The sequence below is a fragment of the Gordonia sp. DT30 genome, assembly GCF_049844915.1.
Taxonomy (GTDB): domain Bacteria; phylum Actinomycetota; class Actinomycetes; order Mycobacteriales; family Mycobacteriaceae; genus Gordonia.
Window position 1 is genome coordinate 1 of record NZ_JBNCLY010000014.1, and the last position, 57,671, is coordinate 57,671.

General features: G+C 63.8%; 53 protein-coding genes and 1 pseudogene (1 of these 54 running past the window's edge). 8 read left to right on the forward strand and 46 right to left on the reverse strand.

The window, feature by feature from the left end; all coding sequences use genetic code 11:
• Positions 1-73 precede the first annotated feature (73 nt).
• From ACLQ3C_RS13955 to ACLQ3C_RS14055, 21 genes are all read right to left on the reverse strand, one after another.
• Positions 74-841 carry a crotonase/enoyl-CoA hydratase family protein gene (locus tag ACLQ3C_RS13955; protein WP_425705673.1) on the reverse strand — a complete coding sequence of 256 codons (768 nt, stop codon included), beginning with the start codon at positions 839-841 and terminating at the stop codon, positions 74-76.
• A gap of 56 nt (positions 842-897) precedes the next feature.
• Complete coding sequence (locus ACLQ3C_RS13960; protein WP_425705674.1) at positions 898-1,560, reverse strand: acyl-CoA dehydrogenase family protein; 663 nt, start codon at positions 1,558-1,560, stop codon at positions 898-900.
• 398 nt (positions 1,561-1,958) lie between these two features.
• On the reverse strand, positions 1,959-3,107 hold the full coding sequence (locus tag ACLQ3C_RS13965; RefSeq protein WP_425705675.1) for an acyl-CoA dehydrogenase family protein: 1,149 nt from the start codon (positions 3,105-3,107) through the stop codon (positions 1,959-1,961).
• Between the two features lie 45 nt (positions 3,108-3,152).
• Complete coding sequence (locus tag ACLQ3C_RS13970) at positions 3,153-3,917, reverse strand: SDR family NAD(P)-dependent oxidoreductase (protein ID WP_425705676.1); 765 nt, start codon at positions 3,915-3,917, stop codon at positions 3,153-3,155.
• A 50-nt stretch (positions 3,918-3,967) separates the two neighbouring features.
• A complete protein-coding gene (locus ACLQ3C_RS13975) occupies positions 3,968-5,146 on the reverse strand; it encodes a thiolase family protein (protein WP_425705677.1) in 1,179 nt (392 codons plus the stop codon).
• A gap of 49 nt (positions 5,147-5,195) precedes the next feature.
• Positions 5,196-6,632, reverse strand: a complete 1,437-nt coding sequence (locus ACLQ3C_RS13980) for an aldehyde dehydrogenase (protein ID WP_425705678.1) — start codon at positions 6,630-6,632, stop codon at positions 5,196-5,198.
• A gap of 9 nt (positions 6,633-6,641) precedes the next feature.
• Positions 6,642-7,448 (reverse strand): enoyl-CoA hydratase/isomerase family protein, encoded by an 807-nt coding sequence (locus ACLQ3C_RS13985; protein WP_425705679.1) that lies wholly within the window; start codon positions 7,446-7,448, stop codon positions 6,642-6,644.
• A 75-nt stretch (positions 7,449-7,523) separates the two neighbouring features.
• Positions 7,524-8,669: an acyl-CoA dehydrogenase family protein gene (locus tag ACLQ3C_RS13990; protein WP_425705680.1), complete on the reverse strand. Its 1,146-nt coding sequence runs from the start codon at positions 8,667-8,669 to the stop codon at positions 7,524-7,526.
• Positions 8,666-9,121 carry a Zn-ribbon domain-containing OB-fold protein gene (locus ACLQ3C_RS13995; RefSeq protein ID WP_425705681.1) on the reverse strand — a complete coding sequence of 152 codons (456 nt, stop codon included), beginning with the start codon at positions 9,119-9,121 and terminating at the stop codon, positions 8,666-8,668. The genes ACLQ3C_RS13990 and ACLQ3C_RS13995 overlap by 4 nt, the downstream gene beginning before the upstream one ends.
• Positions 9,118-10,281 carry a thiolase family protein gene (locus tag ACLQ3C_RS14000; RefSeq protein WP_425705682.1) on the reverse strand — a complete coding sequence of 388 codons (1,164 nt, stop codon included), beginning with the start codon at positions 10,279-10,281 and terminating at the stop codon, positions 9,118-9,120. The genes ACLQ3C_RS13995 and ACLQ3C_RS14000 overlap by 4 nt, the downstream gene beginning before the upstream one ends.
• Positions 10,278-11,477: a CaiB/BaiF CoA transferase family protein gene (locus tag ACLQ3C_RS14005; protein ID WP_425705683.1), complete on the reverse strand. Its 1,200-nt coding sequence runs from the start codon at positions 11,475-11,477 to the stop codon at positions 10,278-10,280. The genes ACLQ3C_RS14000 and ACLQ3C_RS14005 overlap by 4 nt, the downstream gene beginning before the upstream one ends.
• A 115-nt stretch (positions 11,478-11,592) precedes the next feature.
• Positions 11,593-12,564 carry a GNAT family N-acetyltransferase gene (locus tag ACLQ3C_RS14010; protein ID WP_425705684.1) on the reverse strand — a complete coding sequence of 324 codons (972 nt, stop codon included), beginning with the start codon at positions 12,562-12,564 and terminating at the stop codon, positions 11,593-11,595.
• 4 nt (positions 12,565-12,568) lie between these two features.
• Positions 12,569-13,762, reverse strand: a complete 1,194-nt coding sequence (locus tag ACLQ3C_RS14015; RefSeq protein WP_425705685.1) for an aromatic ring-hydroxylating oxygenase subunit alpha — start codon at positions 13,760-13,762, stop codon at positions 12,569-12,571.
• Between the two features lie 43 nt (positions 13,763-13,805).
• Entirely contained in the window at positions 13,806-14,957 is a 1,152-nt protein-coding gene (locus ACLQ3C_RS14020; RefSeq protein ID WP_425705686.1) for a thiolase C-terminal domain-containing protein, read from the reverse strand.
• Positions 14,954-15,457: a Zn-ribbon domain-containing OB-fold protein gene (locus tag ACLQ3C_RS14025; RefSeq protein WP_425705687.1), complete on the reverse strand. Its 504-nt coding sequence runs from the start codon at positions 15,455-15,457 to the stop codon at positions 14,954-14,956. The genes ACLQ3C_RS14020 and ACLQ3C_RS14025 overlap by 4 nt, the downstream gene beginning before the upstream one ends.
• The gene (locus ACLQ3C_RS14030) at positions 15,448-16,632 is read right to left on the reverse strand and encodes an LLM class flavin-dependent oxidoreductase (RefSeq protein ID WP_425705688.1); all 1,185 of its coding nucleotides are present in this window, start codon (positions 16,630-16,632) and stop codon (positions 15,448-15,450) included. Before ACLQ3C_RS14030 ends, ACLQ3C_RS14025 begins: the two co-directional genes overlap by 10 nt.
• Positions 16,547-17,371, reverse strand: a complete 825-nt coding sequence (locus tag ACLQ3C_RS14035; protein ID WP_425705689.1) for a mycofactocin-coupled SDR family oxidoreductase — start codon at positions 17,369-17,371, stop codon at positions 16,547-16,549. Before ACLQ3C_RS14035 ends, ACLQ3C_RS14030 begins: the two co-directional genes overlap by 86 nt.
• Before the next feature lie 88 nt (positions 17,372-17,459).
• The gene (locus ACLQ3C_RS14040; RefSeq protein WP_425705690.1) at positions 17,460-18,455 is read right to left on the reverse strand and encodes a PDR/VanB family oxidoreductase; all 996 of its coding nucleotides are present in this window, start codon (positions 18,453-18,455) and stop codon (positions 17,460-17,462) included.
• Positions 18,456-18,508: 53 nt separating this feature from the next.
• Entirely contained in the window at positions 18,509-20,062 is a 1,554-nt protein-coding gene (locus ACLQ3C_RS14045; RefSeq protein ID WP_425705691.1) for a class I adenylate-forming enzyme family protein, read from the reverse strand.
• An 18-nt stretch (positions 20,063-20,080) separates the two neighbouring features.
• Positions 20,081-21,307 carry a cytochrome P450 gene (locus ACLQ3C_RS14050; RefSeq protein WP_425705692.1) on the reverse strand — a complete coding sequence of 409 codons (1,227 nt, stop codon included), beginning with the start codon at positions 21,305-21,307 and terminating at the stop codon, positions 20,081-20,083.
• A 59-nt stretch (positions 21,308-21,366) separates the two neighbouring features.
• A complete protein-coding gene (locus ACLQ3C_RS14055) occupies positions 21,367-22,818 on the reverse strand; it encodes an aldehyde dehydrogenase (RefSeq protein ID WP_425705693.1) in 1,452 nt (483 codons plus the stop codon).
• A 634-nt stretch (positions 22,819-23,452) separates the two neighbouring features.
• Here ACLQ3C_RS14055 and ACLQ3C_RS14060 point away from each other — a divergent pair.
• On the forward strand, positions 23,453-24,286 hold the full coding sequence (locus tag ACLQ3C_RS14060; protein WP_425705694.1) for a mycofactocin-coupled SDR family oxidoreductase: 834 nt from the start codon (positions 23,453-23,455) through the stop codon (positions 24,284-24,286).
• A gap of 680 nt (positions 24,287-24,966) precedes the next feature.
• Positions 24,967-25,752, forward strand: coding sequence for a DUF2510 domain-containing protein (locus tag ACLQ3C_RS14065; protein ID WP_425705695.1), 786 nt, complete (start codon positions 24,967-24,969; stop codon positions 25,750-25,752).
• Here the strand turns inward: ACLQ3C_RS14065 and ACLQ3C_RS14070 are convergent.
• Complete coding sequence (locus tag ACLQ3C_RS14070; protein WP_425705777.1) at positions 25,749-26,477, reverse strand: hypothetical protein; 729 nt, start codon at positions 26,475-26,477, stop codon at positions 25,749-25,751. The two genes, ACLQ3C_RS14065 and ACLQ3C_RS14070, sit on opposite strands and share 4 nt — an antisense overlap.
• Here ACLQ3C_RS14070 and ACLQ3C_RS14075 point away from each other — a divergent pair.
• Positions 26,427-26,621, forward strand: a pseudogene (locus tag ACLQ3C_RS14075) (UTRA domain-containing protein); the annotation flags it as partial. The gene ACLQ3C_RS14070 and the pseudogene ACLQ3C_RS14075 sit on opposite strands and share 51 nt — an antisense overlap.
• Before the next feature lie 123 nt (positions 26,622-26,744).
• On the opposite strand, the gene dctA reads toward ACLQ3C_RS14075, so the two are convergent.
• The 7 genes from dctA to ACLQ3C_RS14110 form a co-directional block, all read right to left on the reverse strand.
• Positions 26,745-28,142 (reverse strand): C4-dicarboxylate transporter DctA, encoded by a 1,398-nt coding sequence (dctA, locus tag ACLQ3C_RS14080; RefSeq protein ID WP_425705696.1) that lies wholly within the window; start codon positions 28,140-28,142, stop codon positions 26,745-26,747.
• Positions 28,143-28,297: 155 nt separating this feature from the next.
• A complete protein-coding gene (locus ACLQ3C_RS14085) occupies positions 28,298-29,875 on the reverse strand; it encodes a GMC family oxidoreductase (RefSeq protein WP_425705697.1) in 1,578 nt (525 codons plus the stop codon).
• Between the two features lie 8 nt (positions 29,876-29,883).
• On the reverse strand, positions 29,884-31,467 hold the full coding sequence (locus ACLQ3C_RS14090; RefSeq protein ID WP_425705698.1) for an APC family permease: 1,584 nt from the start codon (positions 31,465-31,467) through the stop codon (positions 29,884-29,886).
• Positions 31,464-33,005 carry an aldehyde dehydrogenase family protein gene (locus tag ACLQ3C_RS14095; RefSeq protein ID WP_425705699.1) on the reverse strand — a complete coding sequence of 514 codons (1,542 nt, stop codon included), beginning with the start codon at positions 33,003-33,005 and terminating at the stop codon, positions 31,464-31,466. Before ACLQ3C_RS14095 ends, ACLQ3C_RS14090 begins: the two co-directional genes overlap by 4 nt.
• A gap of 414 nt (positions 33,006-33,419) precedes the next feature.
• On the reverse strand, positions 33,420-34,634 hold the full coding sequence (locus ACLQ3C_RS14100; RefSeq protein WP_425705700.1) for an alpha/beta hydrolase: 1,215 nt from the start codon (positions 34,632-34,634) through the stop codon (positions 33,420-33,422).
• A gap of 111 nt (positions 34,635-34,745) precedes the next feature.
• On the reverse strand, positions 34,746-35,375 hold the full coding sequence (locus ACLQ3C_RS14105; RefSeq protein WP_425705701.1) for a TetR/AcrR family transcriptional regulator: 630 nt from the start codon (positions 35,373-35,375) through the stop codon (positions 34,746-34,748).
• Between the two features lie 74 nt (positions 35,376-35,449).
• A complete protein-coding gene (locus tag ACLQ3C_RS14110) occupies positions 35,450-37,531 on the reverse strand; it encodes a CocE/NonD family hydrolase (protein ID WP_425705702.1) in 2,082 nt (693 codons plus the stop codon).
• A gap of 303 nt (positions 37,532-37,834) precedes the next feature.
• Here ACLQ3C_RS14110 and ACLQ3C_RS14115 point away from each other — a divergent pair, with 303 nt between their 5' ends.
• Complete coding sequence (locus ACLQ3C_RS14115; protein ID WP_425705703.1) at positions 37,835-38,800, forward strand: acyl-CoA thioesterase; 966 nt, start codon at positions 37,835-37,837, stop codon at positions 38,798-38,800.
• Positions 38,801-38,825: 25 nt separating this feature from the next.
• Here the strand turns inward: ACLQ3C_RS14115 and ACLQ3C_RS14120 are convergent, their stop codons facing one another.
• Positions 38,826-39,401: a nitroreductase family protein gene (locus ACLQ3C_RS14120; RefSeq protein ID WP_425705704.1), complete on the reverse strand. Its 576-nt coding sequence runs from the start codon at positions 39,399-39,401 to the stop codon at positions 38,826-38,828.
• Between the two features lie 55 nt (positions 39,402-39,456).
• Complete coding sequence (locus ACLQ3C_RS14125; RefSeq protein ID WP_425705705.1) at positions 39,457-39,948, reverse strand: MarR family winged helix-turn-helix transcriptional regulator; 492 nt, start codon at positions 39,946-39,948, stop codon at positions 39,457-39,459.
• Between the two features lie 59 nt (positions 39,949-40,007).
• On the opposite strand from ACLQ3C_RS14125, the gene ACLQ3C_RS14130 reads away from it, so the two are divergent.
• A complete protein-coding gene (locus tag ACLQ3C_RS14130; RefSeq protein ID WP_425705706.1) occupies positions 40,008-40,658 on the forward strand; it encodes an MBL fold metallo-hydrolase in 651 nt (216 codons plus the stop codon).
• On the opposite strand, the gene ACLQ3C_RS14135 is transcribed toward ACLQ3C_RS14130, so the two are convergent.
• The 7 genes from ACLQ3C_RS14135 to ACLQ3C_RS14165 form a co-directional block, all read right to left on the reverse strand.
• Positions 40,635-40,772, reverse strand: a complete 138-nt coding sequence (locus ACLQ3C_RS14135; RefSeq protein WP_425705707.1) for a hypothetical protein — start codon at positions 40,770-40,772, stop codon at positions 40,635-40,637. The genes ACLQ3C_RS14130 and ACLQ3C_RS14135 overlap by 24 nt on opposite strands.
• The gene (locus ACLQ3C_RS14140; RefSeq protein WP_425705708.1) at positions 40,760-41,782 is read right to left on the reverse strand and encodes a YdcF family protein; all 1,023 of its coding nucleotides are present in this window, start codon (positions 41,780-41,782) and stop codon (positions 40,760-40,762) included. The genes ACLQ3C_RS14135 and ACLQ3C_RS14140 overlap by 13 nt, the downstream gene beginning before the upstream one ends.
• Before the next feature lie 49 nt (positions 41,783-41,831).
• Positions 41,832-42,785 carry a sucrase ferredoxin gene (locus ACLQ3C_RS14145; protein ID WP_425705709.1) on the reverse strand — a complete coding sequence of 318 codons (954 nt, stop codon included), beginning with the start codon at positions 42,783-42,785 and terminating at the stop codon, positions 41,832-41,834.
• Positions 42,786-42,790: 5 nt separating this feature from the next.
• A complete protein-coding gene (locus tag ACLQ3C_RS14150; protein WP_425705710.1) occupies positions 42,791-44,029 on the reverse strand; it encodes a cupin domain-containing protein in 1,239 nt (412 codons plus the stop codon).
• A gap of 10 nt (positions 44,030-44,039) precedes the next feature.
• Positions 44,040-44,294: a BatC protein gene (locus tag ACLQ3C_RS14155; RefSeq protein ID WP_425705711.1), complete on the reverse strand. Its 255-nt coding sequence runs from the start codon at positions 44,292-44,294 to the stop codon at positions 44,040-44,042.
• A 150-nt stretch (positions 44,295-44,444) separates the two neighbouring features.
• Positions 44,445-45,254 carry a hypothetical protein gene (locus tag ACLQ3C_RS14160; protein ID WP_425705712.1) on the reverse strand — a complete coding sequence of 270 codons (810 nt, stop codon included), beginning with the start codon at positions 45,252-45,254 and terminating at the stop codon, positions 44,445-44,447.
• Between the two features lie 91 nt (positions 45,255-45,345).
• Complete coding sequence (locus ACLQ3C_RS14165; protein ID WP_425705713.1) at positions 45,346-46,050, reverse strand: ferritin-like domain-containing protein; 705 nt, start codon at positions 46,048-46,050, stop codon at positions 45,346-45,348.
• A 69-nt stretch (positions 46,051-46,119) separates the two neighbouring features.
• On the opposite strand from ACLQ3C_RS14165, the gene ACLQ3C_RS14170 reads away from it, so the two are divergent.
• Together ACLQ3C_RS14170 and ACLQ3C_RS14175 are read left to right on the forward strand one after the other, a co-directional pair.
• Complete coding sequence (locus ACLQ3C_RS14170) at positions 46,120-46,752, forward strand: DUF2461 domain-containing protein (protein ID WP_425705714.1); 633 nt, start codon at positions 46,120-46,122, stop codon at positions 46,750-46,752.
• Positions 46,753-46,878: 126 nt separating this feature from the next.
• Entirely contained in the window at positions 46,879-48,273 is a 1,395-nt protein-coding gene (locus tag ACLQ3C_RS14175) for a DUF1731 domain-containing protein (RefSeq protein ID WP_425705715.1), read from the forward strand.
• A gap of 14 nt (positions 48,274-48,287) precedes the next feature.
• On the opposite strand, the gene ACLQ3C_RS14180 is transcribed toward ACLQ3C_RS14175, so the two are convergent.
• Genes ACLQ3C_RS14180 through ACLQ3C_RS14195 form a run of 4 tightly spaced genes read right to left on the reverse strand, consistent with a single transcriptional unit; the run spans position 48,288 to position 51,275 of the window.
• On the reverse strand, positions 48,288-48,680 hold the full coding sequence (locus tag ACLQ3C_RS14180) for a YchJ family protein (protein ID WP_425705716.1): 393 nt from the start codon (positions 48,678-48,680) through the stop codon (positions 48,288-48,290).
• 27 nt (positions 48,681-48,707) lie between these two features.
• The gene (locus ACLQ3C_RS14185) at positions 48,708-49,157 is read right to left on the reverse strand and encodes a flavodoxin family protein (RefSeq protein ID WP_425705717.1); all 450 of its coding nucleotides are present in this window, start codon (positions 49,155-49,157) and stop codon (positions 48,708-48,710) included.
• Between the two features lie 16 nt (positions 49,158-49,173).
• Entirely contained in the window at positions 49,174-50,091 is a 918-nt protein-coding gene (gene sigJ / locus ACLQ3C_RS14190) for an RNA polymerase sigma factor SigJ (RefSeq protein ID WP_425705718.1), read from the reverse strand.
• Entirely contained in the window at positions 50,088-51,275 is a 1,188-nt protein-coding gene (locus tag ACLQ3C_RS14195) for an NAD(P)/FAD-dependent oxidoreductase (protein ID WP_425705719.1), read from the reverse strand. The genes sigJ and ACLQ3C_RS14195 overlap by 4 nt, the downstream gene beginning before the upstream one ends.
• A 135-nt stretch (positions 51,276-51,410) precedes the next feature.
• Here ACLQ3C_RS14195 and ACLQ3C_RS14200 point away from each other — a divergent pair, with 135 nt between their 5' ends.
• Entirely contained in the window at positions 51,411-52,130 is a 720-nt protein-coding gene (locus tag ACLQ3C_RS14200) for a DUF998 domain-containing protein (RefSeq protein WP_425705720.1), read from the forward strand.
• Here the strand turns inward: ACLQ3C_RS14200 and ACLQ3C_RS14205 are convergent.
• From ACLQ3C_RS14205 to gltB, 4 genes are all read right to left on the reverse strand, one after another.
• The gene (locus ACLQ3C_RS14205; protein WP_425705721.1) at positions 52,127-53,005 is read right to left on the reverse strand and encodes an acyl-CoA thioesterase; all 879 of its coding nucleotides are present in this window, start codon (positions 53,003-53,005) and stop codon (positions 52,127-52,129) included. The two genes, ACLQ3C_RS14200 and ACLQ3C_RS14205, sit on opposite strands and share 4 nt — an antisense overlap.
• 360 nt (positions 53,006-53,365) lie before the next feature.
• Entirely contained in the window at positions 53,366-54,799 is a 1,434-nt protein-coding gene (gene pyk / locus ACLQ3C_RS14210) for a pyruvate kinase (protein ID WP_425705722.1), read from the reverse strand.
• A gap of 199 nt (positions 54,800-54,998) precedes the next feature.
• On the reverse strand, positions 54,999-56,504 hold the full coding sequence (locus tag ACLQ3C_RS14215; RefSeq protein ID WP_425705723.1) for a glutamate synthase subunit beta: 1,506 nt from the start codon (positions 56,502-56,504) through the stop codon (positions 54,999-55,001).
• Positions 56,497-57,671 carry the 3' end of a glutamate synthase large subunit gene (gltB, locus tag ACLQ3C_RS14220; RefSeq protein ID WP_425705724.1) on the reverse strand. It continues 3,397 nt past the right edge of the window, so only the last 1,175 of its 4,572 coding nucleotides appear in the window; the start codon falls outside the window, past its right edge — the gene reads right to left on this strand; its stop codon occupies positions 56,497-56,499. The genes ACLQ3C_RS14215 and gltB overlap by 8 nt, the downstream gene beginning before the upstream one ends.

A 57,671-nucleotide genomic window follows, 5' to 3' on the forward strand; every position in this document is an offset into this window, starting at 1 on the left:
TCGCAAGTCAAATCATCCCAGGTCAGGGCACCATTCTTCATTCACGACACGCAATTAGCGTGAAAGGCCGAGGCTAGGCACGCACCCAAACAGGAGAACGCTTTTCGGCGAAGGCTCGGGCACCCTCCTTGGCGTCGGCGGTACCGAAAATGGGATCGGAGATCTCCCGCTGCCGTTTGAATGCCTCCTGGTCCGACCAGTCCTGAGATTCCACGACGATCCGTTTGATCGCTTCCACTGCCAGTGGTCCGTTTGCGGAGATCGTGGCAGCTATTTCCAAGGCCGCATCGAGCGAGCCGCCGGCGGGTGTCAACCGGTTGACGAAACCGAAGTGATGAGCGCGATCTGCCGTCAACCATTCTCCGGTCAGGAGCAATTCCATCGCCAGGTGGTACGGCAGTTGTTTGGGGAGCCGAAGAGCTCCGCCCCCTGTGGGGACCAAGCCTCGCTTGACTTCGGGGAGACCGAACTTGGCATCGTCGGCCGCTACGACCATGTCGCAGGCAAGGGCCAATTCGCAACCGCCCGCCAGTGCGTATCCCTCGACGGCCGCGATGAGCGGCTTTCGTGGCGGCGCCTGGACTAGGCCGGCAAATCCTCGGCCCTCAATCGACGGCCGGTCGCCGGTGAGAAATCCTTTCAAATCCATTCCAGAACAGAAAGTCCCACCTTCTCCTGTCAACACGCCGACGGCGACGTCATCGGAAGCATCGAGCTCGTCGACCGCCTCTGCGATTGCTCGAGCGGTCGCGCCATTGACCGCGTTGCGGGCCCCTGGGCGATTGATTTTGATGACGAGCGTCTTGTCGATCTTCTCGACTATCACTTCGCTATCGGCCATGTCTGTACTCCTGTTCGTTCTTGTCCGGATTGTCTTTCGGGGATCGAATTCCGACGTCAGTCGGAGATGAGGGCCCAGAGGCCGGCCGAACCGGCAGCGAGAGCGAGTTCTGTCAATCGATCGTCCCAATGACGAACCGTGCCGAACTCTGAACGCCACGAGAGCATCCGGTTAGTGTGTCGATGCAACTCGTGTTCGTACGTGAAACCGATCGCACCCAGAACCTGGTGGGCGTTGCGTGCCGAGATTGTCGCAGCGCGACTCGCAGTGGATTTGGCGACGGCAACAGCGAAGCCCGCACGGGGGTGGGTGAAGCCTTCCCTCTCGACGAGTGCGACGGCGGCGTCCACCGCGGCATGAACGATAGCGGCTTCTGATGCGATGTCAGCCACCAAGGCCTGCACTGCCTGGAACTTCGCCAAGGGACGTCCGAACTGCTCGCGCACCGCGGCGTACTCAACGCTGATCGCCAACGCACGATCGATCGCCCCGACGATCAGCAAGCTCCGGGCAAGAGCTCCGCGCAGCAGGAACTCCTCTGCCACGTCGCCGTCCACCCTTGTCTTCTCGCGGGAGCTGAGGTCGCTGAGCATGAGGCTGTGTCGCGGCTCCCCGGCCAAATTGGTGGCCGTTCGGGTGGTCTGGAAGTCCGTCTGGGGTGCGTCGAAGACCGACCACACCGGCTGTCCGCCCGCGTCGGTTTTCGACAGCACGGTCACTCGATCCACGTGTCCCGACCAGGGAACGTGTCGCGCCGACCCGTCCGACTCGAATAGTGCGGCCGTCCTGATCTCTGTGTCACTGGCCTCCAGACCTGCAGTCCGCAGAAGCCAGCGCGCCAACAGATCGTCCTCGGCGATGGGCACCTTGGCTCCCGATCCACCGGCTGCCTGTAGGACCACGGCCGCCTCGCGCCACCCGGCGCCACTACCTCCGCGCGCTTCGGTATCGGTCAGTCGCGCAAGGCCCAACTCACTCAGGGTGTCCCAGAGGGCACGATCGAGTTGGACGTCGGAGGGCTCGCGGTTCGCATCGTCATTACTGGAGCAAAACACTTCGTCAGCCAGTGAGATCAAATCGGAGAGGTCGTCGTCGACCTGTACATCTGTCGAGCTCATCAGCGCATCCCCAATCCTCGAGCGACCACGCCACGCATGATCTCTGTGGTCCCGCCTCTGATGGTGAAACCGGGCCGGTTCATCAAACTGCTGCGCAGCAACGTGTCGAACTCTGGGTCATGCTGTGCTTCGGCTGGATTCAGGTCGTCCACGAATTCTGCTATGTCGCCTTCGAACTTGGTCCCGACAAGCTTGACCAGCGATGCGGCGGTCTCGGCGTTGTCTCCGCGTTCGAGCGCCTGGGAGACCGCAAACGACATGTTGTGCAGGGCCGACATTCTCGCGACGATGCCGCCGAGGCGGGCGTCGCGCGGCAAAGATTCGTCGGCCATCTCATCTGTTGCCTCGGCGAGCAGCGCGAAGGTCGACAGGAATCGCTCGGCACCCGATCGCTCGAACCCCAACTCCGAGGTCACCTGCTGCCAACCACTCCCCACTTCTCCGAGCACCTGACCGTCAGGAACGAATACGTTCTCGAGAACCACCTCGTTGAAGTGATGGGCGCCAGACATGTTGAAAATCGGCCGGATCTCGACTCCGGGTGCATCGAGTTCGACGATGAACTGGCTCAGTCCCGAGTGTCGATGGGCCGAATCGAGGGGAGAAGAACGAGCGAGGACGAATACCAGGTGTGCCCGGTGAGCCCCCGACGTCCACAACTTGGTTCCCGACACCCGCCAACCACCGTCGGTTCGGACCGCGTTGGTCCGGACGCTGGCGAGATCGGAGCCGGAACCGGGCTCACTCATGCCGATGGCGAAGAACAGTTCTCCACGCACGATGGCCGGCAGGTAGCGTGCTTTCTGCTCCTCTGTACCAACTTTGAGTAGAGAGGGACCGGCCTGACGGTCGGCGACCCAATGTGCCGACACTGGCGCACCCGCTGCGAGCAGCTCCTCGGTCACCACGAACCGCTCGACAAAACTCCGCCCGGGACCGCCGTACTGTTCGGGGATCGTCATGCCCACCCAGCCGCGATCGGCCAGAGCTTTGGTGAAATCGGGGGCCCAACCGTCTCCCCACGAGTCCGATCGAGGTGTGAACAACCCGTCTTCTCGTTGCTGTCGCAGGAACGTCCGTACTTCGCTGCGCAGCACTCCGAGCGCAGCACTGGGAGGCGACGCTTTGGGAACTAGTGTCTTACGCACTGGACGGTCCTTCCCGGTGGGCGGCCGCCGGGACGTATGCCCATGTCATCGTGCGGCCATTCTGATTGCGCCGTCGATGCGGATGGTCTCGCCGTTGATCATCGGATTGTCGATGATCGCGAGCGCGAGTTGTCCGAACTCAGCTGGAACTCCCATACGCGCGGGATGGGGAACCTGCGCCGCCAGCCCGTCACGGACCTCCTGCGAGTGCCGGCCCAGCCCGGGCGTGTCGAAGATACCGGGCGCGATGGCGTCCACTCGAACCTGTTTGCGTGCAAGGTCTCTCGCCGCGCACAGGGTCATCCCGACGATCCCGGCCTTGGACGATGCGTAGGGCATCTGCCCGATCTGACCCTCCCACGCGGCAATGGACGCCGTGAGGACGATGATCCCGCGTTCTTCGCCGACGAGGTCGTTGGCAACCATCCGTGACGCCGACAGACGTAGGACGTTGAAACTGCCGATCAGGTTGGTACGCACGACCGCCTCGTAGAGATCGAGGTCGCCTGGACCTCCATCCTTGTCGAGGACGCGAAGGGTGCCGCCGCGACCCGCGCAGTGCACCACTGCACGAAGCGGCGCGATGGCCTCAGCAGCATCCAGAGCTGCACTGAACGCCTCGGTATCCGTCACGTCGGCAGGCACGAACCGGACGAGATCGCCGAGTTCCTTGGCGACTCGCTCGCCGGCAGAGGTCGGCAGATCCACAGCCACCACGGGGATACCGCGTGCGACGAACGTCTTCACCGTCCCAAGTCCGAGACCAGATGCGCCTCCGGTGACCAGTGCAGATCCGTTCGAGATATCCATCAGTTTCTCCTCATCAACTACGTTGTTGTGCAATACATGAGTGGCGCACGCTACTGAAGCACTTCGATGATCGTTGCGTTGGCCATTCCGCCTGCCTCGCATACCGTCTGGAGACCGTATCGGCCTCCAGTTCGTTCGAGGTGATGGATCAGTGTCGTCATGATGCGTGCACCTGATGCGCCGAGGGGATGCCCCAACGCGATGGCACCGCCAACCGCGTTGAGTTTTTCCGTCGGCGCGCCGATCTCAGCCTGCCATGCCAAGGGCACCGGCGCGAAAGCCTCGTTGACTTCGAATGCGCTGATATCCGAGACCGAGAGGCCCGACTTCGCCAAGACTTTCCGCGTCGCCGGTATCGGGCCTGTCAGCATCAATTCCGGGTCATCGCCGACGACCGCCGAGGAATGAATGATCGCCCGCGGCCGCAACCCCAGAGCCTGTGCCTTCTCCTCCGACATGATCAGCAGAACCGCTGCGCCATCGGAGATCTGCGATGAGTTCCCGGCGGTCATCTTGAAGTCGAGTCCGGGGTAGCGACTCTGAGTCTGTTCGGTTGCGAACGCGGCCCGTAGCTTCCCGAGCGATTCGACAGTCGTACCTTCCCGGATCGTCTCGTCCGTGTCCACGAATCCTTCAGGCGTGGCGATCGGGTAGATCTCGCGCTCGAACCTTCCGTCGGCTCGGGCCTTGGCTGCTCGGGTGGCCGATTCGGCCGAGTACTCGTCGAGCTGCTCCCTGGAGAACCCCCACTTCTGGGCCACCAATTCCGCCGCGATTCCCTGAGATGTCAACTGCGGGAATCGTTTGTTGACAAGGGGACCGTACACGTCGGCATCCATGCGGTTGGATCCCATGGGAACCCGGCTCATGGATTCGACACCGCCGGCGATCACGATGTCGTACGCACCGGCAATCACGGCATAGGTTGCGAATTCGATCGCCTGTTGTCCCGAACCGCACTTGCGCTCGACCGTCGCGCCGGGAACCGTCACCGGAAATCCGGCCGCGAGCGCGGCCTGCCGTGCCGGGGTGCCGCCCTGTTCGCCGGCTTGGGTGACGTTTCCGATCACCACGTCGTCGACGGAACCTGCACCGATTCCGTTTCGCTGGATCAGGCCCTTCAGCAACTGGGCCAACAGGTCTACGGGATGGACCCCGGCCAGCGCACCGGACGCCTTTCCTTTTCCGATGGGTGTGCGAATTGCATCGACGATCACAGCGCGGGGCATTGCGGTCCTCCGTAGTAGATGGGTGGCGTATGGCGGGCGGACATCGGTGTCACCCGGCCGGTAGATAGACCGATTGTGTGGAGATGTAGGGAGCCAAGCCTTCGGGTCCCAATTCGCGGCCGTAACCGCTGGCCTTGACTCCGCCGAAGGGTGCGGCCGGATCGAGGCCGTAGTGATTCACTCCGATCGATCCGGTGTGAATCCGCCGAGACAGTTCGACACCGTGCTGTTCGTCAGCCGTCCAGATCGTCCCGGCCAGACCGTAGTCAGAGTCGTTGGCGATGGCCACGGCTTCGTCTTCATCGGAGTACGGGATCACGCAGAGCACCGGGCCGAATATCTCTTCCCTGGCGATACGCATCGTGTTGTCCACATCCGCGAATACGGTCGGTTCGACGAACCAACCACGATCACTATCGAAGGGACGCGATCCACCGGTGGTCAACCGCGCACCCTCACCCTTTCCGATCGCGATGTAATCGAGGACACGTTCGCGTTGCGCCGCACTCACCATCGGTCCGATCTGGGTCTCACGCTCGAGCGGATTGCCGATCCTAAGTCCGCTGACGGTGTCGGTGATCGCATCTACGATCTCGCCATATCGGCTGCGGGGGGCCAGAATTCGGGTACTCGAATGGCATGTCTGGCCAGAGTTGGGAAGGGAGACCCTGGGCAGGGCCGTCAAGTATTGCTGGAGGTCGACGTCCTCAGTCAGGATGGCCGCGGACTTGCCGCCGAGCTCGAGTGTGACGGGTTTGAGCAGGCGTCCGCACTCGGCACCAATCGCTCGACCCGCCGCTGTGGAACCGGTGAAGGCGATCTTCGCGACACCAGGATGCGCCGCCAGACGCGCACCAGCTTCGCGACCCCCAGGCACGATATTGATGACACCGGCAGGAAGATTCGCTTCCAGTGCTGCTTCGGCGAACGTGAAAGCGTCGAGCGCTGTCTCGGGCGGTGGCTTCAGCACGATCGAGCAACCGGCGGCCAGCGCCGGAGCCAATTTCATGGCCGCAAGCGCCTGCGGGTAATTCCACGGCGTGATGGTTCCCACCACACCGATCGGCATGGCCCGAACAAGAGTCCTGGTGCCACCCACGCCTGGCCGCACATCGTCCTGGCGATCCCTGATCAGACCGGCATAATAGTTCAGCAGGATTGCGGGCAGATGTCCGTTTGCGCCGGTGGAGAGTTTGATCGGCATCCCGTTTTGACGACTGACCAGTTCCGCAGTCTGCTTGGCACGGGATTTGACCGAGTCCGCGAAGGCCTCGATCCGATCGGCGCGATCGTTGTCGCTGAGCGATCCCCATTCGCCGCGCCCGGCTTCCTCTGCTGCCGCGACCGCGCGGTCGACATCGGCCGGTCCGGCAAGTGCGACCCGGCCGATCACATCTTCTGTCGCCGCCTCGACGACGTCGGTGACCTCGCCGTCGACCGGCCGAGTCCACTCGCCATTGATGAACAGTTCGCTTCGTTCAATCATGTTGTTCCCTCATTGTCCGTTGAAGTGAGCGGGTCGTCGCTCGCCAACCGCTGCGACACCCTCTGCGAAGTCGTCGGTCAGGAAGAGCTTGCGCTGTTCGGCACGCTCGTGCGCTACCGCCGCCGCAACCTCGTCGGCCAGACCCCCTCGCAGGGTGCGCCTGATCGACTGCACTGCAAGTGGTGCGGCCCCGGCGATCCGCTCGGCGTAGTCGCGCGTGGCGGCAGCCAATTCGTCCGGTTCGCAGATCTGGTCGACGAGACCGACGTGGTGTGCTCGCGGTGCCTTGATCCGCTCGCCGGTGTACAGCAGGTTCATCGACTCTTGCTGTCCCACCACTTTCGGCAACGTTGCAGACAATCCGAAACCATGGTGGATCCCGATCTGGGCGAAGTTCACCGAGAACTTCGCCTGTGTGGAGGCGATACGGAAGTCTGCGGCAAGCGCCAGCCCGAGTCCGCCGCCGATGGCCGCACCTTGAATCGCGGCGATCATCGGCAGCGGCTGCCGAAACAGCCTCAATGCGACCTGATAGAGCGGTGCGGGGTCCATCTCTGATGCCGGCTGAAGGCCGAACTCTGCTCCTGCGCAAAAGACGGTTCCGCCGCTGCGCAAAATGATCACGCGGGCGTCTTGCCGATAGGCGGAATCGCACGCATCGGCGATGGCCGTGATCAGGTCGGCATCGAAGTAATTGATCGGCGGATTGTTGAACTCGATTACAGCGACATGGTTCGAGGCAACGTCAAGTTCGACCGTACCTGCCGACCCCCCTAGTGCGTCAGTAGCCTTTTCGGTGTTCGACGGTTCATTCACTGTCGACTCCTCTGTCGTGGCGACCTTCGGCGACGTCGCGCGAAGGGTCGCGGTGGCACACACTTTTCGCAGCGGTCAAAGTCCCAGATCCCGTCCGATGAGTTCCTTCATGATTTCGTTCGACCCGGCCCAGATCTTTGTCACACGAGCGTCCATCCAAGCGCGGGCGACTCGGTATTCGGTCATGTACCCGTAGCCGCCGTATAGCTGCACGCAGGCATCGAGCACGTCGTTCTGAACTTGCGCCGACCACCATTTCGCCTTGGCCGCGTCGGTGGGCGTCAATTCTCCGGCGCTGTGAGCGGCGATGCAGTTGTCGATATAGGCCTGGGTCACATCGATGCGGGTAGCTAGGTCGGCAGCCAGGAACTTGTTCCATTGCAACGAGCCGATGGACTTCCCAAATGCCTTGCGTTGCTTGATATATTCGATAGTGTCCTCGAAGATGGGCACGACGTGGGCGATGTTCGACACCGCTCCCCCGAGACGTTCCTGCGGCAGCCGCTCCATCATGTGGACAAATCCGCGATCCACTTCACCGATGACATTTGCGCTCGGGACACGAACGTCCGAGAAGAACAGTTCAGCTGTATCGGCCTCGGGCTGACCGACCTTCTTGAGTTTGCGGCCGCGCTCGAAGCCCGGCATTCCACTCTCGACTCCGAACAACGTGATTCCCTTGGATCCTTTGTCGGGTCTCGTTCGCGCCGCGACGATCACGAGATCTGCGTGAAAACCATTGGTGATGAATATTTTGCTGCCGTTGAGGATCCAGTCGTCACCTTGACGAATCGCGGTCGATTTGAGGGCAGCTAGATCCGAACCCCCGGAGGGCTCTGTCATCCCGATCGCGGTGACGATCTCCCCAGCACAGAATCCGGGCAGCCATCGGTGCTTCTGGTCATCGGTCGTCAGGTCCACCAGGTAGGGCGCGACGATATCGGAATGTATCGAGAATGCCGACGCCAGCGCGGCGCTCGATCGAGACAGTTCTTCGATGAGGACCGCGGTGAAGCGGTAGTCCGAGGCTTCTCCACCACCGTACTGCTCTGGAACCTGCAGGCCGAGAAAGCCGTTGTCTCCGGCTCTGCGCCAGATGTCACGTGGAATCCGTCGGTCTTCGATCATTGTTTCGGCGTTCGGTTCCACCACGCGATCGACGAAGTCCCGCAGGGACTTTCGGAAGGAATCGTGGTCGTCGCCGTAGACTGATCTCCTCATCGACGATCTCCTGCCTGGCGGTCGTCGCCTGCTGCATCTGGACCGAAAGCGGGAAAGGATTCGCCTTCCACTCCCCGCACGAATCTCACCGCAACCGGCAGTCCCACCCACATGTCCTCGGGCGCGATGCCGATCAGCAACGACTCGAGCCAGGGTCCCTCGCTCAATTCCACCAGTCCGAACACCATCGGAGTCGACGGTTCGCGTTTCGTTGAACCAGGATTGATCGCCCAGCTGATCACCGTCCCGGTGCCTTCGGCTGGTCGGTACTCGAAACTTTCGTGACCGCACTGGCGACACGTGCCCCGCCGTGCAGCCCGCAGGTGCCCACATGAGGAACACTCGCGGATTAGCAGTTCACCGTGAGCGGTAGCGTCAAAAAACGGTGCCGACGACTCGCTCCGATGAACCGTGACGTACGGAGATCGCTCCACGCCACTGTCGCCGCTCATCGGCCCGCCTTGGAGTGCGGGCTGACGATGAGCGTTGAATGATGTTGCAAGATACCGCCGTTTCCACTGACGAGAACCAAGTCGTTCTCGCGCACCTGCCGCTCTCCGCCATGGCCACGGGCCTGAATGATTGCCTCGCTCAGCGGAGTGAATCCCCATAAGTAGAACGAAGACAGTTGTCCACCTCCAGTGTTCGTCGGAAGCGACCCGCCGGGTCCGAGAGCACCAGATGACGCCAACTCGCCGCCTTCGCCCTTCGCGCAGAATCCGTAGTCCTCCAACGAGACCAACGTCGTGTAGGTGTAGCAGTCGTAGATCTCACGAATCGAGATGTCGTCGACGCTCACACCGGCCATCTCCATCGCGGCCCGGCCCGATTGGACTGCGCCCGTTGTGAGCCCGAAGTCGCTACCCTTCTCCCAGGAGTAGCCGGGATGGCCCTGGCCCGAACCCCAAACGTAGACAGGTGCCTGCGCCAGGGTCCTGGCCCGTTCCCCGGTCGTGACCACGACAGCAGCTCCACCATTCGAGACCAAACAGCAATCGAGCAGGTGAAGTGGTTCGACTATCCAGCGCGACTCCTGGTGATCGTCGATGGTGATCGGTTTCTGCATCTGTGCGATCGGATTCCGCATAGCCCACTCACGCTGGGACACCGCGATGGCACCGAGTTGCTTCGAGGTCGTTCCGAACGCCTCCATGTGGCGACGAGCGGCCAGTGCGTAATAGGCAGTCGTACTGGTTATTCCGCTGGCGACCAGGAGCGCGCTCTGTCCTTTGCTTGCTCGACGCGAGTAGGAAGCGGCGGCACCAACATTCTCCCGCAGCGGAGCGTCGGCGAAGACACAGACAACGGTGGTGGCGACGCCGGAATTGACGGCGGCTGCGGCCGACTGAACCATGGCGCCTGCGGATGCCCCGAAGGCGTTCACCTGGGCGAGAAGCGACAGATTCGACAGTCCCAGACCCTCCGCCAGACTCAGGTCGACGCCGCTGGACTTGCCAGAGCTGACCAGCAAGCCATCAACGTCGGCGAGCCCGAGGCCGGCATCCTCCACGGCCGTTCGAATCGCCTCGGCCGCAAATGATGCTGCCGAGCGTCCGTACACTTTGCCGACATCTGTGAGACCGAGGCCCGCGATGGCCACCTCTTGCGTCATTCGACCGGCTCCGGAGCCGGCTCGACCGATACCAGATCGGCCAGGACGGTACTGCGATCGGCGTCCAGTGCCGGCGACGGTATCGGACTCGGAACATCGAACGACTCATATCGTGCCGGAGTTCGGATCGACCGAACCCTTCTTTGTCCGTCGCTCATGTCGACCACCATCTCGCTTGCGGCAAACTGGTCCGATTCGGCCGCTTCGCCCGTATTGCGCACCACACCGGACGTGATGCGTGCAGCACTGAACCGGCTCATCCAGTCGGCTGTCGTACGCGTCTTGAGAATCGCCTGCAGCGCGGGCAACAACGCATCTCGATTCAGCACGCGGTCTTTCATCGTCTCGAACCTCGGGTCGTTGCGAAGAGACTCGTCGTCGAGAATGTCGAGAGCAACCCTCCAGTGATGCGGCATGTAGGCGGAGAGGACCATGGTCCCGTCTGCGGTCTGATACACCCCGGACGGAGTTGTCGCCGCCGGGAAGTTGCCGGTCCGCTTGGCGAGCCACCCCATCGTGAGGTAGTCCGTGAAGTCGTGCGCATGCAGATGGCAGCCGACGTCATACAGTGACACCCGCACCACCTCGCCGCGGCCACCCCGCTCGCGAGCGAGGAGCGCAGCCAGTGCACCCTGTGCGGCGATGTGACCGGTTGCCGCGTCGATGGGCACGGCCCCGAGCTTGGTGGGCGGGCCGTCAGGCTCACCGGTTATCGACATCCATCCGGTTTCAGCCTGGATGGCCACATCCACACCCCCGCGCTGCGCGTTCGGTCCACGCTCGCCATAAGCGGTGATGGATACGTAGATCAGGTACGGGTTGCGTTCGAGCACTGCCTCGGAACCGAGCTTGAGTCGGTCCATGACCCCTACTCGCGACGACTCGATCATGACATCGGCCTGGTCGATCAGTGCCAGTGCATGTCGGTGTCCAGCATCGGTTTGAAGGTCGATGACAACAGACTTCTTGTTCCGGTTGAACGTGTCGAACATGCCGTAGTAGCCGCGGTCGGGCTTGCTCCCGAGCTGACGTGACGCATCTCCCGATGGCGGTTCGACCTTGATGACCTCGGCACCAAGGTCGGCGAGCACCATGGCGGCCATCGGGCCCGCCACGATCTGACTGAAATCGATCACGCGATAGCCAGTCAGGGGCCGGCTGGGCCCGTTGTCGCCGGCGGGCGCTGAAAACGTCATCACTATCTCCGTTGTCCAAATCTCAGGCGTGGCACCACAGTGGTCCACCCCCCAATTTCGATATCTATATCGATTTTAGGCAGATGAGCAAGCAAAGATCAACCAGTCGGTAGACTCAGTTCGGCTTGACGTCGATTCCGAAGGTCAAATCCGTCTGATCGTGCTGGAAGTAACGTCGTCGCGTCGTCCGCACAACTACTCCGTCATTCGGGTCCACGGACGCGAGGACCGCCTTCACGCCCGCACTCCACAGGTCGCTCGTCGCAGCGTCGATGAGCGCTTCGATCGCGGGCTCGCGGGCCTCCGCCAATGAGCTGCGGCCGAATTCGATGAACGCCAGACGTGAGGGGACGCCGTCCGCGAATAATGAGTACCGCACGATGGCCGAGAGCGGCTTGTCGTCGGTCACGGAGTATTCGCGGCGCACAATCTTCTCTGCGCGCGCGAATTGCGGGTGATCTTCGAGTAGAACCCGCGTATGTTCACGGGGTCCTGAGACATCGGGATCCTCATCGCTCTCGCTCACGTCGACCCTGGCACCGCCGAATAGAGCGGGATGCGCAACGGGACCCCGAAGTGATCGGATCAGCAACCATCTCTGATCGACGACCGGCACACCCATCCGCCGCGCAAGTCGCTCCGCGGCAGGGTGTGGGCCCGCGGCCGCGAACTGCAGACCCGACAGTCCGGTATCGAACCAGTCAGCTGGATTCGGCGATTCCACCTGGAGCTTTTCGGCCAGCAGAGTCGCGATACCCCGCGAACGGTATTCGGGATCGATAACCAAGATCGCCGTACCCACACCGTCTTCTACGTGCACGATCGACAGGTAGCCAACGATCCGACGTTCCTTGTCGCGTTCGGTCACGGAGACAACGAGGTGACGATTGAGTCCCCGGCCGTCTTCAGTGCCACCGCGCCGAAACTCCGAGATCTGGGTGAATCCGGCTTCGCGATCGTAGATGAACGCTGATTCGGCGAAGTCGGCCAGCAACTTTCGGAGATCAGCATCGACGAACCGGAGCCACTCATACTCGACGATCAGGTAGGGGTCGGTCGACAGTCCCGCCTGATTCTCGTGGGCCACTGCCTCACGCTCCGAGGAGCTTGAGTGTCTCACGCCGGAAGATGTGATTTGCGAGTTCGTTCTTGCCCAGCACCATTCGCCCGGTGTCGCTGCTCTGCATGGCTTCCTGCGTACCACGCAAGATCGGAAAATCCTCGGCATGGAGGACCCGCAGCAGGATGTCCCAGTTCTTTTCCCAAAGGTTGTTCCACGCCTCTTCGTCCAGTTCGGTGTCCTCCGAGCGCGGCGGAATGACCCTCATGTCCATGTACCCGAGGTTGGGATCTGTCGGATGCGGACGGAACGTCAGCAATTCGAAGTGATCGTGCTGTTTCAGCAGCGTGCTGTTCGGCCCGATGAAGTGCGTCTCGATGAGGTACTTCTCCATCGGCCGATCGGCGGGATCGTCCTCGATCCACCGATCGATGCTTTTGCGCGGCTTGATCCACCGGGAGTGCCGACCGTAGTCTTCGACCACCGAGACATTGGTGTGGATGTACTTTCCAGCGGTGTTCGGATGTGCGTACTGAATGTGGTAGCCGTCGAGGAACGCGTCCTGCATGAGCTTCCAGTTCACCGGCTGTTCGAAGATCTCCGCACGGTAGGTGACGAGCCGATCCATCTCGTAGCTCGCCAGAATGCTGTCCATGTCGGGTCCGAGCCAGTCTGCGACATCGATCGCGCCGTCTGCGGAGTCGGCCACCCAAACGAACCCATGACGTTCTTCGGCCGGTAGCTCGACCAGCGAGAGGTCATCGTGCTCGAGGTCGCCGAACGTGTCCTCTCGGGTGATCGTGCGCAGCGATCCATCCGTGTCGTAGGACCAGCGGTGATACGGGCACGAGAACAGGCGGCATTTTCCTGAGGGTTCTGACTCGAGCAACGCCCCGCGATGCCTGCAGGCGTTGACGAATGCCTTGACAGAACCGTCTTTCTGCCGCACCACGATGACCTTGTTCCGCGGCATCTGCAGCGTGATGAACATGCCTGGGTTGGCGATCTCACTACCGTGCGCGACGATGGAGGGAACGCGACCGAAGATCAATTCCCTTTCTGCCTCAGCCAGGGCCGGATCGGTGTACTCGCTGTGTGAGATGTGAGCGATCTCATCGAAGGAGTCGGTTGTACCTTCTTTGAGGTGCTTGATCACCTTTCTGACCCTGTCGTTCCGGGCTTCGGGCGTGTCCGAGAGATGCTTCTCGTGCTTGAGATCACTCATTTTCACTCCTTGCGTTGGGTTTGCGGGCTGAAGTGTTCGCTGTTCACAGGGTTCGTTCGCTCCCGAAGAGCACAGAACCGGTGAGTTGGGCCTGCGGGCCTGCGATGAAGAGGGACAGGTCCGCGTCCTGAACCTGGTTGGGTGATTGCCCTTTGATCTGTCGAACCGCCTCTACCGGCAGTCCCATTCCGTGAACAAAGCCGGCTGCGACGTTTCCCCCTGCGGTATTGATGGGGAGTTTGCCGTCCGGGGCTATCAGATTCTCGTAGGTGAAGAACTCGCCAGCGCCCTCGAAGTCGGTGAAACCATGATCGATCATCGCCAATACCGCTGGCCCTGCAGTATTTTCGTATACCTGAGCAACTTTTACATCTTCGGGGCCGTAGCCGGATTCCGCCCATAGGCGCCGCGCGCCCGGGATGAACCCGGACGTGACGTACGGTTCGGAGTTGCCAGCGTCTTCAGCGTACCCGCTTTGCGTTGCAGCCAGAATGTAAGCCGGCGTGGGCGTCAGCCCCCGGGCTCGCTCAGCGGAGGTGATCAGGATCGCGAAGGCGCCGTCACTCTCGCGCGAACAGTCGAACACACGGTTCGGATCAGCGATCATCCGCGAAGAGTTGTAATCAGCTGAGCTCAATGGCTTTTCGAATGCGAGGCCGTCAGGGTTGCGCGATCCGTGGAAATACGATGCCCGCACAAAGGCCTCGACGGCGCTGGCCGGGACGCCTTCGCCGTCGAGCATGCGGCGATTCTTGAGCGCGCCGCTCTGCACAGCTGAGACGATTCCTTGCGCTCGGTACATCGACGTGAAGTGGTATTTGACGAACTCTTGTCGACCGCTCTCGGCTTGAGCCAGCGTGCGGTAGACGATTACGTTGTTCGCAATCCCGGCGTACACCGCAGCAGAGGCGGCCGCTATCGCCCCGGCGATCCCGCCACCGCCGCCCGAAGAGATGACGGAGAATTTGAAGTCCTTGATTCCCAGACTGGTCGCCAGTACCGGTCCTTCGTCGTGTCCATCACCGTAGCTGGCGAAGCCATCGACGTCGTGGGGATCGATCCCGCCGTCTCGACACGCTGCTACAACGGCCTCAAGGAGCATCTTCTTCTCCGCAGAACCGGCACCGCGCCGGAAGTATTTCGTGCCCCCGGCACCGACCACTGCGGTCGCTCCGCGCAACGATGGCTTGCTCATGGTCGTTCCCCTTCCACTTTTCGCCAGCGCAGAACTGGCCAACCACCCGTGAGGTCGCTGGCAGGCTGAATCCAGGCGCGCACGGGTGTACCGATCTCGATCTCCTGATCTCCCACCACGATCCCCATTAGCCGTCGGTTATCGGCCGACGGGATGCTGACGAACGCTGTCGTGTACGGAACTCGACCGGTGAATTCGACGGACGCTGGGAACACGTGGTGTGTCGTGGTCCACGTGTACACCTCCCCGACCGGATCGACGGCCTGCCAGGGCGGATCGAACTCGTGGCACTGCGGGCAGATCCAGCTCGGCGACCAGATCCAGCGCCCGCAGTTGGCGCAGTGCTGGATGAGTAGTTCACCGTTCTTCAGCCCCTCCCAGTGTGGTGCCTCGACCTCGTCTTGGGGTCCGACGGGAAGTGCGACCGGCACTGGCTCGAAAGTTGGTACTGCGTCGCCGTTGCCAGAACTCGATGCAGGATTGTGAGTGCTCACACCCATGAATTGACCTCCGGTATCACTTCTTCGACCAATCTCTTGTGCGCCAGACCAGAGTCACCGACCCGGCTGAAGTCCTCCGCGAACATGAACCGGGTGATCCCTGCCTCCCGCAGTTCCCAGAGCCGTTTCAGGCAGGCGTCCGGGGAGCCGATGACCGCATTCCTTTGGGCGAATTCGATCGGGATTTCCTGCGCCTGTTCAGATTGTGCGCTGCCATGGGAGTTCATGTTGTACGCGCCCCGAATGCGTTCGATCTCCGCGGCGTCGGCAGAGTTCGACACACTCACCGCACGCCCATGCATTGCGGAGAACCGCGAGAAGCTGGCCAGTTTGCCGCTGGTGATGGCTGCCGCCGTCCGAATGTCGTCATGCACAGCCACGTTGACGAATGCCCCCAGCGGAAGCTGGTCCGCATTTCGGCCGGCCGCTGTGACAGCGGCGCGGGCGATATCGACAGCTGGGCGGATCCGCTCGAGGTCGGCTCCTACCGAGAGTGTCACCGCATCGGCCACCTCAGCTGCCAGGGCGATGACCTTCGGTCCGGTCGCGGTGACCGCCACAGGAACCTTGGGCGCATCGGGTCGCAGCCAACGGAGCGAGCTGGCCGCAGGTTCTTCCCCGAGACGGAGTGTTGCTATCCCGGCAAGGTTCCCGGGCGCGAATTCGGGGTTGAACGGCACTTCGCCGCCGCCGAGAAATCCTTGCAGGGCTTGGACGTAACGCTTGAATGGCGCCACCTTCATCGGCGCGAAGCCGAGATGAGCCAACGCCGAATCACCCCGGCCGATCTCGACCGAAGCGCGTCCGCCGTATTCGACGTTGAGCGTCGCCATGGCTCCGGCCAGTACCGCGGGGTGTCTGGTCACCGGGTTCGTCACGCCCGGAGACACACGGACCCGCTCGGTCGCCATCAGACACGCGGACATCTCCACCACCAGTTCGGCGGCCAGATTCTGCGAGTCGGCGAGCAGGACGCCGGTCCAGCCCTCGGCCTCAGCGCGGGCCGCGTCCCGTGCCGCGACCTTGGGGACACACGGGATCAGTGTCCACGTTTCGACACCCATCACTGCACTCCCGGTTCCGTCTGGATCACTTGAGCAAGAATCCCGCGTCCACGGGGAAGGTGACTCCCGTGACATAGCGGGCGTCGTCGGAAGCGAGGTAGGCAATTGCATTGCTGATGTCGATCGCTTCGATCTTCCTCTGTGGAAGGGCGTTGTTGAATCGGGCACTGGCAGCGATTTCCGGGTTCGCGCCCGCGAACGCTGTGTACTCGTCATTAGAGACCATCGGGGTGTCCACTCCGCATGGATGCACCGTGTTGACGCGAATGTTGTACTGCCCTAGCTGCTGAGCGTAGAGCCTCATCAACCCGACCACGCCATGCTTCGCCGCAACGTATGCCGCCTGTCCGGGTAGCAGGTTCAGCCCGAGGCTGCTCAGACCCGCCGTCGAACTGGTGATGACAATGGCGCCGCCCTTGCCTCGCTCGATCATGCCTGGGACGATCACGTCCAGCACATTCCATACTCCGGTCAGCAAGGTGTCGATTCCGTCGAACCAGGCCTGATTCTCATCGCCCGGCGGAATCACCGGCATGATTCCGGCGTTCGGCAGAACAACATCGACGTGACCGAACGCCTCGACACCGAGTTTGTACGCCTCGACTACATCTTCTCGCCGCCGGACATCGCCCACGTAGGTCACGATTTTCCCGCCGACAGCCTTGACCAGTTCCTCTGTTTCGGCGAGGTCTTCCTTTGTCGCCATCGGGTAAAAGACCGTCGAGATCTGATCGCAGATGTCGAGGGCGATGATGTCTGCGCCCTCTTCTGCGAGTTTGATCGCGTGAGACCGCCCTTGTCCACGCGCTGCCCCGGTGATGAACGCGACTTTTCCTTCGAACCTCTTCATTTCTACTACCTTCCTTTTGGTTCTCTCATCGCGCATGAATGCGCCTAAAATCTGACGTTTCAAGAACGGTGTCGTTCACGCGAGACCCTCACAGGTCCAAGACAATTCGGTTTCCGAGTGCTCGTGAGACGCAGATCATCATCGTCGTATTCGATTCGCGTTCGTCCTCGGACAGCAGCGAATCCCGATGATCACACTTCCCTTCTAGAACGTGGGTCTCACAGGTTGCGCATGTGCCATCGCGACACGACGAGTCGACCGGGATCCCAGCCTCCTCGACGACCTCGAGGATGGATTTGTCAGCTGGGACCTCGAGCGTCACGCCAGCTTGTTTGAGCTCGACTTCGAACGTCTGATTGGTCCCCGCGAGTGCCGGATCCTCTTCTTTGGGCGAAAACCTCTCGATATGAAGGGCCCGGCTGATGTCCCGCCGGGTGCATTCGGCCTCTATCGCTCCGAGTAGTCCCTCCGGACCGCAGCAATACACGAGTGTGTCAGGTCCGAGATCGTCGAGAATCGCTGCCAGGGGCAGGATTCCTGCGACATCCTGTGGGTGCGCTGTCACGCGCGTGCCGTATCTCGATTCGAGCTCGTCGATATAGGCCATGGACCCCCGCGACCGGCCACCGTATACAAGCCGCCATGGGACGCTCCGACTCTCGGCCTCTGCGATCATCGGAATGAGAGGCGTTAGCCCGATGCCGCCTGCCACAAAGAGCAATTCACCGGCCGGCAAGAGTTCGAAGTTGTTGCGGGGCTCCATGACGTCGACGAGGTCGCCTACGCCGAGCTTGTCATGGACAAAGACCGAGCCGCCACGACTTTCGGGTTCCCGAAGCACCGCAACCCGATACGATGAGCGGTCCTTCACATCGCCGCACAGCGAGTACTGCCGTACCAATCCCTCGTCCAGGGACAATCCGATGTGGGCCCCCGGCGACCAGGCGGGCAGATCGTTGCCGTCAGGATCAGCGAGTACCAACTCGACGATCGAGTCGGCGACGACGTTCTTCTTGGTCACTCGAACTTTCATTCGTCCCGTGCTGGACAACGACGTGTTCACCGCGACCTCAACCTCGTGCATGTAGGCACCTTCCGATAGAACTGCATCCCTGACCGCCTGCGTTGTCAGCGTTGCTATCGCACACGTGTGTATTGCGTGTGAATGTCTGAATATTCTTGCCGTACTTCAATCTTGGAGATCTTGCCGTGGGCAAGTCTCGGCAGTGGATCGACTCGTTCCACGATGTACCGCGGGATTTTGAAATCCGCGAGCTGCTTGTTGCACTCGTCGAGCACGTCCTGGACCGTCGTCCCGTCGTTGATCTTGACGACTGCAGCGGGGACCTCACCGTACTTCTGGTCTTTCGCGGCGAGGACTACTACTTCATCGACACCGTCCATTCTTCCGATGACGCCCTCGATCTCCGCGGGCGAGATGTTGATCCCACCGGAGATGATGAGGTCCTTTGATCGGTCGATGAACTTGAGCCGGCCGTCGGGCGTGGTGAATCCGACATCACCGCTGCGTATCCATCCGTCGACCAAGGTCTTGGCTGTCTGGGTCGGGTCATCCCAATAGTGCGACATCATCCCGGGCCCACGAGAGAGAATCTCGCCCTGCTCCATCGGATCACACTCGGTTCCGTCTTCACGAACCACACGGAACTCAGAGAAGACCCCGCCCCGACCGCAAGTGTCAGGGTGATCGAATGCATCTTCTGCCTTTGTGGCAGTTGTGATGCCACCGACTTCGCTCATCCCGTACAGCTGCCGGATTCGAAGCCCTTTTTTCATCCACTTCTGCAACAGGTCGACGGGAACGCGTGCACCGCCGGTGATCGCGGTCCGGAGGCGAGGGAACTCTGCGCTTTCGAACTCTGGCGTCTGCGACATCTGTTCGTAGATGATCGGTCCGCCCAGCGAGATGTCTATGTCGTTGTCCTGCAACAGCCGAACCGCATCCGCAGCATCGAACTTCTCCTGGAAGAACAATGTGCCACCCAGCGTCATGGTCCTCATCAGTCCCCATACCGTTCCGGGCGCGAACGCGAACGGTATGGGCAGGAAGATCCGGACGCCGGGCCGAACGGTTTCCTCCATCAACGACCACTCGAAGATCATCCCGAGGACACTCGCGTTGGTGTAGACAACACCTTTGGGCTGACCTGTTGACCCGCTCGTCATCATGATGATCATCGGGTCGTTTGGCTGTAGGTCGAGACGGAACGTGTCAGGCTCGCCGGTTTCCAGCTCACGGATAGACTCGAGCGATTCGAACGCCAGTTCAGGATGGGCGACCGCGAGATTGGTGAACGTCGCCTCGAACGATTCGTCTCCGAGTACCAACCGGGGTGTGGTCCGGGCGACTACCACCTCGAGCTCGCGTTCCTTGAAGCGGTTGTTCATCGGGACCAACACCGCACCCAGCTTGACGATCGCAATCGCAGCGATTGCCCAGTTCACACTATTGCGCCCGATGACTCCGATCCTATCTCCCGGAGCTATCCCCTGCTGAGCAAGATGACGCGCGACCCGACTCGTCCAGTTTTCGAGTTCGCCGAAGGTCACGCTTTCGGCACCGACCACCAACGCCTTTTGTTGCGCTTTTTCACGTGCCCACCACCGCACAGCGTGACTGACGGTCATACTCATTTTCTCTCCGAACTGGTTGATGATTCGTACTGCCACAACATGATTGAAATCGGACTAAACGGTGGCTGGCTCGCGCGAGGTTGTCAGACTCATTCGCACATTGTTCATGCCCCATACCGCGCCGATATGCGCTTTGGAGTCGACGACGTGGTAGCCGTGGATGCGAGTATGGAACTCGTCGAGAGCCGCGTTCAGGATCACACGCGCCAGCGCAGATCCAATGCACTTGTGTGGGCCGACAGAAAATGCGACGTGCCGGTTGACAGTACGAGTGAAGTCCGTGCTCCAAGCGTCGGGGAACTCATCCTCGTCCCGGTTGGCGGCCTGCAGCAGACACTGGACGGTGTCGCCGGCGACGATCTGGACACCACCGAGTTCGAAGTCCTCCATTGCTGTCCGGTTGGGAACCGCGGGTGTATTCCATCGGAGGAGTTCTTCGATCATCGTCGGCAACAGGTCCAGATTGTCTCGGAACTCGGCTTGCGCTTCCTGGTTTCTACCCAGGTAGTCCAGACTGCGCGACAGCACACTCTGGGTGGTGTCCAGACCCGCGAGACACAGCAGGACCATCATCGGTATCAGCCGATTCTCGGGGATCGGCGAACCGTCGGCGAGCGTCGCATTCAGAATCGTCGACGTCATGTCATCTGCGGGGGCGCGCCGGCGAATCTCGATGCGCTCACGGCAGTACGCTGCCAGCTGCTTGACTGCTTCACCCTTGGCGGCCGCCTTTTCCTCGCGCGTCGCTCCGGGAGGATTGAGTTCCTGCTCGACCAAAACCTCGAGCTTGTGGCGGTCATCGAGAGGCCAATCGACCAGACTCAGGAACATAGCGCTGGCCAGCGGGCGTGCGAAGTCTGCGACGATGTCGCACTCTTCGGCTTTGACCATATCGTCGAGCAGCTCGCCCGAGATGCGACGCGCCTGATCCTCCAGCACCCGCACCCGGGCCGGCGTAAACAACGGCATCAATATCTTGCGGTACTCGCGATGATCGACACCGTCCATCTCGATCGGGACATGCAGTTCTCGTTCCGTCCTCGTCAATGTGATCCCCTGTCCTGGCTTCGAACTGGAGAACTTTCGCGGATCAGACAGCACCACTCGCACTTCTGGAGTTCCCAGGACAACCCAATGGCCGTGGTTCTGGTCAGTCCACACGACGGGGCCGAGTTTGCGCCATTCTTCGGCCTTCGCCAAGAGCTCTTCGGGAGTTTCTGTGCCGAAGGCGTCGTAGTCGACGACCAATTGCTCTGGGACGTTGGGGGGTCGAGTTGTCATTCTTGGGTCCTTTCGAAGACTGGTGTTGTTGCGCTGAGGATCTCGTGACCCTGGGTTGTTCAGTCGGTGTACAGGGCTTCCATGCCCGGTGCCAGGTTTATGGTCTTCAGCTCGAAGAACGACTCGAATCCTTCGCGACCCGTGTCGCGTCCGATACCGGACGCCTTCACGCCGCCGAACGGTGCACGGTTGTTGTAGACAAAGTTGTTCACAGAGAACGTGCCGGTCCGAATGCTCGCGGCAACTTGCGTAGCCCGGTCGAGATCACGGGTGAAGACGGCCCCGTGGAGGCCGTAGTCCGAGTCATTGGCCATCGAGATGGCCTCTTCCTCGGTGTCGTAAGGGATAACAGTGACCACTGGACCGAAGATCTCTTCGCGGGCGATACGCATCGAATTGGTGGCGTTCGCGAACACCGTCGGTTCGAAGAACCATCCCTTCTCGAACCCGGCCGGCCGCTTACCGCCCGCGGCGAGAGTTGCGCCCTCGTCGATGCCCGCTTGAACGTATGCCTCGACGCGTTCGAGTTGACGGCGGGAAACCAACGGCCCGAGAGTCGTCGAACTGTCGCCCGGATCACCGATTTTCCAGCCGCTTGCCGCATGGACCAGTGCGTCGACGACTTCGTCGTGCATGCCGCGCGGTACAAGCACTCGGCTCAAGGCCACACACACCTGGCCTGAGTTGAAGAAGCACCCATTGGAGATACCGGTGCGTACCAGATCAAGATCCGCGTCGTCCAGTACGATCGCTGCGGATTTGCCACCCAATTCCAACTGGACTCGCTTGAGGTCGCTGCCGCACACCGCACCGATGAGCCGGCCCGCGGCCGTAGAACCCGTGAAAGACACCTTGTCGACACCGGAGCTTGCCACGAGCGCCTGCCCGGTCGAAACACCCCCCGTGACCACGTTGAGGACACCATCGGGCAACCCGGCCTCACTCAATGCGTCGACCAGGAATGCGACATCGAGCGGCGTTTCCGGAGCTGGCTTGAACACCACGGTGCACCCGGCAAGGATCGGCGTGACGATTTTGGTCACAGCCATTCCGAACGGTCCGTTCCACGGCGCGATGGACGCGACGACGCCGACCGGTTCGCGAACAACCGCCGTGGGACCACCGTCGAAACGCACGTCCCGAAGCTTCGTCGTCACCGCAAGGTCCGCCAGAAAGCGCATGGTGTCAACGGAGCGTGTTGCCGTTGCTGATGCAACCGAGGTCGGGGCCCCCATCTCCGCGGTCACCAACGACGCGATCTCTCCAATACGAGACTCCAAGAGCTCTGCAGCCTTAAGGACGACGGCTGCGCGGTCGGACATCGGCACCCGGGTCCAACGACCGTCGTCGAAAGCAGACCTGGCTGCGTGAACAGCCGCCTCGACATCTTCATCGGTCGCATCGGCGGCCACACCCACCTCAACCTCGCTGGCCGGGCTTATCACAGTGATGACCTGGCCACCGTCGGACGACCTCCATTTGCCATCTATGAACAACGACTCAGTGGTCACGCCGACCCCTCTCGCGAATGGTGGCTCAGATCGCTCCTCAAGAGGCTCGGAACCACGGTGTTTCGACATACATATCGAATTACTGTCTATGTTACGCGTCACAGGTTTCCCGCGCAATAGCGCCGATCACGGGCTTCCCACCTCGGATCGTCGCGTCGGCACAGGCGGCACGCCGGCCCCGGCCATTCGGTGCGCAAAACTCGGACCTGCGACAGAACGCGGGTGCCCACCTCTAGCGATCCACGGTAATCATCGCCCCACCATTGAGTTGAGGGTGCAGGCGTCACTACCCCGGCGGGCCGGTGAGCAACGATCCGCCTACGGGTGGCGGGCGTGGCTTCTCCCGCCGCACAAAAGGTGTCGCAATGTTCTGATCGCGTTTTCCGATATCCATATCGGAACTGTCTCCGACGTGCTTGAATGTTTACAGGTCGATGTCCGACATCCCGACAACAACGTGACGGCTGTGCTGTAGCCGCGAGCATTCACGGACGCTGAGACGTCCTCGTGAGCAACAGGATTCAACAGTGACTTGACGTTTCGTCCTCGCTCGAGCACATGCCACCGGAACTGCGGCCGACGATCGTCACCGACATCCACCACCAGCAACCAAACAGACAGAGGGGTTCAATCCATGGGACGCGTTGAAGGAAAAGTCGCATTCATCACCGGTGCAGCGCGTGGACAAGGGCGCGCGCACGCCGTTCGTCTCGCAGAAGAAGGTGCGGACATCATCGCGGTGGACATCTGTCGGCCGATCGAGACCGTCGACTACCAACCGGCCACGGAGGACGACCTCGCCGAGACCGGGCGCCTCGTCAAATCCACCGGACAGAGCGTGGTGACGGAGGTAGTCGACGTCCGCGACTTCGACGCCCTCAATGCAGCCCTGTCGCGCGGAGTCCAACAACTCGGCCACCTCGATATCGTCATCGCCAATGCCGGGATAATGGCTCACCCGGGAAAGCTTTGGGAGTTCACCGCGGAGCAGTGGCAGACCACGGTCGATGTGAATATGACTGGTGTGTGGCACACGATCAAAGCGGTCGCCCCCGTGCTGATCAAACAGAACACCGGTGGCTCGATCATCCTGACCTCCTCGACCGCGGGCGCGAACGGCTCCGCGAACTTCGGCCACTACGCAGCCACCAAACACGCGGTCCTTGGTCTCGCAAAGTCCGCTGGAAAAGAGTTGGGGGAATACAATATCCGGGTCAACTCGATCCTTCCAACCTCGGTGGATACCCCGTTGATCCAGTTCCAAGAGCTCTATAACCTGTTCCGTCCCGATCTCGACACCCCGACCCGTGACGAAGTCGCCTCAGTTTTCAACTCGATGCATCTGCTGCCTCAAGGCTGGTTGCAGCCATCGGACATCGCCGACGCCGCGCTCTGGTTGGCGTCAGAGGAATCGAAGTTCGTTACAGGCCTCGAACTCCGCGTCGACGCCGGAGCCCGCCTGAAGTAGTGCGCAGGAAACGGCCCGTTCAACGTATTGCTCTGCGATGCAGGTGCTGGCGCAGAATGGACTGCGCGAGTACCTCCGTTGCCAACGTTGTTCGTCATTATTGTGCTCGAAGTCGGGCAAGTGGGCACAAAGCCACGGGCAACGATTGTCGTTCTCTGGCAGCGGCGATACCCAAGTTGGTACCTGCGGTGGGCAACTCTGCCGTCCGCGCATCGATGTCTGAGCATGGCCACCCCGACGCCAGTGCCTGGACGCACTACTTCACCAGTTGAGGCGGCCGCGGCCTGCGCTAATTGGATTTAGCGCAGGAGCGCCACCACCGGTCGCGGTACAGTTCGACCGGGATCCACCGGGCCGGATGTGATGGCGGCCCCGGTATGCAGAGGGTATGCAGCAGTACCGAAAACGCCCAAACCCCTCCAACGCACCAAACGCCAATAACGCTCCCCCGCTGCATGATCCCCGTGTCCTCAACAACGCCACCAATCAGCAAACATCCACGACGGCAAGTTCAAAACCCGTCCAGTGTGAGTTCGAGTCTCACCGAGGGCACTCAAAAACTACATCTGACCTGCATATACGTACCAGGAAACGAAGCCGGCACCAGAGCGCATCGCTCCAAAAAGTACCGAAATGCCACCAAAATAGGTTCCGCCACCCCGCCTTGACGAGGAGCAAACATGCCGGTCATCACCTACGAAGGCAACGGTTGCACCGCGGTGCTCGACACCGAGACGCAGACGGTGACGCTCAACCATTCGGGTCTGATGTCGCCGGGCCATAAGAAGAAAGCGTCGCCGTGGACGATTCCGCTCGGCGACATCGTCGACGTCGACCTGGTCGAAAAATCGCTCATGGAACGCGGCTGGGTACGGTTCATCACCCGCGATCGCCGGGCATACCACAAGGTTCAGCGCGAGGACACCAACGCGTTTTTCGCCGGCAAAGCCAAGCTGGGTCCTTTTGTTGACGCCGTCATGGCGGCACGCCCGCAGCGGCCGAGCGCCGCGGCACCCGAGTCAGAGGGGCGCGGCATCGAGTTTCACGGCATTCGGCTGACGGGCGACACCATCTTCTACGACGGCCGCGACTATCCGATCGCCGGTGCCCGAGCCGTGGTCGAGACGGGCGCTGAGCGCAAACGGATCACCGCCACCCGGATCGTTGTTGTCGGGATACTCGCGGCCGCCGCCAAAAAGGATGAGACCCGTCTGTATCTGACGATCACCCTCGGGGATGGGCAGGTTCTGGTCGCCGAACTGCCACGTAAGGACGAGGCCGCGGCCCGCCAGTTCGCGGCGACGTTGACGTCGGCAGGTGCGACCGCTGGCCCGACTGATGCCGCCACACCGCCCCCGCCTCCGCCGACTGTTCCAGCTGGGTGGTACGCCGACCCGAATAACGCTGCGTTGCAACGCTACTGGGACGGCGCTCAATGGACCGAGCACACCGCCCCCGCTCCCTAGAATCGGCCGAGTTGGCTGAACGCCTCGAAGTCGCGGGCAGTCGGCGTCCATGTCGGTGGCGGCGCCCACCCGCGAAACCGGTCGTTGGCGCGCTGCGCCAGCCGTGCACAATGGCCGGCGCTGATCAGGTCGGTGGTGTGTTTGGTGCCCGGCCAGTAGTTGTGGGCGAACATCGGGGTGGCGAGAATGTCTGCGCGCCGCCACGGCGACCACCACCGTTGAATATGGCCGCCGCGCACCTTGGTGTGCACGTCGCGGAGCCACCAGCCGATGCGGTGCACACCGCGGATGCTCATCCATTCGGTGAGGTCGGCGATCAGGCGGGCTGGGTTGCCATCGGGTAGGTCGGGGATCGGGTCGGCAGCAACGTATTCGGTGAGCACCGGCACGTCGACCGGGTAGGGGCCGGAGATGCCGGAACGGTGGCCGGGCGGCACACCGGCGATGACGCGGCGTCCCTCGGTGTGCGGGTCGGCCAGCGTCGCAACGCCCTGGCATTGCCCGGGCGCGGCGCGGGCCAGGTGGCGGGCGGCGATCGCGCCCTGACTGTAGCGGCCGGTCACGAACGGTCGGCCCGCGGCGACGCGGATCGCTTCACGCACACCCACTTCGATGCTTTCGCCCATCGACACGTCGAAAACACCCGACGCGGGCCCGTACGCGGCCGGGTATTCGTCGAGTTCGGCCCCGCCGAGGAACGGATCGAGACGGTGTTGGCGACCCAACCGGAAGCCAAGCTACTCGGGACGACGACTGCGATGCTCCTCATGAATCGGCTGTCATTCGACTCGGCCGGCACACCGATCGAGCGGGCGCGGTCTCTCTTTCGAGGCGACCGGATGGCGTTCAAAGTGCTCCTTCGCGAATAGCGGAGTTGGCGTCGATGGAGCCGAAACCACGTGCGCCACCACTCCGTGCACAGTAGGCCAACATCTTTGTGCGAGTATGTGAAGCCGACCGCGAACTTCGTCATCGCAAGCGGGACACCGTCACTACTTGCCGACGATGGCCACCCCCTCCTCTTCTGCCATGAGCTCAGGCTCCCCGGTCACGGGGTCGATCTCCTCGAGGGGCGGCACCGGCTTTCCATCCAGGACCAGCTTCATGCGCTCCTTGTCGAGCTGTCCCTCCCAGTTGGCGACGACAAGCGCAGCGACGCAATTGCCGAGGAGATTCACCGACACCCGCATCGAGTCCATGATGCGGTCTGGGCCGAGTAGAAGTGCCACCGCGGCAACGGGAATACTCCCGTGCCCGATGGCGGCCACAGTGGCCGACAATGCCAGAAAAGAGGAACCGGGCACAGCTGCCATCCCCTTCGAGGTCAGCATCAGCACGAGTACGGCGGTCAGTTGCTCACCGAGACTGAGGTCCACCCCGAGCGCCTGGGCAAGGAACAGGACGCAGATCGACAGGTACAGCGTCGCCCCGTCGAGGTTGAACGAGTATCCGGTCGGCACGACGAGACCTGTTGTGGTGCGCGAACATCCGGCATGGGTTAGTTTGGTCATGATGCGTGGCAACACGACCTCGGTCGACGCCGTGCCGAGGGCCACGAACAGCTCGTCCTTGATGTACATCAGGAACTTCCACGGGTTGACGCCGACGAGAAACCGTACGACCACGCCGAGTACGAGGATGAACAGAACGGCGGCGAGATAGCAGCAGGCGATGAGTTTCCCATAGCTTGCGAGTGACGAGATGCCGTACTGCCCGACGACGTAGGCCATCGCGCCGAACGCGCCGAGTGGTGACAGCTTCATGATCCACCCAATCATGGTGAAGAAGATGTGGCTGCTCTGGTCGACGAACGACATCACTACAGGTGCCCTCGCACGTAGCTTGGCCAGCGCGAGTCCGAAGAGGACGGCGAAGAAGAGCACCTGTAAGAGCTCGTTCTCGGCGAACGCCGAGATGGCCGATGTCGGAATGATGTTGAGCAAGAAGTCGACGGTGTGCGGGAGTTCACCCTTGTTCGTCTTCGCGGCGACGGCGTCCGCGCCGGTGGCGAGCGTCTCGGGATCGATGCTGAAGCTGGCGCCGGGCTTGACGATATTGCCGACGGCGAGGCCGAAGAACAACGCAAAGGTGGTGACCACCTCGAAGTACACGAGTGCCTTGACGCCGATCCGTCCGACGGATTTGAGGTCGCCGACATGCGCGATACCGAGGACCACCGTGCAGAAGATGATCGGTGCGATGAGCATCTTGATGAGTTTGATGAAGCCGTCGGCGAGGGGCTTGAGGCCCGCACCCACGTCGGGCCACACCGCTCCGATGACGATGCCCGCGACGATTGCGACGATCAGCCACGTGAACAGCGAGCGATACCAGGCGCTCTTCGGCTTGGGCCCGGGAGAATCGGTGTCGATCACGATATCGGCGGTCATGCGACGACTGTCGGGTACTCGGAAGGCGAGACCATTATGGAGTGGTTAACCAGGCGTAAATGAGCTGGCATCTCACTTCGTCAGCGGTGTCGCGGCTATATGGGAAACCTGACGAACATCCGCGTCGGCCAACTGCGCGACCTGGGTGGCCTCGATCAGCCGGGAGTAGCGGAGGACCGGATCAGGTCCGCACACTTTTCTGCCATGGTCATCACGGTGATGTTGGGGTTGACCACGGGCAGCTTGGGCATGGCGGAGGCATCGACGACACGTAATCCCTTGACGCCCTTGACCCGGAGTTCGGGGTCGAGGACGGCCATCGGGTCGTTGACGGCACCCATCTTGCAGGTGGCTGCGGGGTGATAGACGGTGTTGTGGGTTCTGTGGAAGTAGTCGATGAGCTCGTCGTCGGTGACCGCGTCCGGGCCTGGCGCCAGTTCACGCGTGATCCAGTCGCCGAGCACGCTCTGGGCGCCGATCTCGCGGGCGAGCTTGATACCGGCCAGCATGACGCGCTCGTCGCGGCCATCGGAGTCGGTGAAGTAGCGGGGATCCACTTTCGGGCGGTCCCGGAAGTCGCGGCTGCGCAATCGGACGGTTCCGCGGGAAAGTCCTTGCGTCACATTCGGTGTCAGGCAAAATCCGTTTTCGGTGGTCGGATAGCCCCAGCGCAGGGTGTTCATGTCGAAGGGCACGCTGCCGTAGTGCATCATCAGATCGGAGTGATCGAGTCCGTCTTCGGTGGTCGCGAACAGTCCGATCTCCCACCACTGGGTGGACTCGGTGACCATCGGTCGACCGGCTTCCCAGAACACCAGCCCTTCGACGTGGTCGTCGAGATTCGAACCGACGCCGGGTGCGTCGACCTTCACCCGAACACCGACGTCGGCGAGATGATCGCTGGGCCCGATACCGCTGAGCATCAACAATTTCGGCGTGTCGATTGCACCTGCGGTGACGATCACCTCACGTTTCGCGGACACGGTATCGTAGCCGGTGAGGTCGGGTCGCTGATACCGAACCCCGGTGGCACGCAGATCATCGTCGATGAGGACCTCACTGATCCAGCTGTCGGTGAGCACGGTCAGATTCTTACGTGTGCCGAGGATCGGATGCAGATAGGCGTGCGAGGTCGACATACGTTCGCCGGCCTCGTTCGCATTGATCTGTAGCCAGCCTGCGCCGTTGAGATGCCACTCGTCGCGATTGAACTGCACTGTCGGCAGACCACATTTGGCTGCGGCATCGAGAACGGCTTGACCGCATGGGTCGTTCGGCGGTACATCACGCAGCCGCACCGGCCCGTCGTGGCCGTGTGCGTAGCCCTGATAGGTGCCATCAGCGACGTTGTTCTCCACTCGCGACACATACGGCAGGACACCTTCTGGACCCCAGCCGGCAGCTCCTGCCGTCTCCCAGTCGCGCAGACCTTGGGCCAAGGGCCAGAACGCAATACAGGAGTTGTGCGACGAGCACCCGCCGAGCACCTTGGCGCGTGCGTGGCGCATGAAGCTGTTGCCCTTTGCCTGCGGCTCGATCGGGTAGTCCCAGTCGTAGCCCGAGTCGAGCAGATGCATCCACTCGGCCAGGACCAGGATGTTCTGATCGTCGACATCGCTGGGTCCTGCCTCGATGAGACACACCGTCATTTCAGGATCTTCCGAAAGTCGCGCCGCCAGGACGCATCCAGCGGTACCGCCACCGGCAATGACATAGTCGAAGGTCGATGTCATGGCCACTTCTACTTCTCGATGATCTGGCTGTCGAGGATCGGTTCGATGTCGATGGGACCCGACGAGTGCGACGCCAAGACACCGATGTGTCTGCGGCCCTTGACGAGATACCAGATGAGGCCCGCGCCGAAGATGACACCGATGTAGACGAATGCTCCCCACGTGTTGTACCAGGGGGTGCCGTAGATGACACTGCGCGGCCATGCCAGGTTGAGCGCCATCCCGATACCCCACAGCACCGCAACGGTATTCACCACAACACCCCAGCGGCCCATGCTGAAATAGCCGCCGGACTTGAGGTCCTTCGGCGGCCACTCACCACGGAATCGCATGGCGAGCATGGGCCCCGTCACCAAGAGATATGCGAGGTAGATCATGATGATCGCGATCGAGGTGAGGACTGTGAAGATGTTGGGCTGGTTGATGTTGATGACCAGGATGATCACCGAGACGAGCCCGACGACACATGCGGGAACGACGGGCGTCTGCCGTTTCGGCGAGACGGTCGCGAGACGTTCGCCGAAGGGCAGCGCGTTGTCGCGGGCCATCGCGAACATCAGCCGGATCGCCGCGGTGTGTACGGCCAGCGAACAGACGACGACCGCAACGACGATGGCGACCAGGAAGATCTTTCCCAGTGGACCCCACATCACCGACCCGACGATGTACTGCAGGCTGCCGGACTGCTCGCCTAGCTTGGGATCGTTGATATCGGGTGCGGCCATGATCGCGAAGACCAGGATCGCACCGCCGATCACGAAGGATGCGAGGATGGCCCGCAGGATCGCCTTGGGTGCGGTACGCCGGGGATCGAGGGTCTCCTCGCCGAGTGAACTGGCCGTGTCGAATCCGTACATCACATAGCCGGATGCCAGCGACGCCACCAGGAAGGCGCCGAGGTAACCACCGCTCTGCCCGGCGCCGTAGCCGTGGGTCGAGAAGAAGACCTGAGGTCCGCGGGTGATGTTGCACGCCAGGATGATCGCGATCAGAACGGCCGCGATCAGTTCGATGAACACGCCGACGCTGTTGATCAGCGCCATCAGTTTCACACTCCACGCATTGACCGCGGTCGTGAATGCGATGAGGATGCCACCGAGGATCACCGCGTTGACGGCTGCATCGGTGGTGTCGTCGGCGCTGCCGTACAACTGGAATCCACTCCACAGACGCGGCAGGTTCAACTGCAATGCGAGTACGACGGCTGAGAGGGTGACCACCGATGCGGTGAACATCAGCCAGCCCGCCGACCACCCCACGAACTGGGTGCCGAGCCGTTTGGCCCAGTTGTACACCGATCCCGCTACCGGATATTTTGCCGCAAGCTCCATGAAACATAGTGCGACACAAAGCTGTCCAATGAAAACCATCGGCCATGACCAGAGGTAGCCGGGACCGGCGTTGCCGTAGCCGACGTAGAAGAGCTGAAACGTGCCGGTGAGGATGGAGATGTAACTGACGCCTGCGGCGAAGCTGGCGAACTTGCCGATACTGCGGTCGAGGGATTCCTTGTAGCCGAAGTCCTCCATTCCGCTGGAGTTGTCAGTAGCTGCTACCGGGGCCGGTGGTGTCGGCGCGGGTGGTGTGGTCATCGCTCGTCTTCCGTCTCGGTGAACCACCGCGACGCCGACGGCGCAGTGTTGTGCCAGATATGTTTGGTCTCTTGGTATTCCGCAAGTCCGGTTGGACCGAGCTCGCGGCCGTTGCCGGACTTGCCATAGCCGCCCCACTCGGCTGCGGGTGTGTAGTAGCCGAAATCGTTGAGCCACACCGTGCCGTGCTGCAATCCGCGCACCATCCGCTCACCACGCGCCGCATCGGAGGTCCGTACCCCGGCGGCCAGCCCGTAGGTGGTGTCATTGCCCAGCGCAAGGGCTTGCGCCTCGGTGGTGAATCGCTCGACGGTGAGAATCGGACCGAACGTCTCTTCGGCGACGATCCGCATCGACGAATTGCATCGGTCGAAGATGGTGGGGGCGAAGAAGTATCCGCCCGGGTGTAGATCGTCTCGGTCGGGACGTCCGCCACCACAACGCAATACCGCTCCTTCTGCGATTCCGGAGGCGACGTAGTCGGCCATCTTGTTCAACTGCGCCTGTGATACGAGCGGGCCGGTGGTGCTGGCGGGGTCGAGACCGTCGCCCATCCGGATTTGGTTTGCACGTCGCACGAGTTCGTCGACGAGACTGTCGGCGATCGACTCTTCGACGATCAGCCGGGTGCCGGACGAGCACACCTGGCCCGAGTGCAGGAACACACCGGTGAGGACCTGGTCGACCGATGATTCCCAGTCGGCGTCGGCGAACACGATGTGCGGGTTCTTGCCGCCCAACTCCACGGCAACCTTGGTCACGTGTTTGGCGGCGGTCTCGGAAATGGTGGTGCCGGTGGCCAATCCGCCGGTGAACGAGATGAAGTCCACGTCGGGGTTGTCGGTGAGCGCCCCGCTGAGCCGTGCACCGGATCCCTGAACGAGGTTGAGGACCCCGGGCGGCACCCCGGCCTCCTCGCAGAGCCGGACGAAGGCGATCGTCGAGAGTGGGGTCACCTCACTGGGTTTGGCGACCATCGTGCATCCCGCGGCCAGCGCGGGAGCGATCTTCCACGAGATCTGCAGAAGTGGATAGTTCCACGGCGCGATCAGAACGCAGACCCCGATCGGTTCGTGCACCACCCGGCTGATCACCGCGGGATTGCCGACATCGACGACACGATCGGCGTCGACCTCGACCAGCGAGGCGTAGTAGCGGAACACCGATTCGACGTCGTCGATGTCGATCTCACTCTCGACGAGGGTCTTTCCGGTGTCGAGGGTCTCGATGCGCGACAACTCCGCCTTGTCGCGGACGAGAAGGTCGGCGATACGGCGCAACAGCGCGGCACGCTCGGATACCGGTGTCGCCGACCATTCGCCGGCGTCGAAGGTGGCGCGGGCAGCGCCGACGGCGGCACGCGCGTCGTCGGGCGAGGCCTCGTCGACGACCGTGAGTGTGTGCCCCGTAGCGGGATTGACGAGGGCGCGGGTGCCGCCGTCAGACGGATGACGCCACTCGCCACTGATGTAGAGGTGCGCATCCCCGATCAGTGGAGAACTCGTGACCGCAGCGCCTGCCGCCGTGATGTCGGTCATGGCGTACCTCATTCCCTCCGACGTTCTGTGGCACACGACAAGGTGCAGACGCGTGTGATCGTGCTGGAGTATGGCCGGATCGAAAAGATCCAGCCGAGTGCTCAACCTACCGTGTGGAGCCCGTGTATGCGGGGTCTCATGGGATTCACTCGGCATCTCGACGCCGAATGCAAGGACCCTGACATCCGGTTCGTCCGATTCCCGATTCCCGGTGCCTTCGGCGGGGGCTCCGGACGGCCGCGAGTGCTGATACGGATCCACAACCTGCAGCTATAGCGACGGTTGAACCGATAATCGTCTCGACCGTCGCTATAGCTGCAGGTTGTGGACGGCTACGGGGCCGAGTGGTGGTCGTGCCACTTCCCTTTCACCAGGATCAGATCTGGCAACCCCTTTCGGCTGCCGCCATACCACCTACCGGCAGTCAAGGTGCCGGACGTCGACTGTCGCGGGCGTAGTGGTGTGAATGTGACAGCCCTGTTGGTCGGTGAGGGTCACCGGCCCGCCCGCGGCCGAGACATACAGCCGGTCCTGATCACGCCGGAACCGGACGATCTGATTCGGTCCGGTGTCAAAGCGATATCGGAAACCCCAGAGTTCTCCGTTCGTGGCGACGGTGTCGTTCGTCCATGTGGTCGGATGTTCGGGAACAGGCGCGAAAAGATCCCAGGCGATCGCATCGCGCAATTCCGGCCGGAAGTTGTGGAAGTCATGGATTCCCGGCCCCCGCCTGCTCGTGGTCGACACTCCGGCCGTGCGTAGCGCGGCCCGATAGGATTCGAATCCGGGCCGGATCAGGCCGACCTCCGTGGGCAGGTCACTCGCGATGTTGTTGTCGGTGGGTTCCCCGTCGTCGGTCGGAACGCCATTGCCGGAGGCGATGAACACACGTGTGTTCTGGAGATTCGCCGCCAGACGCACGGGGTTGTGTCCATGGGCGTAGAAGCTGTCGAACGGGCCGTAGACCGAGGTCAGATCGAACGGGCCGTGCGCGTTGACCTGCGCAACCAGACCCATCACGTTCGGCTGTCCGGGGAGGAGGTTGATGTCGGTGAGACCGGAGAGAGTCGCGACCGAGCCGAAGAAGTCCGGCAGGCGTCCGCCCAGATAGGCCGCGCCGAGCCCACCCATCGATACGCCCGCGATCGCGTGCCACCGGCGTTCCTCCCGGATGGGATAGCGTTTGACGATCTCGGGGATGACCACGTCGAGGTAGTAGCTCTCCCACGACGGGCTCCCACGCCGGCCGCCATTCCACCAGTCCGTATAGAACCCGGTCGCCCCTTCGGGCATCACGATGATCCCGGGAAAACCGTCGGCGGTTGTCTGGATACGTCCGAGTACCGGATCCGACCAGGTTCGATAGTCGCTGCTCGCCCCGGCGAGCAGCACCAGCAAGGGGTATTTCTTGGTCGGCGTGTATCCCTTGGGCAGCAGCACCGTGGCACGTGGCGGTCCCGGATATGCCGGCGAATGTCGGGCGTTGAGTACCGACCCCAGCCATTTGTCCGGGATCTGGCCCGGCTGTCCGGGAATCGTGATCTCGACGAGCCGATTCGCGGGTGCGGCGCGCGCCATCCCGACGCCGAGAACACCCATCGTCGTGGACACCGCGAGGACGCACGACATCGCCACCGCCGTGCGATATCTCGTGCGTGCCGATTCGTCAGCTCCCGTCCGATTCCCGTTCCGATGAACCCAGGACCACATCCGAGCCTCCACTGGTGTGAGTGTGCTGTGTCATGCCCTCGCAAAGCCCTGCGCCATCATGGCGCCGTACAGCGCTGCGGTCTGCTCGACGTCGAGATCGTTGGTCTCGTCCAAGACGACGCGCACGGCCGCGTCGCACGACGCCATGAACAGCTCGATCAGCGCCGGGAGCTTGTTCTCGAGGTTCTCGGTCTGCCACCACCGCCGCATCGCCGGTGCGATCCACGCCGTTGCCGCGTCGGACACGGTGCGGCGGCCGGCCACCACCTTCCGGCCGATCTCGGAGTCGTGTTGGGCGTCAAAGATGATGCGCCAGGCCGATGGTCGCCTGTCGACAGCGGTCAGGAGCGCTCGATAGCCGTCGACGAACACCTTCTCCGGGTCGTCGCCACGTGCACCATGAAGGGCGGCGAGGACCTCGCCCAGCAATACCGTCTTCTCCCGGTCCAGGAGCGCCTCGACAAGCTGGTCGCGGTCGGGATAGCACGCGTAGACGACCGGACGGGTCACCCCCATACGAGTCGCCACCGCGGCAATGCTGATCGCGGCGACACCGTGTTCGACGCCGATGGCGAGGGCAGTGTCGAGGACCACCGGCCGTCTCCGTTCCGGACCGAGATGCGCGGCCCGCTCTCGGGACGCCGGGGTTCGAGTTGCCATGGGGCCCAGACTATCAAGCATTCCTACACCCCCGAAGGTTTCGGGTCCGTCGGGACGGGTCGACCGTGGCGCCGTCATGTGAGGGGCCGGTTCGTCGGGAGATTGAGGTAGCTCGGGGCCCGTGGGTCGATGGCGATGGTCTGCGGTCGCAGCTGCGATTCGATGAGTAGCGCGGGAATCATCATCCCCTTGGGGAAGTTCGAGGCGAAGACATCCACCCGCAATCGATGTCCGGGTTGCAGCACGAAGTCGGTCGGGGTGAAGGCGATGTCCAAGACGGTGGGCTGCCCTGGGACAACCGGTCGTCGGTCGTCCAGCGCCGTGAGCGGAACCGGCTTCGTGTAGTCCCCGCCGGCCGAGCGCGTACTGCGGGATTCGTCGATCGCGCGAAGGGACGCCGTCAGCTGACCCGACGCCACCACCGTCGACTGTCTGTTCGGCGCAACATCGTTCAGGGTTGCGGTGAAGTAACCGTCGGTCGCATCCATCGTCGTGTTCAGGTGCAGACTCACCGGCCCGGAAGCCATCGTCGGGACCGTCACCGGCCCGGAGGTGAACACGGCGGCGGCGACCTCCGAAACGCGGGCGTCCTTGGCACACCCGTCGATGAAACCCGCTGCGCCCGCGGTTCCCTGAGCGGCATCCCGCGAACACACCGTGGACAGCCCTGGAGCGATGACCGCGCTCGCCCCGTGACGTGGTACCGACGTCGACAACGAGCCGTCGAAGGCAACGATTCCCGTCGTCCCGCTGCGGACGCCCGTCAGGTACTGGCGTCGATAGGCCATCTGCGCACGTGGATAGCTCGTTGAGCTCGTCCAGGCCCCACCTTGTTGATACAGGGTGGCGGGACTGTAGCGGTCGATGCCGTTGTCGATACCTTTGAGCCACTTGTCGAACCACGCGCGCTGTAGGACATCCAACCGCGGCGGCGCGCCGTTCGATCCCAGGCCCGAGCCGATCGTCGAGTGGTACCAGTCCCCCATCAGCAGCTTCTTCTGCGAGTCGGGCAGCCGGATCGCCGCGATGACGTCGGGTTCTGAGTTGGTGAACAGATCATGCCATCCGCCGATCAGGAAGGTGGGTACGCCGATACGGTCGGGGTGACCGAGAATCCCTTGGCGGAACGGATGATTCGGGTCGATCACATCCCTCACGTCCGGCGGGATGTCGTGAACACTCGCGGTGAAGAATGCCCGCAGCAGGGTGTCGAAGAAGGTGATCGGACTGGCGACCCGATCGGCGAGCCATTGCCAATCGAATCGCCCCGTGGCGATCGACTGCAAGTCCGGCAACCATTTCAGGGTGTCGATCGAAGCGACCCACAGTGGGATGAAACCGACCGCGATCCCACCGCCGGGAGCGATGACGTCCTGGACCACGTCACTGCCCGGGGCGGCAGCGAACACCGCCTTGATCGCCGAGACCGGCTGTTGGGCGCCTTGAAGCGCATTGATCGCCCCGTAGGAGAGCCCGGTGGCACCGACCATGTTCGTCGACCACGTCTGCCTCGCCGCCCAGAGACTGACCTCGGCGACGTCATCCTGTTCACGCTGACCCGCCCCATCCCATACCCCTTGGGAGAATCCGGTACCTCGGACGTCCACGACGACCTGGACGTATCCGGACTTGACCAGTTGTCGATCAACGGCGACCGTACGGGCCACACCGCCGGTCAGCATCCGGATCTGCTCGCCCATCCCCGACAGCGGCGTGCCGGCCAGGTCGAACAGATCGAATCGATTGATCACCCTGGTGATCGAGTCGTAGAGCCCTGGGATCGACGTGGCCGACTCCATCAGCATGTACAGGAGCTTGGTGTACGGCGTCATATTGATGATCGTCGGCAGCGGCTTGCTGACCACCCTCCCCGCCGAGTCCATCGGGCGATACACGTTAGCCTTCAAGATGGTTCCGTCGCTCATCCGGATCGGCACATCCCAGTCGATATGGACATCCGAGTACTTCTGTGGGCCGTCGGCGGTCGCGGTCCACTCTGCGGCCCGAGCCGTATCGCTCGCCGACGGCGCCGCCGACGCAGTTCCGGCAACGATCACGAACGGCATGACCAGCAGACCGGCGACGACAACCGCGACGCCATGGCGTCGTAGCCGGGTGACGTTCCACCCGGTGTGCCACGAGGACGTGATGCTCACCCACCCGACGCTAGACCAGTTCCTTCACCTGCGTAGGATTTTCCTACAGATATGTTGGAAAGCTCGTTACCGCGCATTACGCGACGTCCTGCGAACGCTGTGCCCGCCATGTGCCAGCGCGTCGGGACGTTGCCGAAAGACCTACCGACAGCTTCGAGACGTTTCCCCCATAGCCTTTGGTTTCGCCTGAACATCTGCCTGTGTAAACGTCACATGTCGCACCGCGCACAACGGGAGTCCCTGTGCTGTCAGAACTTTGACCAGTGCATGATCGTCGGATCACCGAAGACACCAGGAGTCCTGATGCCGACCGCCCCCGACAACGAGATGACACTGCGCTTCCTCGCCGCACCCACCGACGCCACCACGATCGGTGGCGACGTGCGCGGGGGGCGGCTGCTGTCCTGGATCGACAAGGCGGCCTACGCCTGCGCGGCCGGGTGGTCGGGCGGCTACTCGGTGACCGCCTACTTCGGCAACATCACCTTCACCCGCGGTATCGAACCCGGCGACATCGTCGAGGTGAAGGCGACGCTCATCCACACCGGCACCTCGAGCATGCACATCCACTGCTCGGTGAGTTCGGCCTCACCGCACACGGGACTGTTCACACTCGCCAGCGAATGCCTGGTCATCTTCGTGGCGATGGGCGAGGATCGTCGCCCGCGTCCGGTGCGGCAGTGGACACCGGGCACCGATGCCGAACGCTCCGCCCGCGAGTACGCCACCGGACGCATCCCGGTACGCCGCCGCATCGAGGACGCGATGGCGGCGGTGACCTACTCCGACGCCGGAACCGCGCCACGCTCACAGACCCGCTTCCTCGCCGCGCCGACCGACGTCAACTGGGGCGGCAACGCCCACGGTGGACGCGTCATGGAATGGATGGACGAGTCGGCCTACCTCAACGCCGCCCGCTGGTGCGGTCAGCGATGCGTGACCGCCTACGTCGGCGGCATCCGCTTCTACGCGCCGATCCACATCGGCGACGTCGTCGAACTCGACGCCCGGCTCATCCACACCGGCAAGCAGACCATGCACGTCTCCGTGCACGTGCGCGCAGGAAGCCCGGAAGCCGGCGACATGCGCGACTGCGCGCACAGCCTGATGATCGTCGCCGCGGTGGACGCCAACGGCGACGCCACTGCGGTCCGGCGCTGGGTACCGGTCTCCGCCGAGGACATCGCACTCGATGCGCACGCGCGTGAGCTCATGGCCATCCGGGCCGCCTTGCCGCCACGGCCGCAGATCGCGGCGCCAGTGAACTGAACCCGTGACCAACCGGCCGTCTCGTCTAGTCGGCGGACGCGCGCGCCCACGTCACCTCGTCCAGAGACAACCGCTGCCGGCTCGTTCCCGCATATGAGGTCGCAGACGTCGCCTCCGCGGCGCCGAAGGCCGTCATCGAGGTGACCTCCCACTCGGCCGGTACCGCGAACTCGGCAGCCATGCCATCGCGATCGAAGGCGCGGAACTGGTGTGCGCCGAGGCCCATCGCCAGCGCCTGCACCGTCATGTGGGCAACCGCCTGTCCGAGGTCGTAGCGGGCGAACTCGGAGTACTCCCACTCCGTTCCCTCCACCATGACATGGGCGATGTTGACCACGAGCAGCGAGGCGTCGGCGGCCCACCGCAGCGATCCGGGCGTGAGGTGATGGCAGATCCGGGCGTGGATCGCGTCACCGCGGCGGCCGACGACGAACATCCATGGCTGCGAATTGCCTGCCGAGGGAGCAAGTCTGGCCGCATCGAGCAGTGCGTCGACACCTGTCTCGGGAATCGTCGCCTCGGGGTCGAACGACACCGGGCTGACACGCCCCGCCAGGGCGGGATGGACGTGCGGCTCGCCGGCCGTCGGGCATTCGGTCATCACATGATTGTCGCCGATACACACACCGACCGGCCCGCCGCCCGGGCGAGCCACCTCAGGCGCTGTCGCGGACCGCCGCCGCCATCGCCTCCAAGATGCCCGGGACCTGGACGAGCGCTTCTCGCTGCGCCGGCGTCAGCGACGTGTTGGCCGCGCGCGCAACGACTTTCCGTCGTGCGGCACGACCACGTTCGAGTACCACGGTACCGCTGTCGGTGATGGCGATGAGCGAACTGCGCGCGTCGTCGGGATGCGGGCCGCGGGTCACGAGTCCGCGATCTTCCAACTCGGCGACGGTCACCCGCATGCTCTGATGCTTGATCCCCCGCATGCGGGCCAGCTCGGCGATCGACTGCGGGCCGTCGCGATCGAGTGCGCCGAGCACCTCCCCGTGTCCGGCGGGAGCCGAATCGGTGACCGACCGGACCGCCCGCACGAATCTGCCCACCGACCGTCGCAGGTCCTCCGCAAGATCCAGGCCGGAGGCTTCCCACTCCGCGCCCAACTCTCGCATGCCCGGCTCTTCCATGTCCGAATCGACAACCATCGCCAAAAGTGTACAGTCGCACTGTACTTATTGGCAGACCGTTGGCCACGGAGGTCTCGATGCAGCTCACCAAACACACCCACGCAACCGTCACCCTGACCAAGAACGGCAATACCCTGCTCATCGATCCCGGCACGTTCACGCCCGACGCGGCGGAGTTGCTCGCGGCCGCCGACGCGATCCTGATCACCCATGAACATTTCGACCATTTCGACGCCGAAAAGATCGTTGCCGCAATGAAAGCGCGCGAGGGGCTGCATCTGTACGGTCCGGCGACGATCGCCGATGCGTTGTCCGAGGTCGCCGATCGTGTGCATGCGGTCTCGACCGGCGAGTCCTTCGACATCGCAGGATTCGCGGTCGACACCTTCGTCGCCGATCATGCGGTGATCCATCCCGAGATCCCGTTGGTCGACAACGCGGGATTCCTGATCGACGGCAGTGTCTTCCACCCCGGCGACGCCTACCTGAATCCCGGCCGGACAATCGAGACGCTGCTGCTGCCGGTCAGCGGCCCATGGATCTCCACCGAACAGGCCATCGACTACGTCCGGTCGGTGAAGCCGCAGCGCAGCATCGCCATTCACGACATCATGCTCAGCCCGGCAGGCAAATCCAGCCTTCGCATGTTCCTCGGCGAGAACTCGCTGACCGGAACCCCGCTGGAGACGCCGGATGTCGGTGAGTCACGAGACCTTTCCGCCGCCTGACACACCCGACGTCGACACAAGCACCGACGCCGAGGCACCCTGCATCTTGTCGTCGATGTGGTGGTCTTCGCGTGCCGAGATCACCAGCGCGATCGACGCGATCAACACCCACACGGTCGTGAGCGTGGCCCAACCGCCAGATTCTGTTTGCGGTAATGCACGACGCCGGCGGCGAACTCCCGTAGAAAGCCGGACGGCAGGTAGTACCAGGCCGTCGGTGCGCCCAGCACGGTGACGGAGCGGATTCCCAGCCGTTGCGTGAGTGACGCCGACCGAAGCACATGGAAGTTGCTGGTGACCACCACCATTCGCTCCCACACCACATTCTGGGCGGCAAGGACCGCGAGCGTGTTGGTCAGGTTCTCCTGGGTGGTGGTCGAGGTGTCTTCGAGAATCACATGGGTACTCGGCACATCGGAATGCTCGGCGAGATAGGCGGCCATCGCCGCGGCCTCGCTCACCACCTCATCGCTGCCCTTGCCGCCGGATACCACGACCCGCGGTGGCGCGCCCTGCGCTGCCTGCACGTGGTGGTAGACCTCGACGGCGCGATCGAGACGGCGTGCGAGCAATGGCGTCGGTTTGCCCCCGGACAGGCCGGCCCCGAGTACGACGATCACGTCGGTCGCGTCGACTTCTCGGTGGGTTCCGCCGTAGACGAGCGCGTACAGCGTGTAGGCGAGCAATTCGATGATCATCAGGGCACCCGGGATCATGGCCAACGGCAGCAGGGCCATGAGCAGGATTCGGTGGTCCCAGGTGAACAGCCACCCGATCATGATCGCCAAGGTCACGATGATCGCCCCACCGATCGCGGCCGGCACGAGGGTCGCGACACGTAATCCCTCGCGCCGCACCACGATTGGCGTATTCGTGACGAGGGCAAGCGCGGATGTCACCAGGAGCAGCAGAATCGCCATCGCCGGCACCAGGAACACGATGGTCGCCGCGTCGGAATCCGGCCACAGCACCGCCGAACAGGTGAATGCCAGCAACCAGATCATCACCGCACTACCCACGACCATCAGGCCGTGCGAGCTGTCGCGGTCGTCGTGGACGAGTCGAAATACCGTGGCAGCCACCACGATCACGGTCAGTACCAGCACCACCCACAGCACGATCACCGCCGGCGCACCTCTTCGATCGGTAGCGGAATACCCTTCCACCCCAACCCTAGTTGCCGGGTCTGCGGGAATCGCGGCCGAGGTCTTCGTCGCCGATCACGCGGCGATCAACCGCTTCCGACACACCCGGCATCGACACGAGCACGAATTGCCGAACGCGTCCGAGCGCGCGGGCCGCGCAGTTGGACAACAACGGGTCGGTCAGCTCTTCGGCCAGGACGACCTCGATCGGCGTATCCGGCCCGCTCAGTGTGACGACGATGTGGTGGTCGACGCGCCGCACCTCGAGCGGTGCCAGCGCGTCGATTCGGTCGTCGCCGGTGGTCGACCGCACGAAGTGCTGTGCCGCCTGCACTGCGTGCGGAAGCGACGTCCGGCCACGCAGTAGCGGATCGACGAGTCGCCCTTCGGTGTAACGTCGCACCAGTCCCGCCGGATCCGTCGCCGAATCCACCCGGCCGTAACACAACCCGTGCGGCAGGACGAGCATGGTGGCGGCGAATCGGTCGCCGCCCAGATGTGAGCACTCCCAAGTCCATTCGGGATATGCGGCCGCGATCGCGGTGGTCGCGGCTCGTCCCCGGACCGCGCAGCACTGATCGTGTTTCCCGTGCGCGCACACCGCGACGACCGGGTCGTCCGACGGTCGGCCGCCGGCGCCGTCGAGCGGCAGATCCAGATAGCCGGTCGCGTCCGACACTTCTCCCCGGACCACCGACTCCTCGCCGGGTCGTGTGTCCACGACGAACCATCGCCACCGCGGGGTCGCCGCCCGGCGACCGGGTCGGCGTATCGCCACGATCCGCATTCCCGCGGCCTCGACGCGGCGCACGACGGCACGCCCAAGAACCGGATCGATGATGTTGGGCGAGTCGAGGAACACCGACGGACCCCACGGGCCGGAGAGCTCCAGCAACATCCAGCGGTCGCCCGCCGATGCGGTGCCGTACATAGGGTCGCCGCGGAGAATGGACTGATCGCTACAGGGACGACGACCGGTCATGACCTCTACGCTGCCCCGGGCGTCTGCGGCGGCAGCGATTCGGCCGGCACGACGACCGCCTCGCGCAGCAGTCGACGGATCAGCACGGCCCCATCGGCCGCATCGAGGCCCGGAAGGCGATCGGCCCCGACCACCGAGCCCCCATGCACCGCGCGGACGGCATCCGCGCAGAAGCCCGGGAAGCCGATCGTGCGATCGGCAAACCGCAATTCGACGCGGCCACCGGATTCGGCCACCGACGCCACCAGTCCGCGGCGCCACCGGACGGGCACGAGCGCATCACCTGCCGAGATCGCCGCCAGGGTTGCCAACGGCCGCACCGGAATCGGACGGGTCCGGTCGGCGTATCCACGGGCCAATGCATCGGCCGCCGCACACTCCAGGTCGGATGACCGCTCACCGATCACCTCCATCGCCGTCGACATCACCTTGCCGACGAGTGCGGAGATGTCGGCACGGTCGGTGAGGTCGATGCCCATCGGCAGTGACTCGCGTAGTCCGGGTATGTCGGCGAGTTGCTCGACGAGTGCGCCGACGATGTCGAATGCGGTGAGCGGCGCGGTACCGATCGTGAGATGGATGGAGGTGGTGCCGAGTGCACGAGCCGAATGTACCCATCCGCGAGGCAGATACAGGGCGTCACCGGGGTGCAGCACGGTGTCGATGACCGGCTCGTCAGCGGCCCGGGCGGTAATGGCGTCGCGATGTGCGGTCCATGGTTGGGAACCAAGCGGGTGCACATGTACCGGCTCGTGAATCGTCCAGTGCTTCGCCCCGGATACCTGCAGAACGAACACGTCGTGCACGTCGTAGTGCAGATCGAATCCGCGGTTGCTCGGCGGGGTGACGTAGGCGTTGGCCTGAACGGGATGACCCAGATCGTCGACGAGTCCGCGCACGAGGTCGATCACCGGAGGCCACAACCGGTGCAGTCCCTGCAGAACGATCGTCGCCCCGGCGGCGAACTGTCCCAACACTTTTGCCGAATCGACCTGATCGGGCATCTCGGCCCCGAACCCGGCGGGCCCGACGTAGCAGTCCCGCGTGAGCAGGCTGCCGTCGCGGGCCATGCGGATGAACGGCGCGCGCACGCCACGTTCGGCGATGAGTTCGTCGACCGTCGCAGGCGAGAGCAGGTCGTCGAAGCCACGTGGCAATGCCTCGGCACGGCTCAGCAGCGGCGATCGATCCCAATGTTCGCGGGCGAAGACATCGGGGTCGATCGCGATGCAACGTCTCAACATCGATTGTGGCTCAGGCGGTTCCGTCGGCACCACCGTCGTGGCCGCCCGGATTCGAGCCGCCGTCGGCCGGTCCCTCACCCGCATCGGCGGTGCCATCGGCACCACCGTCATGACCGCTGGGATTGGAACCGCCGTCGGCCGGTCCCTCACCTGCACCGGCGGTGCCATCGGCACCACCGTCGTGGCCGCCCGGATTCGAGCCGCCGTCGGCTGGTCCTTCACCGCCGGGGCCGGAGGTCGTGATGTCGTCGTCGTCGAGTGCCATAGGTGATCCTTCCACGCGAGGGCCTGCCCGGGTGGCGAGCCCTTCTCCTCCACTATGGGCGCAACGACCGGTGAATGTGTGCGCTCTACCGTATCGATGGCGCGGCTGATTCCGGGCGGGTGCACTCTACCTGCGTCGATACGGTTTTGTTCAGCCGCGTTCGCGGTCCGACAAATACTCGCGGAGCGCGACGGAGTGTCGTTCTATCCAGGCGATCGCGTACCGATTGGCCCACACCCAGCACAGCGCGCTGAGTGCCGCTGTGACCACCAGGCACACCGCGCTCGCGGCCGTGGGCAAACGCTGCGTGCGATCGATGCCGTCGACGAGCCACCACAGAGCCGACGGAACCGCCATGATTGCGCACGCGACCGCCGGGTACACCAGATACGGCGCGATGGTCAGAATCGACCAGCGGAGGACCACGGGCCCGAATCGTCGCCGTTGGCGCCACCGCCAGAGGAGCGGCTGCTGGTGGTAGGGGAAGAACACTCCGACCAGCCCGGTGACCGCCAGTGCACCGATCGGTACCACCGCCACCGCGATCACCACCAAAGCGGTGTATTGCCAATCCTGTTCGGCGACGCCGCACGCGATGGCGACCACCATGCACAACGGAGCGACCAGCATCCACAGGACCGCCTCCTTGGCCCGAAGAACCGTTCGGAGCGAGGCCGGATCACCGATCAATTCGAGGACGCGATCGGGGTCGGCGGCCAGGATGTTGCTGGCGGTGACGTCGGAATACATCCATCCGGCGAGTGCCAGCGCGTAGCCGGACGGCCCGGTGAACGTGAAGAACCAGCTGCGCGGCAGCAGGAACCAGATGACGGTCATCATCACACCGTTGAGGGCGACGACGGCCACCGTATCGCCAGGATGGGTTCGGATACGGGTGAACTCCGCCCGCACCGCCGCACCGAAGGGCAGGCCGGGATCGTCGGCGACATGATCGATCATGGGTACTCCGCGGTCTCGCGCCCGCAGTGGCAGTCCGCGCGGGCATACCCAGGTTACGGCGCCGGAGCGCTCGGCGCCGGGATGTCGGAACCTATTGCCGATCGCCGAACACGGCTCCGATCACATCCCCGAACAACGGCCAGGTGTCGGAGATGAACTGACGCCGACCAACGCCGAGCTCGGCGAGCGCACTCCCGTGGTCGAAGGCGACAACGACGGTCACCCCGAAAGCGGTGAGACGCCAACCATTCTCGACAATAAACCGCACCGCACGTGGAAAGTCGGCAAATCCGACGCGGAGTCGGTGGCACTGGAATGGCACATGCCGTTGCTCGTCATCGAGGATGCGCCTCGCCACGTCGACAAGCAGCGGATCATGCCCACCGTCGGCGAGTGCACGGTAGTACCGCAGAGCAATCACCTCGGCGACCGCCGGGATCATCAGTTCCAACCGCAGTCCCAGCAACCGACGTAGCCGGACGAACACCACATCTGTCCAGTCTGCATGTACGGTGGCCCATCCCGCCGCGCGCAGCAGGCGGCCCAGCATTCGCGCATGATTCTGTTCCTCCGCGACGAACAGCCGCACCGCCGCCGCGTACGCGTGGTCCCCCGTGGCGACGGCCTCGGCAATCAGGTGGGCACCGTCGCCGCTCTCCCCGACCTGGAACTTCTGCACGCTGCGTGCCACCGCCGGCGTGAGCACACTGCCCCGCTCCCACTCGGGATCGGCGATTTGCCCTCGGCGCCGTGCAGCGCTTTCGAAGTCGGCACGCCAGATGTCCGATTTGCCCATACCGTGAGTGTAGGTACCCGTCGACGATGTGGCCGGCGTATCCCGCGGCCCGCCCCCTACACTGGCGCCATGGGTTTCCAGGGCTTCACCGAGGCCGCACTCGACTTCTACGACGACCTCGAGATGGACAACTCCAAGGCATTCTGGGAGGCGCATCGGCAGGACTACCGCGATGCGGTGGCCGCTCCGATGCAGGCCTTGACCGACGAACTCGCCGCGGACTTCGGTGAGGCCAAACTGTTCCGCCCCTACCGCGACGTGCGTTTCTCAAAAGACAAGTCGCCCTACAAGACCCATCAGGGCGCCTATATCGCGGTCGCGTCCGCGACCGGCTACTACGTGCAGATCGGCGCACCCGGAGTCCGGGTCGGTGGTGGCATCTACGACACCACGACCGACCGGCTCTCGGCCATCCGCGCGGCAATCGTCGACGACCGAAGTGGCACCGACCTCGAACGGATCGTCGGCGAATTGTCCGATGACGGTTGGGAAATCGGCGGTGACAAACTCAAGACCGCACCTCGAGGATTCGACAAGGCGCATCCGCGCATCGAGTTACTGCGTCACAAGATGATCGTCGCCTCGCGCGACTACGGATTCGACCCGGTGATCCACAGCCCCGAGCTCGTCGCCCGGGTACGTACCGATTGGCGCACTGTCGTTCCCTTGATCGACTGGATTCTGCGACATGCGAATGCCTGATGCCGACCGACCACGCTGGATGACCACCGGCAATCGACGAGGGCCGAGGGCGCTGCGCGCCGATGCCGGGCCGGATGTGATCATTGTGATAGCGGGATTGCCGGTCGATCGGCTTACGGTGAGTTCATGCCCAGCACGCGGTCGTACAGCCAATTCATCGCCCTTGCGCCCGATAAGCTCTGGGTCGTCCTTGGCGATCCACGACTACTCCCCCAGTGGCACAGCGGATTCCGTACCGTCACTCTCGACGCACCGACCGCTGACAGCGCAGCCGTCGGCCAACACGGCTCTTTCGAGCCGTCACGACCCTTCCTGGCCGCCGGCCACCGACGACTCGCTCCACCATTCACGATCACCGAGGTGACACCCGGCAGACATCTGCAGCTGACCCAGCCCGAGCCCGTCGGGAGCGCGGTCATCGACTTCGTTCTCGAACCCACTGACGGCGGCTGCTTCGTGCGCGAGACCGTCACTGCCACTGCGGGTTCGAATTGCGTCGCACGGACCGTTCTCTCAGTGGTGCCCCACCTCACCGACCGCGCCGACTTTGCCCGGCTGGCCCGGCTCGCGGGTCTGCAGCCCGGCTCCGAGGCGCTGACCGTGGTCCTGGCCGGGGGCAGCGGTGCGCTCGGGCGCCACCTGGGCGCCGACCTCGCGTGTCGCGGACAGCACCCCGTGGTCCTCACCCGCCGCACCGACCGGTCCTCACCCTTCGAGCAGCTCGAGTGGGATGCGCACACCGTCGGACCGTGGGCGGATCGGATCGTGGATCCGGGGCGCGTCGCGGTGGTGAATCTGGCCGGCAAACTGGTCGATTGCCGACCGACCCCGCGCAACGTGGCCGCGCTGCGCGAGTCCCGAACGCAGGCGACCCGCGCGCTGGTCGCGGCGGCCGCCACGCGATCGACACCGGTCGCACACTGGCTGCAGGCGAGCACCACCGCCATCTGGAGCGATGCGGGCGAAACCTGGTGCACTGAAACAACTCCGGTCCCCGACGACGGGTTGCCACAGATGACGGGGGTGGCCCGTCCGTGGGAAGAATCGGTCAGCGGCGCCCACACCGATCACCTGGTCATCCTCCGCACATCCATCGTCTTGGACGGGCAGGCACCCGCGATGCGGCGGCTCACCGACCTAGCGCGGCTGGGGCTGGGCGGAAGCGTCGGCTCGGGTCGCCAGTGGTTCAGCTGGATTCACGTCGACGACTGGCTGGCGGTTGCCCGCGGAGCGCTGGGACTCGATGGCGCGGTCACCCTGCCGTCTGGGGTGCTCGTCGGGGCGAGTCCTCATCCGGTACGCAACCGCGAACTCATGGCCTCACTGCGGCGTGCGGTCCATCGCCCGGCCGCACCACCTACTCCTGCGGTGTTGTTGAAGATCGGTGCGGTCGCACTGCGCACCGACCCCGCACTGGGACTCACCGGGCGCCGCGCTCGTTCGCAGGTACTCGACGATGGGGGTTTCCGGTTCCGATTTCCGACGCTGGACTCGGCGCTCGCCGATCTACTACCCAGCTGAGTCGCGACGATCGGTCACGCAACGTCACCGTCGACGTAGTACCAGTTGCCGCGCTCCCGGCGGAATCGGCTGTGCTCGGACATACTTCGGCGCGCGGCCGCGGCGCGGTAGTGGGCGACGAAGGTCACCTCGCCGACGTCGTCGAACGGCCCGCCGGCGACTGTGTCGGTGACGAGCCGGTACCAGTCGATCTCGTCATCGAGCTCGAGGATGGCCGGCTGCGTGCCCGGATGCCATGTGGCCAACAGATGGTCGCGGTCCCCGACGGCGAAGGCGGTGAACCGCGAGCGCATCAAAGCCGGTGCCGTCGGTGCCCGACGGTCGCGGCTCAGTATCGGTCCGCAGCACTCGCCGAATGTCATTCCCGAAGTACACGGACACCGGTCCTCGGAGCGCACGTCTCGCATGGCGGCCAGCGTAACCGGCCGCACGTTCTACACCGGTGACAGATCGGCGGCGAACTGTCGTGCGCGCTCAAGATCACGGTCGTCGGGCCGTCCTCTGCGCAGTCCACCGGCCAGACCGAACGGCGGGGACGTGTCCCACCCTCGACACCCGAATGTGCCGACGACACTCCGGCCGTGACGCTCGATGCGTCGTGTGAGTGGTCCCGTGATCGGACGAAAACCGCTGGTGTAGAACACGAATGCGCAGGCACCCGCATTTCCGGGCGGAACTGCGTCGATGAAGTCCCGCAATCGGGAATCGAATCTCTGGTTGTAGATGCCCGATCCGAAACCGATCAGGTCGACCTCGGCGAGCCGACCCGCATCGACCTCGCCGGGATCGACGACCTCCGCGCCCAGCACCGAGGCCATGGCCTCGGCCACGCACCGAGTGTTGCCGTGCGAGCGGGAAACACAGACGAGCAATGTATCGGTCATGGTGATGACTCCTTTTCTAACCCCGTGCGATGCTGCGTGCGCCGTCCAACGCAGACATCTTCGCCGGGTTGCGCATCGCGTAAACATGGTGGATGGCGCCGTCGTGGACGTCGAGCCAGAAGATCGCGCCCGGATCGTCGGTCATCGCGACGGTGAAGCCTGGCAGGCCGTTGACGACGATCTCACCGACCCGCAGCCGGCGCTTGTCACCGAGTCGCACCAGACCGAGCACAACCCGGGCCACCGCGTCGGCACCATGAATCGGCCGGCGCGCCGCCGAGGCCTTGCCGTCGCTGTCGGCGATGTAGACCACCTCGGGTGCCAGGACCGCGAGCAGAGCGTTGACGTCACCGGTGGCGGCCGCGGACAGGAATGCCTGGGTTGCCTGTTCGGTTTCGGTCACGTCGGTATGGTGCCGGGGGCGCCGCGACTGGACGTGTGCTCGTGCCCGATGGGAGATCTGGCGCACGGCCGCAACGGATTTCTCTATCATGTCGGCAATCTCGCCGTGGGCGAATCCGAATACTTCGCGCAGCAGGAACACCGTACGCTCGTCGGGACCGAGCGATTGCAGCACGACCATCATCGCCGTCGACACCGACTCGGCGAGCACAAGGTCGTCGGACGGGTCGCGCTCGTCGATGACGATCGGTTCGGGCAGCCAGGGACCGACATAGTCCTCACGTCGACGTTGTCCGGCTCGGGCCGCGTTGAGTGCCTGCCGGGTCGTGACCTTGGCCAGATATGCACGCGGATCGTCGACTCCGGCAAGGTCGACGTTCGACCAACGGACGTAGCTGTCCTGCAGCACGTCGTCGGCTTCGGTTGCCGAACCGAGGATCTCGTACGCGATGGTGAACAACAGTGGCCGGTATTCGACGAATGCGCGTAGGTGCGGGTTCTCGGTGTCGTCGTGGTCGGTGCGGTGGGTCATCGACGTGCCTGCCCCGGCGCCGCAACGACGGCCACCGCGGGGCTCGGCTGCAGCGCCGCGTCCGGATATACCCCGGGATGCCGCGCCTCGAGGCGCAATCCCCAGATCGTTGCCCGGCAGACCGTCTCCTTCACCATCGCCGCGACCGGACCGCCGATGAATGCGCGGGTAGGCGAATCGTCGGCGTGGGTCAATTGGACTGTGGCAGAGCGTCTCCCGAGACTGATGCACTGCCCCACGAATCTCGGCATGGTGGCGACGGGTGCTTCGCCGGCGGCGAGCGCACACACCGTCCGGGCGGCCTGAACTCCGAGTGGCGTGGCCGACTGGCAGCTCATCCGGAGAACCATCCCGACCGGCGCCACCGCATCGCCCGCCCCGACGATCCGGCGATCGTCTGCACTGACCAGGGCTGCATCGGTGCGTAGCCGGCCAGTCGAGTCGCATGCCAGGCCGCTTCGCACCGCGAGGTCGGGTACCCCGAAGCCGGTGGCGACGACGGTCAGATCGGTGGGCAGTTCCCGCTGCTCACCATCGGAGGAGACGAGTGCCAGCGAGGTCGCACCGATACGCCGCGCGCATGTGTGTTCATGGACGGTGACACCGAGGCGGTGCAGTGTGCGCCGCGTGTGAGTCCGGCCCCGCTCGGAGATGCTCGGCGTGATCTCGCCGTCGGTGATGAGCGCGACGCGGTGCCCTCTCCCGGCCAGTTCGGCTGCGGTTTCCACACCGGTGAGGCCGCCACCGATGACCGTCACCACCATCGATTCCCGGCTGCGGGCGAGCCGGTCACGGAGCCGGGTGGCCGACTCCCACTCCGCGATCGAGTAGGCGTGTGCGTCGGCCCCGTCGATGCGCGTACCGCCCGTGCTCCCCACGGCATAGATCAGCCAGTCATATGAGAGCGACCGGCCGGAGTCCAGGTGCACGCGCCGTGCCGGGGCGTCGATGCGGTCGACCGTGTCGACGAGCCGGCGGACACCGGGCGCGAGCACCGTCGAGTAGTCGCGCCGGGCAGCGCCGGTGTCGCAGGCCCACTGATGTAATCGGATGCGTTCGACGAAGTGATCGCGTGCGTTGATCATCACCACACCGAGTGATTCGTCCGCGGAAAGCCGGTTCGCCGCCATCGTTCCGGCATATCCGCCACCGACGATCACGACCGTCTGCCGTTGCACGTTCATCAGTCTGCTCCTTTTGTCCCGATACCGATCCGACATTCCTGAGACACCGCTCGCGCGGCGAAAGTGACATCGCCTGCAGAGCACAGTGAACAGGGCGTGGTAATCGGCTGAACGTCGATAACCTAATCTGGCCTGGTGCCTTTCGACCGTCTCACCGTGTGGTCGGGACCGACGACATCAAGGGCTCGTCTGATCGTCGTCGGCATCCTGATCGCGGCGGCCGGGATCTGCTATTCGTCGTGGGTGCTGGCGTTCTTCTGGCCCTCGCCGCTGGATCCGTTGCGCAGCTTCATGAGCGAGCTCGATGCCGCGCACCGGCCACACCGCGACGTCTACGTCGCCGGTGACGTGACGACGGCGGTGTGCGCAATGCTGGCGGGCGTGGTGATGTTTTTTCCGCGGCCGGCCGTGGCCGGCGCGTATGCGCGGGCCGCGGCGATCGCCTTGGCGGTGTTCGGTGTCGCCACCATCACCGACGCGTTGTCTCCGATCGAGTGCATTCCGCACGTGGATCCGGATTGTCCGTCCGAGCCGAGCGGGCTGCTGCCCCAGTTGCACCACATCCACGCGTTGACCAGTTCGGTGGCGGTGTTTGCGATCTTCGCGGCGATGATCCTGGGTGTGGTGGCGGCGTGGCGCACACGGGTCTGGCCGTTGCTTCGACTGTTCGGGCTGGCGATCCTGGTGGTCATCTCGGTCGCGACGGTGTGGATGTTGGCTGCCGACGGTATATCCGGGGATTGGCTTCTCGGTTTGGCACAACGGATTCAGATCGGCGGGATGTCGCTGTTCTTGGTGGTCTGGGGTGTGTCGGTGGCCCGTCAGCGCAGGCCCGCGGACTCGACGCCCGGCTAGCGCTTCGGCGGGAAGTACTTGATGAGTGCCTCTTGCACCACGGAGGTGGCGAGGGTGCCATCGCGCATCCAGAACCGCCCGGATCCCATGCCGCGCGATCCGGTCGCGACGGGCGAGCGGGTGGCGTAGAGCATCCATTCGTCGAAGCGGAATTCGCGGTGGAACCAGATGGAGTGGTTGACGGTCGCAGCGAAGAGTCGGTCGATACCCCAGGACAGGCCGTGGGTGGTGATGATCGAGTCGAGAACGGTGGTGTCCGAGGCGTAGCACATGGCGGCGACGTGCATGATCGGGTCGTCGGGCAGCTCGCCGTCGGCCTTCATCCAGACCCGGTTGTCGCGCAGTGTGCCGCCGGCTTCGCGCATCTTCCATGACGGGTCGTTGGCGAAGCGGATGTCGATGGGATGCAACGCGTCGACGAAGGTGGCGATGCGGTCTTCGAATCCCTTGAAGTGCTCACCGAGTGGGGGCAGTTCCTCCGGGTAGGGTACCTGCGGTATCTCGACGGCGTGCTCGAGCCCGGCGGTGTTGTCCTGGAAGGCCACCAGCATGGTGAAGATCTCTTCGCCCTTCTGCTTGGCGGTGACCTGCCGGTTCGCGAAGGACTTGCCGTCGCGGAACCGGTCGACGTGGTACTCCATCGGCTCGCTGACGTCGCCGCCGCGGATGAAGTGCGCGTGCAACGCATGGACCGGTGGCCGGCCGCGGGTCAGGGTGCGCGCCGCGGCTACGACACCCTGCCCGAGTAGCTGACCACCGAAGGTGCGGGCCGTCTTCTGCTCTGGGTGCTGGCCGATGAATACGTCGTCGTCGCGCCGTTCGACGTCGAGCAGTTCCAAAAGCTTGCCGAGGTCCCCGCTGGCGTCCACAGTCATGGCGACAACCCTAGGGCGTCAGCTGTGTGAGGCTGACGACACCCCGGGCGAGCGAGGAGCGCAGCGACAATGCGGCTCCACCCTGCCCCCGGCGAGCGCGCCCCGCCTGCACGACGAAGAGCGAGGAGCGCAGCGACGATGCGATAGAGGAGGAAGGCGGGGTGCCAAGAGCTCGCCGGGGACGCGCGGACGAAGTACGCGCAGATAACACCGGCGAAAGCGACAACGCGACCCACACCCCGGCGAGCGCGCCCCGCCTGCACGACGAAGAGCGAGGAGCGCAGCGACAATGCGATAGAGGAGGAAGGCGGGGTGCTGGAAGCTCGCCGGGGACGCGCGGACGAAGTACGCGCAGAAGACTCAGTGGTCCTGCTCGCCGATGCGGTGGACGTGGATCATGTTGGTGGAGCCGACGGTGCCGGGGGGTGCGCCGGCGACGATGACGACGACGTCACCGTCTTTGAGGCGGCCGATGCGCAGTAGTTGGTGGTCGACTTGGTCGATCATGTGGTCGGTGGTGTCGACCTTGTCGACGATGAAGGTTTCGGTGCCCCAGCTGAGCGCGAGTTGGCTGCGTACTGCCTGGGTGGGTGTGAATGCCAGTAGTGGCAGCCGTGAGTGCAGCCGGGCGAGTCGACGCACGGTGTCGCCGGACTGGGTGAATGCGACCATCGCCTTCACTTCGAGGCGTTCGCCGATGTCGCGTGCGGCGTAGGAGATGATGCCGCGTTTGGTGCGGGGCACGTGTGACAGCGGCGGCACGTCGCGCGGTCCGTTTTCTACGGTCACGCAGATGCGGGTCATGGTTCGCACGGTCTCGATCGGCCATTTGCCCACTGATGTCTCACCGGACAGCATGACCGCGTCGGCACCGTCGAGGACGGCGTTGGCGACGTCGGATGCCTCGGCGCGGGTGGGGCGGGAGTTCTCGATCATCGAATCGAGCATCTGGGTGGCAACGATGACGGGTTTGGCATTCTCGCGGGCCATCTGGATGGCCTTTTTCTGGACGAGCGGCACCTGCTCGAGCGGCAGTTCGACGCCGAGGTCGCCGCGGGCGACCATCACTCCGTCGAAGGCGAGGACGATGGCTTCGAGGTTGTCGACGGCTTCGGGCTTTTCGAGTTTCGCGATGACCGGCACCCGGCGACCGACTCGATCCATCACTTCGTGGACGAGTTCGATGTCGGCGGGGCTGCGCACGAATGACAGGGCGACGAGGTCGACCCCGAGTTGCAATGCGAATTCCAGGTCGGCGATGTCTTTTTCGCTGAGGGCGGGAATCGAGGTCTTCACGCCCGGCAGGTTGAGGCCTTTGTTGTTGCTGACCGGCCCGCCTTCGGTGACGACGCACACGACGTCGTTGCCGTCGATGGCGGTCACCTTGAGGCCCACCTTGCCGTCGTCGACGAGGAGCCGGTCACCGGCTTCGGCGTCTTCGGCGAGTTGTTTGTAGGTGGTCGAGACCCGATCGTGGGTTCCGACGACGTCGTCGACGGTGATCCGAACTTCTTCACCGGTGGCCCACCGAACCTCGCCGTTGAGCGCTCCGTCGTCGGCGAACTTGCCGAGGCGAATCTTGGGGCCTTGCAGGTCGGCGAGGATGCCGACCGCCTTTTCGGCGGCGTCCCCGGCCCGGCGCACACGCCCGTATACGGTGCGGTGGTCCTCGTGGGTGCCATGGCTGAAGTTCAATCGCGCCACATCCATGCCCGCTTCGACGAGCTCTTTGAGACGCTCCTCGGAGTTGGTTGCGGGACCCAGGGTGCAAACGATCTTGGTACGACGTGTCACGTTGTTCAGCCTAGTCGCGTTGGGCCGGCATCTCTATCGGCACCCGCGAGTGGACATCATCCGGTCACCCGCTGTTCGTGCCTCTCCCCGAGGTCAAGGGTATGGCGGCGTTCGCCCGATGCGGCCGCGATTCGCAGCCGCATCGGGCGCGCCGCCGAGGAGGCCGAAACGGCTGTCAGGCGTGGCTGTGCGCCCCGTTTCAGTGCACCGACAGCGGCAGCGTCGCCGGGCGGACCGGGGACGGCAGGTCGGTGGCGCCCATCAGGTATTCGTCCACCGAGCTTGCCGCCGAACGTCCTTCGGCGATGGCCCAGACCACCAGAGAGGCGCCGCGGTGGGCGTCGCCGCACACGAATACCCCTTCGGCCGCGGTCTGCCAGTCGGTGCCACAGCTCAGCGACCCCCGCCCGTTCGGTTCGAGTTCCAGTCCATCGAGGAGTACTCCGCGTTCGACTCCTTCGAACCCGATGGCGAAAAGTGCTAGTTCACAGGGTATTTCGAATTCGTCGGACACCGGGGTGACGGCGCGGCGGCCGTCGGGTTCGCGCACCACGGCCACCTCGGCGAGGACCATGGTGGTCACGTTGCCGTCGGCGTCGCCGAGGAACCGTTGTACCGCCACCTCAAACTTCCGTTCGCCGCCCTCGGCGTGCGCGCTTGAGGTGCGCATGACCAACGGCCATGTCGGCCACGGGGACCGGCTCTCGTCCCGGTCGGTGGGCAACTCGGGGTTGTAGTCGAGTTGGACCACCGATGCGGCGCCTTGCCGGTGGGCAGTGCCCAGGCAGTCCGCCCCGGTGTCACCGCCACCGATGATGACCACGCGTTTGCCCTTGGCGGTGATCGGGGACGGTCCGTCGCCCTCGCATTCACGGTTGGCCGGAACGAGGTGTTCCATCGCCAGGTGGACGCCGTTGAGCTCGCGTCCGGGGACCGGGTTGTCGCGGGCGGCCATCGCGCCGATGGCGAGTACGACGGCGTCGTGGCGCTCGCGCAGGTCGGCGACGGACAGGTCGGTTCCGACATCGCACCTGGTGATGAATTCGGTTCCCTCCGCCCGCATCTGGGCGATCCGCCGGTCGATGTCAGATTTCTGCAGCTTGTATTCGGGGATGCCGTAGCGCAGCAGTCCGCCGAGCCGGTCGTCGCGTTCGTAGACGGTGACGTTGTGGCCGGCGCGCGTCAGTTGTTGCGCCGCGGCCAGCCCGCCCGGTCCGGATCCGACGACGGCCACCGACTTGCCCGTCTCGAGCGCCGGGGGCTCGGGGCCGATGATGCCCTCCGCCCACGACTCGTGGGCGATCGTCTTCTCGATGCGTTTGATCGTGACGCTGCCACCGGTGGCGCGCTCGGAGATCGACAACACGCACGCCGACTCGCACGGGGCCGGGCATATCGTCCCGGTGAACTCCGGAAAGTTGTTGGTGGCGTGCAGCCGTGCGCTGGCGGCGTCCCAACGGCCGCGGCGCACAAGGTCATTCCATTCCGGTATCAGGTTGCCCAGTGGGCAGCCCGCGCTGCCCGAGTGGCAGAACGGGATACCGCAGTCCATGCACCGTCGGGCCTGATCGCCGACTTCGGCCAGGACCTTGATCGGATTGTCGGCGTGTTCGTAGACATCGCCCCAGTCGCGGACGCGCTCGGCGACCGGCCGGTACCGTGCCTCCTTCTTCGAGACCTCCAGGAATCCGCGCGGATCAGCCACGTGCCGCCTCCATGATCGCTGAATCGACGTCGCGCCCTTCGGCTTCGGCCATCTGGGCCGCGTCGAGGACACGCTTGTAATCGGTCGGCATGATCTTGGTGAACGCCAGGCACCGGCGCGGCCAATCCGCCAGCATCGATGCCCCGACCGCCGACCCGGTCAGCTCGGTGTGCCTGACGATCTGGTCATGCAACCATCGCAGGTCGTCGGGATCAGGCCGTAGCAGCTCGACCATCGCCATATTGACCTTTGCGGGATCGAGGTCATAGACGAAGGCCATGCCGCCGGACATCCCGGCCGCCATGTTGCGTCCGGTGGGACCCAGGATGACCACTCGCCCGCCGGTCATGTACTCGCAGGCATGGTCGCCGACTCCCTCGACCACGGCAGTGGCACCGGAATTGCGCACCGAGAATCGTTCGCCCACCCGGCCTCGTAGGTACACCGCACCGGAGGTGGCACCATAGAGGATGGTGTTGCCCGCGATGACCTGGTCCTCGGCGATGAACCACGCCTCCGGGTCCGGGGTGACGACGATCTTACCGCCGCACAAGCCCTTTCCGACGTAGTCGTTGGTGTCACCGCTGAGTTTGATCGTCACACCCGGTGGCAGGAAGGCGCCTAGCGACTGCCCGGCCGACCCGGTCAGCTCGACGGTGATGGTGTCCTCGGCGAGTCCGGCAGCACCGTATCGGCGGGTGACCTCGGCACCGAGCAGGGTGCCGACGGTGCGGTTGACGTTGCGGACCGGCAATTCCAGGGTGACCGGATGCGCGTCTTCGAGTGCTCCCTCGGCCAGTTGGATCAGGGTCTGGTCGAGCGCCTTGTCCAAGCCGTGGTCCTGGCCGCGGATTCGGCGGGTCGGACCCCTGCCGTCGATGCGCCGGAAGATCGGACTCAGATCCAGTCCCTTGCTCTTCCAGTGCGCCACCGCGGTATCGGTGCGCAGCCGCTGTGACTGACCGACCGCGTCGTCGATACTGCGATACCCCAACTGCGCCAGATACTTTCGTACATCCTCTGCGATGAAGCGGAAGAAGTTGACGACGTGCTCGGCCTGTCCGGTGAATCGGGCCCGCAACTGCGGATTCTGCGTTGCCACGCCGACGGGGCAGGTGTCGAGGTGACACACGCGCATCATGATGCAACCGGTCACGATCAGTGGCG

Coding starts and splice junctions, on each gene's coding strand:
- ACLQ3C_RS14020 (WP_425705686.1), bottom strand. CDS start 14,957: ATGAGCAAGCCATCGTTGCGCGGAGCGACCGCAGTGGTCGGTGCCGGG.
- sigJ (WP_425705718.1), bottom strand. CDS start 50,091: ATGACCCACCGCACCGACCACGACGACACCGAGAACCCGCACCTACGC.
- ACLQ3C_RS14145 (WP_425705709.1), bottom strand. CDS start 42,785: ATGACCGGTCGTCGTCCCTGTAGCGATCAGTCCATTCTCCGCGGCGAC.
- ACLQ3C_RS14095 (WP_425705699.1), bottom strand. CDS start 33,005: ATGACCGACATCACGGCGGCAGGCGCTGCGGTCACGAGTTCTCCACTG.
- ACLQ3C_RS14065 (WP_425705695.1), top strand. CDS start 24,967: ATGCCGGTCATCACCTACGAAGGCAACGGTTGCACCGCGGTGCTCGAC.
- ACLQ3C_RS14015 (WP_425705685.1), bottom strand. CDS start 13,762: ATGAGTGATCTCAAGCACGAGAAGCATCTCTCGGACACGCCCGAAGCC.
- ACLQ3C_RS14160 (WP_425705712.1), bottom strand. CDS start 45,254: ATGATCGATCATGTCGCCGACGATCCCGGCCTGCCCTTCGGTGCGGCG.
- ACLQ3C_RS14180 (WP_425705716.1), bottom strand. CDS start 48,680: ATGCGAGACGTGCGCTCCGAGGACCGGTGTCCGTGTACTTCGGGAATG.
- ACLQ3C_RS14105 (WP_425705701.1), bottom strand. CDS start 35,375: ATGGCAACTCGAACCCCGGCGTCCCGAGAGCGGGCCGCGCATCTCGGT.
- ACLQ3C_RS13975 (WP_425705677.1), bottom strand. CDS start 5,146: ATGCCCCGCGCTGTGATCGTCGATGCAATTCGCACACCCATCGGAAAA.
- ACLQ3C_RS14185 (WP_425705717.1), bottom strand. CDS start 49,157: ATGACCGATACATTGCTCGTCTGTGTTTCCCGCTCGCACGGCAACACT.
- ACLQ3C_RS14000 (WP_425705682.1), bottom strand. CDS start 10,281: ATGACGCAAGAGGTGGCCATCGCGGGCCTCGGTCTCACAGATGTCGGC.
- ACLQ3C_RS14125 (WP_425705705.1), bottom strand. CDS start 39,948: ATGGTTGTCGATTCGGACATGGAAGAGCCGGGCATGCGAGAGTTGGGC.
- ACLQ3C_RS14195 (WP_425705719.1), bottom strand. CDS start 51,275: ATGAACGTGCAACGGCAGACGGTCGTGATCGTCGGTGGCGGATATGCC.
- dctA (WP_425705696.1), bottom strand. CDS start 28,142: ATGACCGCCGATATCGTGATCGACACCGATTCTCCCGGGCCCAAGCCG.
- ACLQ3C_RS14025 (WP_425705687.1), bottom strand. CDS start 15,457: ATGGGTGTGAGCACTCACAATCCTGCATCGAGTTCTGGCAACGGCGAC.
- ACLQ3C_RS14175 (WP_425705715.1), top strand. CDS start 46,879: ATGCCCAGCACGCGGTCGTACAGCCAATTCATCGCCCTTGCGCCCGAT.
- ACLQ3C_RS13990 (WP_425705680.1), bottom strand. CDS start 8,669: ATGAGGAGATCAGTCTACGGCGACGACCACGATTCCTTCCGAAAGTCC.
- ACLQ3C_RS14170 (WP_425705714.1), top strand. CDS start 46,120: ATGGGTTTCCAGGGCTTCACCGAGGCCGCACTCGACTTCTACGACGAC.
- ACLQ3C_RS14060 (WP_425705694.1), top strand. CDS start 23,453: ATGGGACGCGTTGAAGGAAAAGTCGCATTCATCACCGGTGCAGCGCGT.
- ACLQ3C_RS14035 (WP_425705689.1), bottom strand. CDS start 17,371: ATGAAGAGGTTCGAAGGAAAAGTCGCGTTCATCACCGGGGCAGCGCGT.
- ACLQ3C_RS14050 (WP_425705692.1), bottom strand. CDS start 21,307: ATGACAACTCGACCCCCCAACGTCCCAGAGCAATTGGTCGTCGACTAC.
- ACLQ3C_RS13970 (WP_425705676.1), bottom strand. CDS start 3,917: ATGGATATCTCGAACGGATCTGCACTGGTCACCGGAGGCGCATCTGGT.
- ACLQ3C_RS13995 (WP_425705681.1), bottom strand. CDS start 9,121: ATGAGCGGCGACAGTGGCGTGGAGCGATCTCCGTACGTCACGGTTCAT.
- ACLQ3C_RS13980 (WP_425705678.1), bottom strand. CDS start 6,632: ATGATTGAACGAAGCGAACTGTTCATCAATGGCGAGTGGACTCGGCCG.
- ACLQ3C_RS14090 (WP_425705698.1), bottom strand. CDS start 31,467: ATGACCACACCACCCGCGCCGACACCACCGGCCCCGGTAGCAGCTACT.
- ACLQ3C_RS14155 (WP_425705711.1), bottom strand. CDS start 44,294: ATGGCACTCGACGACGACGACATCACGACCTCCGGCCCCGGCGGTGAA.
- ACLQ3C_RS14205 (WP_425705721.1), bottom strand. CDS start 53,005: ATGACTGTGGACGCCAGCGGGGACCTCGGCAAGCTTTTGGAACTGCTC.
- ACLQ3C_RS14005 (WP_425705683.1), bottom strand. CDS start 11,477: ATGACGTTTTCAGCGCCCGCCGGCGACAACGGGCCCAGCCGGCCCCTG.
- ACLQ3C_RS14040 (WP_425705690.1), bottom strand. CDS start 18,455: ATGCACGAGGTTGAGGTCGCGGTGAACACGTCGTTGTCCAGCACGGGA.
- ACLQ3C_RS14120 (WP_425705704.1), bottom strand. CDS start 39,401: ATGACCGAATGCCCGACGGCCGGCGAGCCGCACGTCCATCCCGCCCTG.
- ACLQ3C_RS14150 (WP_425705710.1), bottom strand. CDS start 44,029: ATGTTGAGACGTTGCATCGCGATCGACCCCGATGTCTTCGCCCGCGAA.
- ACLQ3C_RS14130 (WP_425705706.1), top strand. CDS start 40,008: ATGCAGCTCACCAAACACACCCACGCAACCGTCACCCTGACCAAGAAC.
- ACLQ3C_RS14165 (WP_425705713.1), bottom strand. CDS start 46,050: ATGGGCAAATCGGACATCTGGCGTGCCGACTTCGAAAGCGCTGCACGG.
- ACLQ3C_RS14100 (WP_425705700.1), bottom strand. CDS start 34,634: ATGTCGTGCGTCCTCGCGGTGTCCACGACGATGGGTGTTCTCGGCGTC.
- ACLQ3C_RS14085 (WP_425705697.1), bottom strand. CDS start 29,875: ATGACATCGACCTTCGACTATGTCATTGCCGGTGGCGGTACCGCTGGA.
- ACLQ3C_RS14115 (WP_425705703.1), top strand. CDS start 37,835: ATGCCGACCGCCCCCGACAACGAGATGACACTGCGCTTCCTCGCCGCA.
- ACLQ3C_RS13955 (WP_425705673.1), bottom strand. CDS start 841: ATGGCCGATAGCGAAGTGATAGTCGAGAAGATCGACAAGACGCTCGTC.
- ACLQ3C_RS14030 (WP_425705688.1), bottom strand. CDS start 16,632: ATGCAATTGCCTACCTCGCTTCCGACGACGCCCGCTATGTCACGGGAG.